Annotated in this window: 36 protein-coding genes; 27 read left to right on the top strand and 9 right to left on the bottom strand. The window is 56.1% G+C overall.

What is annotated here, in order from left to right; genetic code table 11:
* From AX755_RS25785 to AX755_RS13275, 3 genes are all read left to right on the top strand, one after another.
* A partial coding sequence (locus AX755_RS25785; RefSeq protein ID WP_231883361.1) for a glucuronate isomerase occupies positions 1-154 on the top strand: 154 nt, incomplete at its 5' end.
* 27 nt (positions 155-181) lie between these two features.
* A complete protein-coding gene (locus AX755_RS13280) occupies positions 182-1,720 on the top strand; it encodes an MFS transporter (RefSeq protein WP_038419307.1) in 1,539 nt (512 codons plus the stop codon).
* Between the two features lie 224 nt (positions 1,721-1,944).
* Positions 1,945-3,408, top strand: coding sequence for a mannitol dehydrogenase family protein (locus AX755_RS13275; RefSeq protein ID WP_062856903.1), 1,464 nt, complete (start codon positions 1,945-1,947; stop codon positions 3,406-3,408).
* A 42-nt stretch (positions 3,409-3,450) separates the two neighbouring features.
* Here AX755_RS13275 and ydfZ read toward each other — a convergent pair whose 3' ends face one another.
* Positions 3,451-3,654: a putative selenium delivery protein YdfZ gene (ydfZ, locus tag AX755_RS13270; RefSeq protein WP_013096785.1), complete on the bottom strand. Its 204-nt coding sequence runs from the start codon at positions 3,652-3,654 to the stop codon at positions 3,451-3,453.
* A gap of 289 nt (positions 3,655-3,943) precedes the next feature.
* Here ydfZ and AX755_RS13265 point away from each other — a divergent pair, with 289 nt between their 5' ends.
* Positions 3,944-4,375: a universal stress protein gene (locus tag AX755_RS13265; protein WP_038419309.1), complete on the top strand. Its 432-nt coding sequence runs from the start codon at positions 3,944-3,946 to the stop codon at positions 4,373-4,375.
* A 32-nt stretch (positions 4,376-4,407) separates the two neighbouring features.
* Here the strand turns inward: AX755_RS13265 and AX755_RS13260 are convergent, their stop codons facing one another.
* Together AX755_RS13260 and ydfG are read right to left on the bottom strand one after the other, a co-directional pair.
* The gene (locus tag AX755_RS13260; RefSeq protein WP_062856902.1) at positions 4,408-5,094 is read right to left on the bottom strand and encodes a GntR family transcriptional regulator; all 687 of its coding nucleotides are present in this window, start codon (positions 5,092-5,094) and stop codon (positions 4,408-4,410) included.
* Positions 5,095-5,185: 91 nt separating this feature from the next.
* Positions 5,186-5,932, bottom strand: a complete 747-nt coding sequence (gene ydfG, locus AX755_RS13255; RefSeq protein ID WP_020688209.1) for a bifunctional NADP-dependent 3-hydroxy acid dehydrogenase/3-hydroxypropionate dehydrogenase YdfG — start codon at positions 5,930-5,932, stop codon at positions 5,186-5,188.
* 143 nt (positions 5,933-6,075) lie between these two features.
* On the opposite strand from ydfG, the gene dcp reads away from it, so the two are divergent.
* The 4 genes from dcp to AX755_RS13235 all read left to right on the top strand — a co-directional run bounded on the left by dcp (position 6,076) and on the right by AX755_RS13235 (position 13,696).
* Entirely contained in the window at positions 6,076-8,109 is a 2,034-nt protein-coding gene (gene dcp, locus AX755_RS13250; protein ID WP_062856901.1) for a peptidyl-dipeptidase Dcp, read from the top strand.
* Between the two features lie 266 nt (positions 8,110-8,375).
* Positions 8,376-9,494, top strand: a complete 1,119-nt coding sequence (gene asd / locus AX755_RS13245) for an aspartate-semialdehyde dehydrogenase (protein WP_062856900.1) — start codon at positions 8,376-8,378, stop codon at positions 9,492-9,494.
* Positions 9,495-9,704: 210 nt separating this feature from the next.
* On the top strand, positions 9,705-12,287 hold the full coding sequence (locus tag AX755_RS13240; protein ID WP_062856899.1) for a bifunctional diguanylate cyclase/phosphodiesterase: 2,583 nt from the start codon (positions 9,705-9,707) through the stop codon (positions 12,285-12,287).
* Between the two features lie 200 nt (positions 12,288-12,487).
* Positions 12,488-13,696 (top strand): MFS transporter, encoded by a 1,209-nt coding sequence (locus AX755_RS13235; protein WP_062856898.1) that lies wholly within the window; start codon positions 12,488-12,490, stop codon positions 13,694-13,696.
* A gap of 39 nt (positions 13,697-13,735) precedes the next feature.
* Here AX755_RS13235 and AX755_RS13230 read toward each other — a convergent pair whose 3' ends face one another.
* A complete protein-coding gene (locus AX755_RS13230) occupies positions 13,736-14,725 on the bottom strand; it encodes a 2-hydroxyacid dehydrogenase (protein WP_062856897.1) in 990 nt (329 codons plus the stop codon).
* A gap of 210 nt (positions 14,726-14,935) precedes the next feature.
* Here AX755_RS13230 and AX755_RS13225 point away from each other — a divergent pair, with 210 nt between their 5' ends.
* Genes AX755_RS13225 through AX755_RS13215 form a run of 3 tightly spaced genes read left to right on the top strand, consistent with a single transcriptional unit; the run spans position 14,936 to position 18,088 of the window.
* A complete protein-coding gene (locus AX755_RS13225; protein ID WP_062856896.1) occupies positions 14,936-17,569 on the top strand; it encodes a YdbH family protein in 2,634 nt (877 codons plus the stop codon).
* A gap of 2 nt (positions 17,570-17,571) precedes the next feature.
* Positions 17,572-17,763 carry a YnbE family lipoprotein gene (locus AX755_RS13220; protein ID WP_020688201.1) on the top strand — a complete coding sequence of 64 codons (192 nt, stop codon included), beginning with the start codon at positions 17,572-17,574 and terminating at the stop codon, positions 17,761-17,763.
* A 7-nt stretch (positions 17,764-17,770) separates the two neighbouring features.
* A complete protein-coding gene (locus AX755_RS13215; protein WP_028028066.1) occupies positions 17,771-18,088 on the top strand; it encodes a YdbL family protein in 318 nt (105 codons plus the stop codon).
* Here the strand turns inward: AX755_RS13215 and feaR are convergent, their stop codons facing one another.
* Positions 18,089-18,997 carry a transcriptional regulator FeaR gene (feaR, locus tag AX755_RS13210; RefSeq protein ID WP_047023971.1) on the bottom strand — a complete coding sequence of 303 codons (909 nt, stop codon included), beginning with the start codon at positions 18,995-18,997 and terminating at the stop codon, positions 18,089-18,091.
* Positions 18,998-19,238: 241 nt separating this feature from the next.
* Here feaR and AX755_RS13205 point away from each other — a divergent pair, with 241 nt between their 5' ends.
* Complete coding sequence (locus AX755_RS13205; RefSeq protein WP_062856895.1) at positions 19,239-20,738, top strand: aldehyde dehydrogenase family protein; 1,500 nt, start codon at positions 19,239-19,241, stop codon at positions 20,736-20,738.
* Between the two features lie 99 nt (positions 20,739-20,837).
* On the opposite strand, the gene AX755_RS13200 is transcribed toward AX755_RS13205, so the two are convergent.
* From AX755_RS13200 to paaZ, 4 genes are all read right to left on the bottom strand, one after another.
* Positions 20,838-21,944, bottom strand: a complete 1,107-nt coding sequence (locus tag AX755_RS13200; protein WP_062856894.1) for a GGDEF domain-containing protein — start codon at positions 21,942-21,944, stop codon at positions 20,838-20,840.
* Between the two features lie 73 nt (positions 21,945-22,017).
* The gene (locus tag AX755_RS13195; RefSeq protein ID WP_062856893.1) at positions 22,018-23,991 is read right to left on the bottom strand and encodes an alkyl/aryl-sulfatase; all 1,974 of its coding nucleotides are present in this window, start codon (positions 23,989-23,991) and stop codon (positions 22,018-22,020) included.
* Positions 23,992-24,157: 166 nt separating this feature from the next.
* The gene (gene tynA, locus AX755_RS13190; protein ID WP_062856892.1) at positions 24,158-26,434 is read right to left on the bottom strand and encodes a primary-amine oxidase; all 2,277 of its coding nucleotides are present in this window, start codon (positions 26,432-26,434) and stop codon (positions 24,158-24,160) included.
* Between the two features lie 668 nt (positions 26,435-27,102).
* Entirely contained in the window at positions 27,103-29,145 is a 2,043-nt protein-coding gene (gene paaZ, locus AX755_RS13180; RefSeq protein ID WP_062856891.1) for a phenylacetic acid degradation bifunctional protein PaaZ, read from the bottom strand.
* A gap of 283 nt (positions 29,146-29,428) precedes the next feature.
* Here paaZ and paaA point away from each other — a divergent pair, with 283 nt between their 5' ends.
* The 15 genes from paaA (at position 29,429) to AX755_RS13105 (ending at position 41,726) form a co-directional block, all read left to right on the top strand.
* Positions 29,429-30,358, top strand: coding sequence for a 1,2-phenylacetyl-CoA epoxidase subunit PaaA (paaA, locus tag AX755_RS13175; RefSeq protein WP_062856890.1), 930 nt, complete (start codon positions 29,429-29,431; stop codon positions 30,356-30,358).
* Between the two features lie 12 nt (positions 30,359-30,370).
* Positions 30,371-30,658, top strand: a complete 288-nt coding sequence (gene paaB / locus AX755_RS13170) for a 1,2-phenylacetyl-CoA epoxidase subunit PaaB (protein WP_003857353.1) — start codon at positions 30,371-30,373, stop codon at positions 30,656-30,658.
* Between the two features lie 8 nt (positions 30,659-30,666).
* A complete protein-coding gene (paaC, locus tag AX755_RS13165) occupies positions 30,667-31,413 on the top strand; it encodes a 1,2-phenylacetyl-CoA epoxidase subunit PaaC (RefSeq protein WP_023621630.1) in 747 nt (248 codons plus the stop codon).
* An 11-nt stretch (positions 31,414-31,424) separates the two neighbouring features.
* Positions 31,425-31,922: a 1,2-phenylacetyl-CoA epoxidase subunit PaaD gene (gene paaD, locus AX755_RS13160; RefSeq protein ID WP_062856889.1), complete on the top strand. Its 498-nt coding sequence runs from the start codon at positions 31,425-31,427 to the stop codon at positions 31,920-31,922.
* Positions 31,923-31,929: 7 nt separating this feature from the next.
* Positions 31,930-33,000, top strand: coding sequence for a 1,2-phenylacetyl-CoA epoxidase subunit PaaE (gene paaE, locus AX755_RS13155; protein ID WP_045901083.1), 1,071 nt, complete (start codon positions 31,930-31,932; stop codon positions 32,998-33,000).
* Positions 32,997-33,764, top strand: a complete 768-nt coding sequence (paaF, locus tag AX755_RS13150; protein ID WP_013096757.1) for a 2,3-dehydroadipyl-CoA hydratase PaaF — start codon at positions 32,997-32,999, stop codon at positions 33,762-33,764. The genes paaE and paaF overlap by 4 nt, the downstream gene beginning before the upstream one ends.
* The gene (gene paaG, locus AX755_RS13145) at positions 33,764-34,552 is read left to right on the top strand and encodes a 2-(1,2-epoxy-1,2-dihydrophenyl)acetyl-CoA isomerase PaaG (RefSeq protein WP_104668942.1); all 789 of its coding nucleotides are present in this window, start codon (positions 33,764-33,766) and stop codon (positions 34,550-34,552) included. Before paaF ends, paaG begins: the two co-directional genes overlap by 1 nt.
* A gap of 1 nt (position 34,553) precedes the next feature.
* On the top strand, positions 34,554-35,978 hold the full coding sequence (gene paaH / locus AX755_RS13140; protein WP_045901087.1) for a 3-hydroxyacyl-CoA dehydrogenase PaaH: 1,425 nt from the start codon (positions 34,554-34,556) through the stop codon (positions 35,976-35,978).
* Entirely contained in the window at positions 35,968-36,390 is a 423-nt protein-coding gene (gene paaI / locus AX755_RS13135; protein WP_013096754.1) for a hydroxyphenylacetyl-CoA thioesterase PaaI, read from the top strand. Before paaH ends, paaI begins: the two co-directional genes overlap by 11 nt.
* Positions 36,390-37,595 (top strand): 3-oxoadipyl-CoA thiolase, encoded by a 1,206-nt coding sequence (pcaF, locus tag AX755_RS13130; RefSeq protein ID WP_062856888.1) that lies wholly within the window; start codon positions 36,390-36,392, stop codon positions 37,593-37,595. The genes paaI and pcaF overlap by 1 nt, the downstream gene beginning before the upstream one ends.
* Positions 37,596-37,621: 26 nt before the next feature.
* Positions 37,622-38,938 (top strand): phenylacetate--CoA ligase PaaK, encoded by a 1,317-nt coding sequence (paaK, locus tag AX755_RS13125; RefSeq protein WP_020688186.1) that lies wholly within the window; start codon positions 37,622-37,624, stop codon positions 38,936-38,938.
* Positions 38,939-39,074: 136 nt separating this feature from the next.
* Positions 39,075-40,007 carry a phenylacetic acid degradation operon negative regulatory protein PaaX gene (paaX, locus tag AX755_RS13120; RefSeq protein ID WP_046887551.1) on the top strand — a complete coding sequence of 311 codons (933 nt, stop codon included), beginning with the start codon at positions 39,075-39,077 and terminating at the stop codon, positions 40,005-40,007.
* A 9-nt stretch (positions 40,008-40,016) separates the two neighbouring features.
* On the top strand, positions 40,017-40,613 hold the full coding sequence (paaY, locus tag AX755_RS13115) for a phenylacetic acid degradation protein PaaY (RefSeq protein WP_048972411.1): 597 nt from the start codon (positions 40,017-40,019) through the stop codon (positions 40,611-40,613).
* Positions 40,614-40,651: 38 nt separating this feature from the next.
* On the top strand, positions 40,652-41,164 hold the full coding sequence (locus AX755_RS13110) for a GNAT family N-acetyltransferase (RefSeq protein WP_045901093.1): 513 nt from the start codon (positions 40,652-40,654) through the stop codon (positions 41,162-41,164).
* Positions 41,165-41,246: 82 nt separating this feature from the next.
* Positions 41,247-41,726: a hypothetical protein gene (locus AX755_RS13105; protein ID WP_062856887.1), complete on the top strand. Its 480-nt coding sequence runs from the start codon at positions 41,247-41,249 to the stop codon at positions 41,724-41,726.
* The last annotated feature ends 79 nt before the right edge of the window (positions 41,727-41,805 follow it).

Here is a 41,805-nt window from a genome sequence, read left to right as displayed (position 1 = left end):
CTCCTATCCCCGCCACGATTATTTTCGCCGCATTCTGTGCAATATGATCGGCGGTTGGGTGGAGCGGGGAGAAGTCCCTGATAATAACGATATTCTCACGCGGATGATTAAAAATATTTGCCACGACAACGCTAAGAATTATTTCAAATTTTAAATTCGCTTCATCAAGTGGGGATGAAATATGTCTCGTGCGGCTAAAAAAATTACCATTCCGGTTAGTATCGGCTACGGACTAACGGATATTATGGGTGGCGGTGCATTTACCGTGATCGGCGCCTGGCTGTTATTTTTCTATACGACATTCGTTGGGCTATCGCCGGTTGAGGCAGCCTCCATTGTCGCCATCGCGCGTATTGTCGATGCCATTGTCAGTCTGTTTATGGGAAGTTTCACCGATCATTTTTACAAAAATTATTTTGGTAAAAAATTTGGTCGTCGACGCTTCTTTTTGCTGATCGGCGCGCCGTTAATGCTGGTCTATGCGTTACTGTGGCTTGATGGCATGACCTACGGTTTTTATCTCGCGGTCTATCTGGCGTTTGAAATTATCGCCGCGATGGTATTGATCCCCTGGGAAACGCTGCCATCGGAAATGACAAAAGACTTTAACCAGCGCACCAAACTTTCTACCTGTCGCATGTTCCTTTCTGCGTCCGGTACCTTCCTGGCGACGTTCATTCCGGGGCTGCTGATTGGCTATTTTGGGGAAAACAGCGCCCATGCTTATCTGATTAACGGCGTTATTTTTGCCGTCCTGTTTATGGTTTGCGTCTTTATCTCTTGGAAGGTGACCTGGGAACGCGAGTTAACCCCGGAAATGCTGGCCGAGCTTGAAACAAGCACGGCGCCCCGAACGCTGACGCAAAAGCTGGCTGCCTTTGGTCGTCTCTTTAAAGAGTATGGTTCAACGCTGAAAATCCGGGCCTTCAGAAAACACCTTGCCATCTACCTGCTGTCGTTTACCGGGAAAGATGTCTACAACACCGTATTTGTCTTCTTCTGTGTTTACTGCCTGAATGTCTCTTCGTCGCTTGCCGGCACACTGCTGTCGATGAGTATCGTCGGCCTGCCTGTCACGCTGATTGCGGGAGTGGGGATCATTAAATTCGGGCCGTCGAAGCTGTATGTGTTTGCCTACTCGCTGATGATGCTCTGCCTGGGCGGCTTTTTCGCTGTGTATCAAATTCCGGCACTTAATACCGTCGCGACGCTGGTTGTTCTGGCCGGGTTATATCAGGTCGGTCGCTGTGTGCTGGAGTTTACGCCATGGAACGTCTTCCCGTTCATCCCCGATATTGACGAGATGGTTAGCCGCCAGCGTCGCGAGGGGTTGTTCGCGGCGGTGATGACCTTCTCCCGCAAAACGACCGTGGCCATCGCCACCTTTATTGTGGGGCTGCTGTTACAGAATGGCGGCTTTGTGAAGGGCAGCCAGACACAGCCGGAGGAGGCCATTCATACCATCGCAATGCTGATGTTCATCGGGACTGCGGGCTTACTCATCCTGGCGTTGTGGCAGGCATTAACGTTCCATCTGAACAAGCGTACGCACAAGATCTTCGTGGATGAACTGGACCGCCTGAAAGCAAACGGTTCTCCCCAGCTGGTTTCCGCCGAAGCACGCCGTGTGGTGGAAGATTTGACGGGGTATTCCTACGACAGGCTGTGCCGTGAGCCCGCTGGCCGTTCAGGCGCAGAACCGGCGCGTAATCTTGTGTGACGTTGGTATATATCTTTTTGAAAGATGTCACACAACTTGATTTTGATATCACACCAGTTAGCGCAAAGTTAATGTAAATCAATGTTCCGCTGAACATAACCCGTATGGTGGTGGGCAAGGCACCAGGGGGTTACTGCCATTCTGGCTGGTGTAGTCAACATGCGCGGCCGCGCGCCACCGTGCGGTCGCAGAACTCAGCTTCCTTAATTAAACGAGTCTCAACCATGGAAAACCGATTATTACAGGCGAAAGCGACGCTGCCTCAGTACGATCGCGGCAGCCTCCAGGCACGCATTGTTCATTTAGGGTTTGGCGCGTTCCACCGTGCACACCAGGCGGTGTACGCCGATATTCTGGCCGCTGAACACGGCAGCGACTGGGGTTACACAGAAGTGAACCTGATTGGTGGCGAACAGCAGATTGCCGATCTGAACGCGCAGGATAACCTCTATACCGTGGCCGAAATGTCGGCGGACGCGTGGACATCACGGGTCGTCGGTGTGGTCAAAAATGCGCTGCACGCGCAGGTTGACGGGCTGGAGGCCGTACTGGCGGCGATGTGTGAGCCGCAGGTGGCGATTGTGTCGCTCACCATCACCGAAAAAGGCTACTGCCACTCACCGGCCACGGGCAAACTGATGCTCGATCACCCATTGATTGCGGCTGACCTGCAAAACCCGCATCAGCCCAAATCTGCGCCGGGTGTGGTGGTTGAAGCGCTGGCGCGACGCAAAGCGGCGGGGCTGCCTGCCTTTAGCGTTATGTCCTGTGACAACATGCCGGAGAACGGCCACGTTATGCGCAATGTCACCTGCGCCTATGCCCGCGCGGTCGACGCGGAGCTGGCCGCGTGGATTGAGGCCAACGTCACCTTCCCGTCAACCATGGTGGATCGTATTGTGCCTGCGGTGACGCCGGAAACGCTGGATAAAATCGAACAGCTGACCGGCGTACGCGATCCGGCGGGCGTGGCCTGCGAGCCGTTCCGTCAGTGGGTGATTGAAGATAACTTTGTCGCCGGACGTCCGCAATGGGAAAAGGCGGGGGCGGAGCTGGTGGCCGACGTTATTCCGTTTGAAGAGATGAAGCTGCGTATGCTCAACGGCAGCCATTCTTTCCTGGCGTACCTTGGCTATCTGGCGGGTTATCAGCACATTAACGACTGTATGGAAGATGAACACTACCGTCGTGCCGCCCATGCGCTGATGCTGAAAGAGCAGGCACCGACGCTGAAAGTAAAAGGAGTTGATTTAGGCCACTATGCCGATCTGCTGATAGCGCGCTACAGCAACCCGGCCCTGCGCCACCGGACCTGGCAAATCGCGATGGACGGCAGCCAGAAACTTCCGCAGCGTATGCTCGATTCCGTGCGCTGGCATCTGGTGCATCAGAAACCTTTCCCACTGCTGGCGCTGGGTGTGGCGGGCTGGATGCGCTATGTCGGCGGGGTGGATGAACAGGGGAACACCATCGACGTGAGCGATCCTCAGCTGGCGGTGATTCAGGCCGCGGTCAACGGGAGCGCGGAAGGGGAAAGTCGGGTGAAAGCCCTGCTGGGCATTGAAGCCATCTTCGGTAAGGAACTGCCGCACGACACGTGCTTTGTGGAGGCGGTCATGACGGCGTATCAGACCCTTCTGCAAAAGGGCGCGAAAGCCACAGTTGCGCAGTACGCGGCACAGCTGTAATTCAGTCATGCCGCCTTTCGCGGCGGCATGATGTCGTACCTGTTAGTGCATACCCAGGCGAATCAGTTCAATCGGTTCGAACTTACCTTCACATCCTTCCACTTCCACCGTTTTGCTGCGACGTACCTGCGCGGCATCCAGTCCCTCGCTGTGGATCGCTTTAATTACCCCGGTATGCCCGGTGCCGTTAATCATTACGCGGCTGCCGGTGGTAATTGCATTACGGTTACGGTCGTAAGTCATCATGGTATTTTCTCCTCGCTAACACATCCGTTACGGCGCTATTTCAGGTTGTGCCGTCCACGGGGCACTATAAATACGCCTCTCTGGACATCTTTTTTTTGTTTTTGATCAAACTCACACTTTTTTCTTCATTTCGGCAGGGCGATGACGGTTCACGACGGTAATTTACAAAGCGGACAGTTATTTTCTTTAATTGATAATTTCAACGGGTGAGCGTTTAAGTCTGGTTTATATTCCTGATGGCACTCTGGATGCAGTAAATAACGTTTCCTGGAAATAAGGAGTCAGGCTTATGTATAAGAAAATCTTGATGCCTGTTGATGTGTTTGAAATGAATTTAAGCGATAAAGCGGTGCGGCACGCGGCTAACCTGGCGAAGGCTGAAGGTGCATCGATAACCCTGGTCAACATTCTGCCCAACAGCAGCCGCTCGTTACTGCGCGGATTCAATGCAGATATCAGGAAGTTTGAAGAGTATATGACCGCGGAATCCAGCAAAAAGATGAAGGAGTTAACGCGTCTCTTCGATCTCTCCCCGGAGGACATTCATTGTGAGGTGCGTTTCGGCAACGTGCGCGATGAAATTATCAGGATGAGCAAAGAAGGGGAATATGACGTGATTGTTATCGGTTCAAAAAACCCGACTATCACCACGCATCTGCTGGGTTCAAATGCGGAATCTATCCTGCGCTACGCCACTATTCCGGTCCTGGTTGTACGCTAATCTCTCCGCCGCGCCGAAAGGGTGCGGCGAATTTAATCTTCGCTAAACCACTCGCTGTTTTCCTGCCGAATAAGCTGCACGGATTCGCTGATCTCCTGCAGATGGACGGTCATCGCTTTTTCCACACCGTCAGGGTCGCGTTTTTCCAGCGCGCTGAAAATATCATAATGCTGTCGAAGCAACATTTCCGGTGGCGAGACGTGGTCGAGGCTCATATAACGCACACGGTCGATCGTGGCTTTAATGTTTTCAATGGTATCCCAGGCCAGCTGACAATCGGCAATTTGCGCCAGCTTCTGGTGAAAATCATCATCGAGCTGAAAGAAGTCGTTAAGCTGTTTGCGGTCGATGGCAATACGCTGCTGATGCAGGTTTTGCTCCAGCCAGTAACACTGGTTGTCATTCATCAGCGTGGCCGCACGCCGGGCCACCGCGCACTCAATGGCCTGACGGACAAAACAGCCGTTACGGACCTGAGAAAGCGATATTTTATTCACATAGCTGCCGCGCTGCGGGCGGATCTGAATCAGGCCGTTTTCAGCAAGCTTGATAAACGCCTCACGTACGGGTTGACGGGAAACGTCAAAACGCACGGATACCTCTTTTTCTGAAAGCGGGGTACCAGGCGGGATCAGGCAATGCACAATATCACGTCGTAATATGCGATAGATTTGCTGGTTAACGGGCTGGGTGGGATTGAGTTGCGATTCAGCGGCCATGAGTTGTCATTTCTCAGAGAGTTAGCCTGAACATACTACCATTCTTTTATACCCTGATACAGACCCGGCCCGCAGGCCGGGAAGGGCAGAGTCAGCCACGATGAACGTTAAGTCCGGCAAAGCTCTGGCTGACAGGCATCATCTCTACGGTGTTGATATTGACGTGGTTTGGCAGCGTCGCGACCCACCAGACCGCTTCGGTGACATCTTCCGGCGTCAGCGCGTTGGCATTTTCGTAGGTTTTATCTGCTTTCGCGTCATCGCCTTTGAAACGCACGTTGGAGAACTCGGTACCGCCCACCAGGCCCGGCTCGATATCCGTGACGCGAATGGCGGTGCCGTGCAGATCGGTACGCAGGTTCAGGCTGAACTGACGCACGAACGCTTTTGTCGCACCATAGACGTTGCCGCCCGCATACGGCCAGCTTCCGGCGGTCGAGCCGATATTGATAATGTGGCCGCGATTGCGCTCCACCATGCCTGGCAGCACGGCGCGGGTCATATACACCAGCCCTTTGTTGTTGGTGTCGATCATGTTTTCCCAGTCTTCCACGCTGGCTTTGTGCGCGGGCTCCATACCCAGCGCCAGACCGGCGTTGTTGACCAGCACGTCAATGGCACGCCACTGCGCGGGGAGGTTGGCAATCATCTCTTCAATGGCGGCGCGGTTGCGCACATCAAGCTGCGCGGTCAGGATATTGTCACCCAACTCTTCTTTCAGCTCCTGCAGACGCTCCTGACGGCGGCCGGTGGCAATCACCTTGTGGCCGTTGGCGACGAAGCGACGCGTGATGCATTCACCAAAACCTGCCGTTGCCCCGGTAACTAAAATAATCATCTCACTGTTCCTCAACGCTTTTTGTGTTGTACTAACATAGCACGCCCTGAGAGGGTGCGTTAAGGCATCATTTGTATGACCGCATTGCGGTCAATGGCGGCCTGGCCTACTCTGGGAAAGTTAACCGTTATCAGGAGTAAAAGATGTCAACCCGTAACCCTTTTTTTGACATTAGCCTGCTGCCTTATCAGGCCCCGCGTTTTGATGAAATCAACGACAGCCACTATCGCCCGGCATTTGATGAGGCCATACGCCAGAAGCGGGCAGATATTGACGCCATCGTCGCGCAAACGGCAGCACCCGATTTTGATAATACGGTACTGGCGCTGGAGAAAAGCGGTGCCATGCTCGCGCGCGTCAGCAGTATTTTCTTTGCCATGACGTCGGCGCACACCAATGCCCGCCTTCAGGAGCTGGAAGAACAGCTCTCAACCGAGCTGGCCGCGCTGGCCAATGATATCTGGCTCAACGACACATTATTTTCCCGCGTGGAGAGCGTCTGGCAGGATCGTGAGGCGCTGGATGCTGAGTCCCGCCGACTGGTCGAAGTGACGCACCAGCGCTTCGTGCTGGCCGGGGCGCGACTGAACGACGCTGAAAAAGCTGAACTGAAAGACCTGAACACACAAGTCGCGTCACTGATCAGCCAGTTCAACCAGCGACTGCTGGCCGCAGATAAGGCGGGCGGGCTGGTGGTGGATTATGTTCACCAGCTTGAGGGGTTAAGCGCAGAGGAGATTGCCACGGCTGCTCAGGCCGCCGCCGATAAAGGGCTGAAGGATCGCTGGCTAATCCCCCTCCTGAACACCACCCAACAACCTGCGCTTTCACTGCTTCGCAATCGACAGACCCGTGAAAACCTGTTCAACGCAGGCTGGCTGCGTACGCAGAAAGGCGATGAAAATGATACCCGCGAGTTGATCCTTCGTCTCACGGCATTGCGTGCGCGCCAGGCGCAGCTTTTGGGCTTTGACGACTTTGCGAGCTGGAGCATCGCCGACCAGATGGCAAAAACGCCGGAGGCCGCACTGACCTTTATGCGTGGAATTGTCCCTGCGGCGCGCACCCGTGCGGTGCAGGAACAGGCCGATATCCAGAAAGTCATTGATGATGAGCAGGGCGGCTTCACCGTACAGGCCTGGGACTGGGCCTTTTATGCCGAGCGTGTGCGTCAGGCGAAATATGCCCTGGATGAGTCGCAAATTAAGCCGTATTTTGCGCTCAATAACGTACTGCATGATGGCGTATTCTGGACGGCCAGCCAGCTGTTTGGCATCCGCTTCGTCGAGCGCTTCGATATTCCGGTGTATCACCCGGACGTCCGCGTGTGGGAAATTTTCGACCACACCGGAGAAGGCATGGCACTGTTCTACGGCGATTTCTTCGCCCGCGATTCGAAACAGGGCGGAGCGTGGATGGGGAATTTCGTCGAGCAATCATATGAATTTGCCTCCCGTCCAGTTATCTACAACGTGTGTAACTATCAAAAACCCAGCCACGGAGGCGCCGCGCTGCTCTCCTGGGATGATGTAATAACCCTGTTCCACGAATTTGGTCATACGCTGCACGGCCTGTTTGCCAGTCAGCGCTACGCCACGCTGTCCGGGACCAATACCCCGCGTGATTTTGTTGAGTTCCCGTCGCAAATCAATGAGCACTGGGCCAGCCACCCGCAGGTATTTACCCACTATGCCCGCCATTACGAGACCGGCGAACCGATGCCGGACGCGCTGCGCGAAAGCATGCTCAACGCAACGCATTTCAATAAAGGCTATGACATGACGGAAACGCTCAGCGCCGCGCTGCTGGACATGAACTGGCACGGCATTCGTGAGGCCGTTTCGAGCGTAGAGGAGTTTGAAAAAGCAGCGTTGGAAAAAGAGGGGCTGGATCTGCCCGCCGTACCGCCACGTTATCGCAGCAGCTACTTCGCGCATATCTTCGGCGGCGGCTATGCGGCAGGTTATTACGCCTACCTGTGGACGCAGATGCTGGCGGATGATGGCTATCAGTGGTTTGTCGAGCAGGGCGGTTTAACCCGCGAGAATGGGCAAAAATTCCGTGAGGCGATTCTGTCGCGCGGGAACAGCACGGATTTAGCTGAACTGTACCGAAACTGGCGCGGGCACGATCCGAAGATTGAGCCGATGCTGGAGAATCGCGGGCTGAGCGAGTAGCGTCATTTTTGGCTTAAACAGGACCGGGCGGAAGCCCGGTTTTTTTGTCCAGTTTTACTCTTCAGAATACCTCTCATGTTTTCCTCATATGAATCCTTATATTCTGTAGATGTGAACACAAACACAATATTCATCAGTTTCGCTAACCCCTTATTAAACATTCTTATTATTGCAAAAACGAGTAAAATAAAGAATGACGTGCGGGATTTAACGGGTTATAAACTTTACCTCTCTTAACACTTTTGTAACGTCATTGAGGTAAACCCGTGAAGCAGGTTGGCATTGTTGGTTGGCGCGGTATGGTTGGGTCAGTATTGCTGCAACGCATGCTCGAAGAAAATGATTTTAATGATATTGGAGCCAGTTTTTTTAGTACGTCTTCTGTTGGGGCACCTGGGCCTGTCATTAATGGTGTCCGTTCGGTACTTAAAGATGCGTATTCACTGGATGCGCTGGCGGAAATGGATATCATCATTACCTGCCAGGGCGGTGAATATACAAAATCGATGTATCAGTCATTAATTGATCATGGTTGGGAAGGTTACTGGATCGATGCCGCATCAGCGCTGCGAATGGACGAAAGAGCCTGTATCATCCTGGATCCTGTGAACCGTGAAAATATCGATGATTCCATCAAAAAGGGCGGTAAACTTTTTGTAGGCGGAAACTGTTCAATCACCTTAAGCCTGATGGGGCTCGCCGGTTTGATCAAAGCCGATCTCATTGAATGGATGAGCGTGATGACCTATCAGTCAGCTTCGGGGGCGGGTGCAAAGCATGTCCGCGAGTTGATCGCCCAAAGTGCATTTGTCACCCGAAATTTAACCCCCGATGAGCTGGAAAACGCAGGCTCGGTGCTTCCTCTGGTCAATAAAGTCAGCGAACTGATTAACAGCAGTGACTTGCCTGTTGAGAATTTTGGCGCGCCGCTGATGGGGAGCATCATTCCCTGGATTGATAGCGACCTGGGGGATGGCAATAGCCGCGAAGAGTGGAAGGGAGAAGCAGAAACAAATAAAATCCTTGGCCTGCAAAAAGGCACCATCCCGGTTAATGGTCTGTGCATTCGTGTTGGTGTAATCAGGTGCCATAGTGCGGCCATTACAATGAAACTCAAACGCGAAGTGGATGAAGCTGAATTTGCTAAAAGGGTAAGCGACGCTCATCCATGGGTAAAATACGTCCCTAATAATAAAGAGGCCAGCGTCAGCCTGCTTACTCCCGCACATATTAGCGGCACGCTTAAGGTTGGCGTAGGGCGTTATAAAAAAATGGCGCTAAATAATGAACCTGTTTATTCGGTATTGACCGTTGGGGATCAACTATTATGGGGGGCAGCGGAACCATTACGCCGCATGCTTAATATTTTGCTTAACAGAATATAATGGGTTTAGACCTGTTGTTCATTATTAGCTGAAAACAGAACCGGGCGGACAGTCCGGTTTTTTATGCGCGTTAATGCGGAATAATTTGAACTGGGTTAAAAAAATAAACAATGTTTTGCTTAAGGAGGCTTCGCTATAAAAATTTGTGTTTTTTTGCCGATAACTGTGGATAGCACAAAAATGACGTAATAGCAGTTAAGAAGGCGAAGAATGACCATACCTCAGAAGACCCCTGGCTTTACGGATAGCGAGCATTCTAAAGGACTGATAAATAAAACGTTTACCTATATTGTTACCTTGTTGATAGGTATTTTTATCGCAGCGATAGTGTCATTGCTGATCATTAAAAACAATGTTAATAAAATCAGCGATAAACATGACGAGTTTTTGTTAAGGCAAGCATTAGACGCCCGCCAGGAAAACATGCGCAGCCATTTGAAAGACAATGCTGAGTGGGGAGATGCTTACAAACATCTTCATCAAAAAACTGACCTGAACTGGGCATGGGATAAGCAGAATCTGGGCAAGTCTCTGTATGATAACTTTGGCTACGAAGGCGTGTTTGTGCTGTCCCCGGAGGGAACCACCCGTTACAGCGTGCTTGACGGGAAACTGAAGCACGAAGAGCTGGAACGCTGGTTAGATCAATCCACCATAGACCATTTACTCAGTGAGACGGGCAGTAAAAATGGACTGCCGGTCTCCATGCTCACGCTTATCCATTCCGTCCCCGCCATAGTTTCTGCGGCATGGATAACGACGGGAGATGATACCAGCGTGCAGCCGTTGCCCGGTAAGCCATCAACCATGTTGTTTATCGACACCTTAACGGCTAAGAAACTGCTTGCGATTGGGCACGATGCAGGGATCGAAAACGTCCGCGCGGTCTCTTCTGACGCCCTTGCTGAGACAGACAGTCTGACAGCATTAACGTTACGTACCCAGAATGGCCCAGTCCACATTATCTGGGACACAGAAAACCCCGGCCAGGCATTGATCATTTATTTTTTACCCTTGCTCATTCTGTCTGTCCTTCTGACCCTCGCGCTGACGGCGATCCTGATGCGTCATATTTTGCATAAGGCAAAAATTCATGACGAAAATATCTTTCTCCTTGAGCAGGCTCGGTTAAATCTGATTACCAGTGAAAAACGCTTCAGGGATGTCAGTGAAACCACCAGTGACTGGTTCTGGGAAACGGATTTATCGTTAACGATCACCTGGCTATCAGGGCGTTTTACGACTGTCACGGGCTATGACGAGAGTCAGTGGCTGGGACGCAAGCTGGATGCGCTTTTTCCTTCGACAAACGGTTTATTAAATACGTGCGTCAGGCGGCGTGAGTTATCGGGGCGCTTTGAATTTAAGAACTGCCCGTACACTAACGCTCAACGGTCAACTTCGTACTGCACACTTCTGGCAAAATTCTCTGCTCAGCCTGATGGCACGGTGGTTTTACGGGGGGCGGCATCGGATGTTTCTCTGGAAGTGGAAGCCACCAAACGTGTTGAATTTCTGTCACGCCATGACGAATTAACGGGCCTTCCCAACCGGTATCATATTAAGGAGTTCCTCACAGGACAGTTGGCTAAAGAGGATATCCACAATTCTCCCTTTGCCATGATTTGCCTTGATTTGGACAAGTTTAAACCCGTGAATGATATTTTCGGCCACTCAACGGGCGATGCCCTGCTTGGTGAGGTTGCCTTACGGCTTAAACAATGTGTTCGTCGCGGTGATTTTGTCGCACGACAGGGCGGGGACGAATTTATGCTGCTTCTCGACAACACCCGGCACCTGGACCACATAGAAGAGGTGTGTCATCGCATCGTGCAAGAACTCAACCGCCCGTTCACCATTGATGGCAATGATGTGACCATCGGCGTCAGCATGGGCATTGCTCTGGCTCCCCAGGACAGTACCAGTGCAAACGACCTTTTACGCTATGCTGATATTGCGCTTTATCAGGCTAAACAATCCGGTCGAAACCGATGGGTCTATTATCGTCAGGATATGTCGGAAAAGCTGACCGAGCGCAGAAAGCTGGAATTAGCGCTAAAGACCGCAATTCGGGAAGACCAGCTCTATCTGGTTTATCAGCCGCGTTATAACCTCAGACATTCTCGCATCGACGCCGTAGAAGCCCTGGTTCGCTGGCAGCATCCTGAACGCGGAAACATGATGCCCGATCAGTTTATTCCACTCGCTGAAGAAACGGGGCTCATCATCAACCTCAGCAACTGGGTCATTCGTAAGGCCTGTACAGAGACGCATGAAAAACTGCCGGGGCTTTCGGTTTCAGTCAATATTTCAGCCATTGAATTCCAGGCAAGCGATCTCGCCGAAAGAATAAAAGCTATTCTTGATGAAACCGGGCTTGAGCCTACCCGGCTGGAAATAGAGGTGACTGAAAATGTCACGCTCTCTAATCCAGAGAAAACGTTGCAGACCATGATGGCCCTGAAAAAAATGGGGGTGCGTATTCTGATTGATGATTTCGGTACCGGCTATGCCTCTCTGAGCTATCTGCGGAAGTTCCAGTTTGACGGGTTAAAGCTCGATAAAAGCTTTATTTTTTCTTTAGGGGATTCGACACAGAACCAGTCGGTGGTCGAGAAGATCATCGATCTGGGTAAAGCCTATTCCATGGAGGTCACCGCAGAAGGTGTCGAAAACGTAGAACAATTGTCGTTCCTGAAGAAAAATAAGTGTGACGAAGTCCAGGGATATTTACTCGGCAAACCGGCGGCGATTGCAGATTTAAATCTAAAAACCAACCACGTAATCTATTAAGGGTACATGCTGCTTGCCTGGGCCTGCTGATCCGGTAGGACGGGTAAGCGCAGCGTTACCCGGCGTGCCTATAATCAAATCGCGTAGTTTTCGCTCTGACGTCTGGCTGATAAACTCGGCTCAACGTTTTGATTTCCCGGCGAACTTGAGATTCAGGCCGCCGCTAACCGAGCCAGCCATCCCGACAAAAGGCAGGAAGTATGTCTCTTCGTTCACTGCGGGCGTTGTGCCTGACGAGTTTTTTTATCGCTGACGTCCGTGACGGTCTCGGTCCTTTTCTCGGTATCTTCCTGACGCAGCGGCACTGGACGCCGGATGACATCGGCTTGCTGATGACCGCCGGAGGTTTGGCAGGACTTCTGGCCACGCTGCCGGCGGGGTTCATCACCGACACCACCAAAAACAAACGTTCCGTTCTGGCGCTGTTCTGTTTGCTGATCACCCTGAGTACGCTGCTGCTCTGGTTTAGCCAGCAGAGTGGCGTTGTCGCGCTCTCGCAAATTGTCACCGGGATCTGCGCGGCGTTCGTGGGGCCACTTATCACCGGGATCACTCTGGGGCTGACGGGGCAGAGCGGGTTTAGCGCGCAGATGGGCAAAAATGAGGCGTTCAATCACGGTGGGAATTTCCTCACGGCACTGATCGCCGGGGGCATTGCGTGGTACTGGGGCATTGGGGGCATCTTCCTGATGATGACCTGTACAACGCTGTTAACGCTCTGTTCGCTGCTGGCGATACGCAACAAGGATATCGACAACGAGGCGGCGCGCGGCCTGAACGCGTCAGAACATCAGCCGGTGCCGGGTTTCGCCGTACTGATGAAAAACAGAGCCCTGTTCGTGACGGGGCTGACGCTGCTGTTGTTCCATCTGGCGAATGCGGCCCTGTTGCCGATGCTCAGCATGCGGGTCGCTGCCGCACCGGCCAGCGTTAATCCCGGCGTGTTTGCTGCGGCGACGGTGATTATTTCGCAGGCGGTGATGATCCCGGTGGCTATCCTGGCCTCCAGGCGAATCGAACGCGATGGGTACTGGCGTTTAATCATGCTGGCGCTGTTAATCATGCCGGTACGCGCGGCGCTGGCTGCGTCTACCGATGCACCGTTTATGATGATCCCGGTACAAATTCTTGATGGTCTTGCCGCCGGGATCCTGGGTGTGGTGGTGCCGTCATTTATCGTGGTGCTTTTGCGTGGGAGCGGGCACGTTAATGCCGGGCAGAGCGTGGTCATGCTGATGCAGGGGGTTGGCGCATCGATGAGCCCTGCGTTAACCGGGACGATCGCCGGACACTACTCTTTTGCGACGGCCTTCAGTGTGCTGAGCGCCATTGCCCTGGCGGCGGTCCTGCTCTGGTGGCGTTTCCCGAACCGGACCGGGCAGACCGATAACGCCCCGGACGGGGCGTAGCGTATGTGCCGGGCGCAACCGCCACCCGGCATGCCAGGCTTAGACTATCTCGTTAGGACACGTTTCGCCGTTTTCCAGTTGCTGTAAATTCCCCAGCGTGGTTTCGGAAATGCTGATCAGCGCCTCTGCGGTCAGGAACGCCTGGTGCCCGGTAAACAGTACGTTATGGCAGGCTGACAGGCGACGGAACACGTCGTCCTGAATGACGTCGTTAGACTTGTCTTCAAAGAACAGATCGCGTTCGTTCTCATACACGTCCATCCCCAGCGCGCCAATTTTCTGGGTTTTCAGCGCTTCAATCGCCGCCTGAGAGTCAATCAGCCCGCCGCGGCTGGTGTTGATGATCATCACGCCGTCTTTCATCTGCTCAAACGCGGTCTGATTCAACAGGTGGTAGTTTTCCGGTGTTAGCGGGCAGTGCAGGGAGATCACATCCGACTGGGAAAACAGGGTCGGGAGATCGACATATTCCACGCCCAGCTCCAGCGCGGCGGCGCTTGGGTACGGGTCAAACGCCAGCAGGCGCATACCAAAGCCTTTCAGAATGCGCAGGGCGGCCACGCCGATTTTACCGGTGCCGATCACGCCTGCGGTTTTACCGTACATGGTAAAGCCGGTCAGTCCTTCCAGCGAGAAGTTCGCATCCCGGGTACGCTGATAAGCGCGGTGAATACGACGGTTCAGGGACATCATCATACCCACAGCATGTTCCGCGACCGCTTCCGGGGAGTAGGCCGGAACGCGAACCACCTTCAGCCCCAGCTCTTTCGCCGCATCAAGATCGACGTTATTGAAGCCCGCGCAGCGCAGGGCGATATACTTTACGCCGTGCTTTTTCAGCTCTTCCAGTACCGGACGACTACCGTCATCGTTCACGAAGATGCAGACGCCTTCACAGCCGTGCGCCGTTTTAGCGGTTTTTTCGGTCAGCAGAAAGTCGAAAAATTCAAGATCGAACCCGTAAGCCTCGTTAACATGTTGCAGATACTTTTTGTCGTACTGCTTTGTGCTATATACCGCGAGTTTCATAAGACTTTCTCCAGTGATTTTACATCCACGTTAGCATGATTAAAATAATCTTACAATTTATAAAATATTATTTAAATCAATAAGTTCTATCAATTATTTTAGAGCATCTATTCTTAAAACTGGCATTTACTTCAACTGATTGACTAAACATGCGACAATGATCGGCACTGTCGGCTTAATTCTCTCGCTAAATCAGGATATTAACTGCCCATGAAGGGTAAATACAAAGCCGCGATTGCGCTCTTATTGCTGTTGATTTTATTGCCGCTGACGCTGCTGATGACGCTCGCCCAGTGGGTACCGACCCTCGCCGGTATCTGGTTGCCTGTCGGTACACGTATCGCCTTTGAGGAAGGCCCCAAACTGACCCGTCACGCGCTGGTGATCCCCAATCTGCGCTATCTGGTTGAGGATTGCGAGATTGCCAGGGTTGAAAACGCCACGCTGTCGCACCCCAGCCGCTGGAATCTGGATATTGGTGCGCTTGAACTTAACACGGTGTGCCTCAGTAAAATTCCCCAGTCAGCCCCCTCAACCGTTGCGCCAAAAACCCTGGCACAGTGGCAGTCGGTGCTGCCTAATACCTGGCTCACTATCCGCCGTCTTACCCTGTCTCCCTGGCAACAGTGGGAAGGGGAACTGCATGCCTCACTGACGCCTGCGGTACAGGCGGTGACCTACAACGGTGAGCAGGTTAGTTTCCAAGGGCAGTTACGCGGCCAGACTCTCTCGGTCAGTCAGCTTGATGTACAACTCCCCGGCCAGGTGCCGCCCGTAAAGCTGGTGGGTGAGTTTACCCTGCCGCTGGTGCCGGATGGCGTGCCGGTGAAAGGCCATGCGGTCGCGACTTTTAACGTGCCACAGCTCACCTCGCTGGTCGATGCCGATCTGGACTGGGAGGAGAATCAGGGGCAACTGCTGGTGATGGCGCGGGACAACCCCGATCCGCTGCTCGATTTACCGTGGCAGATCACGGCACAACAGCTGAATATCAGCGACGGACGCTGGAACTGGAACCTGTCCGGCATGCCGATGAGCGGCCGCGTGGGTCTCCGGGTGGATAACTGGCAGCAGGGGCTGGAAAAAGCCACCTTTACCGGACGCCTCAATGTTCTGACTCAGGGCGATGCCGGGAAAGGTAACGCCGTGCTGAATCTCGGGCCGGGCAGGCTCAGCCTGGAAAACAGCGACATGCCGCTTCACCTGAGCGGCGAGGCCAAACAGGACGATCTGGTGCTTTACGCCAGACTCCCGGCCAGACTGACCGGCAGCCTGAACGATCCGCAGCTTGTCTTTGAGCCGGGCGCGCTGCTGCGTTCGCGCGGACGCATTATTGATTCGCTGGATATCGACGAAATTCGCTGGCCGCTGGCGGGCGTGAAGCTCACGCAAAAGGGCGTGGATGGTCGTCTGCAGGCGATTCTGCGCGCCCACGAGAACGAGATGGGGGATTTTGAACTCCACCTGGACGGCCAGGCCAACGACTTTTTACCCGATAACGGCCTCTGGCAGTGGCGTTACTGGGGCAAAGGTGGCTTTACGCCAATGAACGCGCGCTGGGATGTGGCCGGAAAAGGCGAATGGCGCGACAAACTCATCGAGCTGACCGCGCTCTCTACCGGCTTTGACAAGCTGCAGTACGGCACCATGGAAGTCAGCAAACCGCGTCTGGTGCTGGATAAACCGGTACGCTGGGTTCGTGACCCTGTCACGCCGACATTTAGCGGTGCGCTGTCGCTCAATGCCGGAGAGACCCGTTTTGCGGGCGGCAGCGTGTTGCCCCCGTCGGTGCTGACCTTCAGCGTTGGCGGAACAGACCCGACGATATTCCAGTTTAAAGGCGATCTGCATGCCGAGGCCATCGGCCCGGTGCAGGTCAACGGTCGCTGGGACGGGGAACGCCTTCGCGGTCAGGCCTGGTGGCCAAAACAATCCCTTACCGTGTTCCAGCCACTGATCCCGCCAGACTGGAAAATGACGCTGCGCGACGGAGAGCTCTATGCGCAGGTGGCCTTCTCTGCCGCTGCCGATCAGGGCTTTGAGGCGGGCGGCCACGGCGTGCTGAAATCCGGTAGCGCCTGGATGCCAGACAACCAGATCAACGGTGTGGATTTTGTGCTGCCGTTCCGTTTTAGCGAGGGTACATGGTCGCTGGGCACGCGCGGCCCCGTTACGCTGCGTATTGGCGAAGTGGAAAACCTGGTGACCGCGCGCAACATTACCGCAGACCTGCAGGGTGACTATCCGTGGAGTGAGGAAAACCCGCTGCTGCTGACCAACGTCAAGGTGGAGACCCTCGGCGGGAAAATCACCATGCAGCAGCTCAGAATGCCGCAGCATGATCCGGCGCTGCTGCGTGTGGACAATATCTCCTCCAGCGAGCTGATCAGCGCCATTAATCCTAAGCAGTTTGCCCTGTCTGGCCCGATAAGCGGGGCGCTACCGTTCTGGCTGGACAATGAAAAATGGATCATTAAAGATGGCTGGCTAACCAACCCGGGGCCGATGACGCTGCGTATTGATAAAGACACCGCTGATGCCATCGTCAACGATAATATGGTTGCAGGAGCGGCGATTAACTGGCTCCGCTATATGGAAATTTCACAGTCGTGGACAAGACTCAATTTAGATAACCTGGGTGAATTAACCATGCAGGCGACCCTCAAAGGTACCAGCCGGGTTGATGGCAAAAGCAGCTCCGTGAATCTTAACTACACCCATGACGAGAACGTCTTTACTCTCTGGCGTAGCCTGCGCTTTGGAGACAATCTACAAACCTGGTTTGAGCAACACGCGGCGCTACCTGGTATCCGCAGTTCGACTGGCAAGGAAAGTGAGGAATAACAATGAAAATGAGGGCTGGTGTACTCACCGTCGCCGTTGCCGCGCTCTTGACCGGCTGTACGCCGCGCATTGAAGTCGCTGCGCCGAAGGAGCCGATTACCATCAATATGAACGTCAAAATCGAACATGAGATCCACATTAAAGTTGATAAAGACGTTGAAACCCTGCTGAAATCGCGCAGCGATCTGTTCTGAGGACGCCATGAAACGATTAGCTCTGATGTTACTGGCGCTGGGCATGAACGTGCAGGCGGCAACCCTGACCTTAAACGAGGCCCGGGCGCAGGGGCGTGTCGGGGAAACCCTGAGCGGGTATCTTGCCCCGGTGAAACAAGACCCCGAAACGCTGGCGCTGGTGAGCCGCATCAACGCGGCGCGTACGGAAAGCTACCAGAAGCTGGCGGACAGCAATAACCTGCCGGTTGATGAAGTGGCGAAGATGGCCGGGCAAAAGCTGGTGGCCCGCGCGCAGCCGGGAGAGTACGTGAAGGGCATTAACGGAAAATGGCTGAAGAAGTAATCAGCGAAAACGCTTGCGGTACTCGCCCGGTGAGACGCCAAAACGCTGCTTAAACGCCGTTGAAAAATGGCTATGGTCGGCAAACCCCCAGCTGTAGCCAATTCCCGCCAGCTTTTCCTCGTCGCTGGCGGAGCGCAACACCTGCGCGCACAGATCCAGCCGACGATTTTTGATGTACTGCGCCACCACCAGCCCCTTATCGGCAAACATGCGGTACAGGCTGCGCACCGACATGCCGCTCTCTGCGGCAATCCATTCCGGACGCAGGGATTCCGACTGAATGTGGTCATCAATCAGTGACAGAACGTTCCTGAACTGGCGCTCCTTACGCGGTTGAATCGCGTCGCGCTGCTGAAACGCCGGGCGGAGCAGGCAGATCATCGCTTCCAGCGCGGCTTCGCTTTCCCGGTCGCTCAGGTTGGCATTTCCCATGCTCTCCAGTAGCAGGCGATGGCTTAGCTGTACAGTTGGCAACGAGCGGGAGAGCGCGAGGGCGCAACTTACCTCCTGAAAACGACACTGCTGCTCAATAATCTGACGGGGAACCAGCAGGGAAATCTGACGGGATTTTTGCTGCCAGTTGATGGAGCAGGGACGAGCGGCATCAAGAAGCGTAATGTCGCCGGCGTTCAGCACCGCGCGGCGATCGTCCTGCTCAATCTGCGCGCTGCCTTCAAGCTGGAACACGGTATAAAACCAGGCATCATTGCTCTGAGCGATCTCCTGACGGGAGCGGAACAGGTTAACCCCGCCTGCGGTGACGGTGCTTAACTTCAGGCTTCGGGCGTAGCTGGTTTCCAGCTCGCCGAAGAATTCCCCCTCTAAAGGACGCGCGTTAAAGCGCCCGCAGACATGGTTAATTTGCGCCAGCCACTGCTGATACCGTTCCTGTTCGCTTACACATGCCATCGTTTATCTCGCTGCGCCATCAATGTTTTCGTATTGTTGCATTTGTGTTGCGTTTTGTCAGAGTCATGAGGCTGACTATAGGAAAGAACACTCACCGGTAACAGCGTTATAAGGCGGAATTATCACGAATTGCGGCACCTGTCACAGGTGGCAAAGCGAATGTCACACAGACAAAAGCGGGAATGCGAAAGGCCTCTTAGACTGCAGTAACACCCTGCGAATAATAACGAAGGAGTACCCTATGTCTGAATCACAGGTCGCCATCCAGCCAGGCGTACAGCAGTTTCTGGACCGACATCACGGGCTGTGGATTGAGGGGCGGCAGGCCGCGTCGGAGAGTGAAAAACGGTTGAATATTTATAACCCGGCCACCGGGGAGGTTATCGCCTCTACGGCAGATGCCAGCGTCGATGATGTCGACCGCGCGGTGATGTCCGGCTGGCGAACCTTTGTCGCCCGCACCTGGGCCGGGAAATTACCGGCAGAGCGCGAGCGCATCCTGCTGCGCTTTGCCGACCTGGTGGAGCAGCACAGCGAGGAGCTGGCCCAGCTTGAAACGCTGGAGCAGGGGAAATCCATCAATATTTCCCGTCTCTTTGAAGTGGGTTGCACCCTGAACTGGATGCGCTATACCGCCGGGCTGACCACCAAAATAACCGGCAAAACCCTCGATCTCTCCATTCCCTTGCCGCAAGGTGCACGCTATCAGGCGTGGACGCGTAAAGAGCCGGTGGGCGTGGTGGCCGGGATTGTGCCATGGAACTTCCCGCTGATGATCGGCATGTGGAAAGTGATGCCTGCGCTGGCAGCGGGTTGCTCTATCGTCATTAAGCCGTCAGAAACCACGCCGTTGACCATGCTGCGGGTGGCGGAACTGGCGAGCGAAGCCGGTATCCCTGACGGTGTGTTTAACGTGGTGACCGGAAGCGGCGCGGTGTGCGGTGCCGCGCTGACCTCGCATCCGCATATTGCCAAAGTGAGCTTCACCGGCTCCACGGCGACGGGGAAACAGATTGCCCGCGCGGCGGCGGAGACGCTGACCGGCGTGACGCTGGAGCTGGGCGGCAAAAACCCGGCCATCGTGCTGAAAGACGCCGATCCGGCGTGGGTGATTGAGGGGCTGATGACCGGCAGCTTCCTTAATCAGGGCCAGGTCTGCGCCGCGAGCTCGCGTATCTATATAGAAGCGCCGCTTTTTGACACGCTGGTCAGCGGGTTTGAGCAGGCGGTGAAATCCCTGAGCGTGGGGCCGGGCATGTCGCCGGAGGCGTTTATCAACCCGCTGGTGTCCCGCGCTCACTGCTACAAGGTGCAGACCTTCCTGGATGAAGCAAAATCGCGCAATGCAGAGCTGATCACCGGTAACCGTGGCCCGGACGGCAAAGGGTATTACATCTCGCCGACGCTGGTGGTCAACCCGGATCCGGGACTCCGGCTGACCCGCGAAGAGGTATTCGGCCCGGTGGTCAACCTGGTACGCGTAGCCGACGGCGAAGAGGCGCTAACCCTTGCCAACGATACCGAATATGGCCTGACCGCCAGCGTCTGGACGCAGAATATCAGTAAGGCGCTGGAGTATACCGACAGATTGCAGGCGGGCACCGTCTGGGTGAACAGCCATACGCTGATTGACGCCAACCTGCCGTTCGGCGGCATGAAGCAATCCGGCACCGGACGCGACTTCGGCCCGGACTGGCTGGACGGCTGGTGTGAAACCAAATCGGTGTGCGTGCGCTATTAATAAAAGCAAAAGGCAACCGGGAGGTTGCCTTTTTAGTGTTTGTTCCCTCTCCCGTGGGAGAGGGTCAGGGTGAGGGCATCAGGCCCTGGCGGGCTAGTTTTACAGCGACCATCGATCCCGCCCGGCCTCTTTCGCGCGGTACAGCGCCGCATCGGCGCGGGCGATCAGTTCCGGGCCCGCCAGGCCCGGTGCAATTCCTGCAATCCCCATGCTGACGGTCACATGCTCACTGACTTTGGACGCACCGTGCGGTATCGCCGCCGCGCGCAGGCCGTCCTGAATGCGGCGGGCAACCTGCTGTGCAACGTTCTCCGGGCAATTAAACAGGATCACCACAAATTCTTCTCCGCCGTAGCGTGACACCACATCGTCCGGGGTGCGCACGGCCTGCTTCAGCACCTGCGCCACGCGTGTCAGACAGTCGTCACCGGCCTGATGTCCGTAGGTATCGTTGTAAAGCTTGAAATAATCGATATCCAGCATGATCAGCGAGAAGGCTTTATTCTGCTCAACGGCATTCTCCAGCACCACTTCCATCATCCGGCGATTGGCTGTTTTGGTGAGGGGGTCCTGGTGTGCCAGCGCATCGAGCCTGGAGATTAACAGCTGGTTTTGCTGATTCCGCCGCCAGGCCTCGTCAAACCAGCTTAACAGGATAAACCGCCCGCAAAGCATAATCAGCGTGAATACGCTCCAGATGGTGACAAAGCGAAGATTAAGGCCATCATTCAGCACCCAGCTGGCGACCGGCAGGGTGAGCCAGAGCGGGAGCACAAACGAGAGTAATCCCTCCGGGTAAAAATAGAGCGCCGTCAAACCGGAGAGCAATAAAATCACGCACAGCGGCCAGACGTGGGGAAGGTGCAGGGCGGTAATGAACCAGTAACTGCACATCGACCAGAAGGCACTGCAGACAAACAGCACTACGCTTATCCCGGCGATACGGCGCCAGGCCATCAGGATTAATGCAGCGGACAGCATAATAATGCCCAGCATCGAGGCATCGACAATCCGGGTCAGGTGTTGTGAACCGGGGTACAGCACCGCGCTGTTTTCCAGCAGGATGTGGCGCAGCAGGATCATCAGGGCAAAGCTGACGTTTACAAAGGCCAGCCAGGGCAGGTTCATCGCCAGCCCGTGATGCACCATGGCCTGACGTGTAGGCCAGGTGGTTCGTTCGGGGGGGAGGTTTTTTCTTTTTTCCATTGATGATGTTTACCCCGTCCAGGGAGAAAGAGAAATAAAAGCGGGCGGATAAACCGCCCGTAAATCCGCGACGTTACGGCGTCACAATATTAAACCAGAAATCAAACTTATCCATGTAGCCAAGCATGGCATCAAGTTTGGCACTGTCACCGCTGATTTTGACATCGCCACTGTCCTGCGCCTGTTTCAGCGAGATTTCCTTGAGGATGATCTTGTTAAGCGTGTCCCGGTTCAGCGTGAGCGTCGCATCGGCGTCTTTCGCTTCGGCATTAGCCGTGTGATTCAACACGCCGTTTTCCAGCTCAAGCTTATATTTACCTCCATCGCTGCCCAGATCGATATTAAATACCGATTTTGCGTCCCCGGCTTTTTGACCATTAATATGCACAGCCAGATAGTCGAAGAACATTTCCGGCGTCATCGCCCGAACGGTATCAGGGCTTGCCGTGTTTGGCGTTGGGCCTTTCACGACGCCGTTACGCAATTCCTGCGCACCGGTGAGGTAGAAGTTACGCCACGGCCCGGATTCAGCCTGATAGCCGAGCTGCTCCAGCGCATCCGCTTCCAGGTTACGCGCGGCCTGGTTGTTCGGATCGGCAAAGACCACTTTACTGACCACCTGTGCCACCCAGCGGTAGTTGCCCTGGTCGTAGTCGGTTTTGGCTTTACTCAGAATGGCGTCAGCACCTCCCATGTACTCCACGAATTTCTTCGCAGCATCAACAGGAGGTAGCTCATCAAGCGTTGCCGGGTTGCCGTCAAACCAGCCCAGATAAAGGACATAGGTGGCTTTTACGTCGTGACTGACTGAACCATAGTAGCCCCGGTTAGCCCAGGTATGGGCCAGCGAGTCAGGAAGGGTGAAATTCGCGGCAATTTCATCGCGCGTCAGACCTTCGTTCGCCATGCGCAGCGTCTGATCGTTAATGTAACGGTAAAGATCGCGCTGGCTCTTCAACAGCTTGACCACATTATCGTTGCCCCAGGTTGGCCAGTGGTGCTGTGCCATGATGATCTCTGCTTTGTCACCCCAGCGGACAATTGCCTGGTTGATATACTTCGACCAGGGCAGCGGTTCACGAATTTTTGCGCCGCGCAGCGAATAGGTGTTATGCAGCGTGTGAGTGACATCCTCGGCAGATTCAATGACCTTTTTCTCTTCGATATACCAGAGCATCTCTGAAGGCGCTTCTGAGCCCGGTGCCAGCATAAAATCATAGGTCAGCCCGTCGATAACCTCTTTCTGACCATCTTTCTCAATGATGTTGGTCGGTGCGATCAGGGTAACGGTACCGGCAGAGGTCGTGGTACCCAGCCCCGCACCCACCTGTCCTTTGGCATCGGGTTTCAGCAGGTTGCCGTACATGTAACTGGCGCGACGGCTCATGACGTTGCCCGCCATGATATTTTCAGCCACCGCGGCTTCCATAAACCCGGACGGGGCATAGACTTTCACTTTCCCGGATTTCACGTCAGCTTCATCCACCACGCCGCGAACGCCGCCGTAATGATCCACATGGCTGTGGGTATAGATGATAGCGACCACCGGCTTTTTACCCCGGTTTTTGTAATACAGATCCATGCCGACTTTTGCGGTTTCTGCTGATACCAGCGGATCGACCACGGTAATTCCTTCTTTACCTTCGATAATCGTCATATTCGACAGATCGAGGTTGCGGATCTGATATACCCCGTCGGTCACTTCGAACAGGCCACTGATATTAATCAGCTGAGATTGACGCCATAAACTGGGATTAACGGAATCCGGTGCTTTATCACCCTCTTTAATAAAGGCGTACTGTTGCGGATCCCAAATAACATTCCCTTGCTCCCCTTTGATAATCTCCTGCGGCAGTGGGGCAATAAACCCTTTATGTGCATTGGTGAAGTCGGTGTTATCGGAGAAAGGGAGTTGGTTGAAAAGGGCGTTATTCGCCTGTTGCGTCGCCGCGGTCGCGTCCTTAGGGGCTTCGGCGGCATAAGAGGGACTGACGGAAACGAGAAGCCCAGCCAGAGCAAGACTTCTGACAATCAAATTCAATTTCATCTAAAACCTCTCAGAGAAAGTACTACGTTACGGTGATTAAACGTCGTGTCCTGGCTGAAAATGTTTGAAAAGATGTCATTAGAATAAGTGGTAAAATAACTATAATCAGGCTGAGAGATTCGGCAAATAAATGAATAAAAAACCGGGCATTACGCCCGGTCGGTGATTATTTCTGTTCGTCTTTTTTTCTGCCAAGCGTTGGCGTTTCGTCAAAGAAGTTCCACGGCTTAAGCAACGTATGCACCCATTCCGTTGGCATGATGGGCCACTCTTCCGCGCGGGCAACGTGCGTGGTTCCGGTGGTCATCCAGACCACATCGTCCTGATTAGTGAGTGACTCATTGTCTTTGCTGTACTGACCCAGCCCCGTATCGTGCGTGGAGCGGTTCGGGAATTTACCTTCCGGGTACATTTCGTCAGGATGGTAACGCGTCACCCACAGCTGTTTATCCATAAAGCTCAGGCGATGGTAGATCCACTCGTCCGGTGCAAACTTCGCGCCCGTGGCTACCGGGTGCGTGCCGCCCGCGTAAGGGATGATCTGGTACGAGACCGGGTTCCCCATACGGTTCTCTTTGCGGGTGTTGCTCAGCAGGCGAATGGTACCCGGATCGAATTTCTGCGCCGCCTGCTGTTCGGTATCGATATCGTACTGATTGACCTGCATGGTACTGGTACGCGGGCCGCCAGCCGTGTTCGGTTTCACCTGCGGATCCATCGCCACCAGTTTATTGTCGATGCCATCCACATCCATATCGAGACGGAAGTTATAGATGTGCTGGTGGGTGGTACCGACGATGTTGTGATCGATTAAGGTGCCGTATCGGGTGTCGTCTTTGGCAGTGGCGTCATGCATCGTTTTAGCCTGCACGCCTTTCACGGCTTCAATCCCGGTGGCTCCGGCATCAATGCCGATGGTGCCGTTTTCGTGGAATACCCAGTCGAAGATGTAATCGTAGTTGCCAACGGTGCTTACCCAGCGCACCACCAGTTCACGGCGTTCGGTGCTGACGTTTGGCTTGCCCATCTCCTGATGCTTATATTCAGGCCCGGCGTAGCGCTCGAAAATGGCGATGGCACGTGGGATCTCCATCGGCGTACCGGTGTAATCCGGGATGGTTTCATTAAGCATCACGGCGTTGGACGGCACATCTTTGCCGCGCACCAGCGGGGAGGTCAGGGTGCCCATGCCGTAGTCGCCCGAATCGAGATAGGCTTTAAAGTACCAGCCCACATCCGGATCGCCGTAAGGGACGATCATCCCGCCCAGGGAGCCCTGATACATGACCTGGCGTTTTTTACCGTTGTCGTTGTACGTGACGGTCGAGATCATCGGCCCCACGCGGGAGTCCAGACTCAGGTGGAAATCCCAGTTCTGCCAGTGCACCATGTCGCCGGTAATGGTGTAGTTCTTGCCTTCCGGTTCGATGATCTCAAGCGGTTTTTTCGGCGTTTCGATGCGGTCACGGCCATCATACGGACGCGGAGTCATGGGCACCGGAACAACCGCGCCTTCTTCAATTTTCTGGATCTTCTTCTGTTCGAGATCAACCACCGCCACCAGATTCTCAATCGGGTGTGCCCAGTAGTTACCGTCGCCCACATCCAGATAGCTCACCACCTTCAGCAGACGGTCTTCCTGCTTCAGGCCGTCTTTGCCGTCAAAATAGCCGACGGTCAGCGGGGTCGTGATCACGTTCTTCGTATCGCTGATGCCGCGTTTTTTCAGCACCTCAGCAAATTCCGGGCTCTCGTTGATGATTTGCTGCACGGTGGCGAAATCATCCAGCAGCACCATGCCGTGCGCATCCTTCACGGCCTCCCAGCGCAGGATTTTCTTATCCTTCAGGTCTACACGACTTTCGATGACGTGTTTGCCGTCCAGCATGGTGATATTCGCCTGACGCGGGGCATCTACCGCTGTGCCGTTCAGCACAAAGTCCCACACTTTGGCTTTCGCGGGCTCGGCCAGGGCAATCTGGGTGAAGCGGGTGTTCGGTTTAAAATCCTTTGAGGCTTTGACGATCGCCACGGCTTGCTTAATCTCATCCGCCGTTAATGCATTTAGCGGATGGGGGCGTTTCTCAACCTGGAACGTCTGGTCGAGGCCGGACTGGAAGACGTCGTTGATAAAGGTGTCCGAGATAAAGGCTTTGTTGTCTTTCATCACCACCGGCACCGACAGCGCAAGGGGTTTGCCATTAACGATGGCGGTGTTAGCGCCTGGCTTAACCTTTACGAACGCACCGTCTTTCGCAATGGTGAACATCTGTGCGTAATCATCCCATTGTACCTCTGCGCCAAAATCTGCCAGCGTTTTGTCCATTGGGACCATATGCGCCTCACTGCCGTGAGCGAAAACGGGAGATTGCCAGGCACAGCAGAGCGCAACGGCCAGAGCAAGTGCCGTTCTACGGGCAGAAAATGAAGAATTGCTTCTCATCGTAGACCTCATCTTGTTGTGTTTATTGTGTTGTGAGTCTTATCCTGACAGGCGCGTGGAAAAAGCGTTTGCCTGCATCTGCCAGGTTATTTGTCAGTCTTGCCAGGTTAAAAAAAGACCGGGAATAAATCACATGCCGAGCCTTTTCATCTATCCAGGCGCACTGATGAGGCTCCACAAATTGATACGCGCAGTGAACAATTCCCTCTCCCATCGGGTTGGGGGATCCCCATAAAATAATGCCTGCACGGAGGACCCCCTCTCCCTTGAGGGAGAGGGTTGGGGTGAGGGGGAACATACGGCTGTGGAGGTCATTCCGTTCACTTTATGTTCCTTGCTACTCTGTAACGGCATGACTTGTGAACGTGCCAGGGTGGCTCAGTCGCCACCACCCTGGCGACCCGGGCTCCCGGCGGTAAATCGCCGCTTCGCGGTGCCCTCGGCTTATTCCTTCCGGCTTATCGGGGACGGGCGGATGTAACGTCCCTGTAAAGCCGCCCTCTCGGCGCATCCCTGCGCCTCGCCCCGGCCTGCAGGAAACGCCTCAGCGATTTACAGCCTGACCAGGGTATCGCTGAGAGCCCTCAGTCTTTCTGAAAGCAGCGTTATTGCTTCTGCTTACAAATTACCGGGGAGCCCTCAGCCATTGTCGAGAGGGTGAGGGGACGTTAGCTGAAATCACCCTGCTGGCGAGCCACCAGCGTCAGAATGGAGTACAGCGCTACCGCTTGCTGGTGCTGATTGAAAATCTCAACCGCCCATTCGACCACGCCGCTGGGTTTTTCATCCGCCGTACGCTGTTTCTTCAGGGTTTTACGTTTGCAGGTCAGGCGCACCTGGATGGTATCGCCCGGTTTCACCGGCTCGATAAAGCGCAGGTTTTCCATGCCGTAGTTGGCAATTACCGGCCCCACACCTGCATCAACAAACAGCCCGGCGGCAGCGGAAATCAGGAAGTAACCGTGTACCACCCGCTCGCCAAAGATCGACTCCGCTGCGCCAATTTTGTCCATGTGAGCATAGAAATGATCCCCGCTCAGGCAGGCAAAGTTAACGATATCGGCTTCCGTCAGGGTTCGGCGCGGCGTCAGCAGGCTGTCGCCCGGCTGCAATTCCTCGAAGTATTTGCGGAACGGATGAACGCGATCTTCATGCACCGTCGCGCCGCGTACCCACTGTTTGCCGATGGCGGCCAGCATGGTCGGGCTGCCCTGAATGGCGGTGCGCTGCATATAGTGTTTGACCGCACGCAGGCCACCCAGCTCCTCGCCGCCGCCTGCACGTCCGGGACCGCCGTGCACGAGCTGCGGAAGCGGAGAACCGTGGCCGGTAGACTCTTTTGCTGACTCTTCATTGAGGATCTGAATGCGACCGTGTGCCCGCGCTGCGCCAGAAATAAACTGGCGGGCGAGCGCGGGATCCGCCGTGACCAGCGTCCCGGCCAGGCTACCGCCGCCCGCGCGGGCAAGCTGCATCGCATGGTCTGCGTGGCGATATGGCATGAGAGTCGCCACCGGGCCGAACGCTTCGGTGGCGTGCACCGCCGGGGTCTCATCCGGCTGCGGGCAAAAGAGCAGGGTTGGCGGGTAAAACGCTCCGGCGGCCTGCAGATCGGCTTTTCCGCCCAGGCGAACCTGGCAGCCTGCGGCCACAAGCTGATCCACTTTCTCCTGCACATCCGCACGCTGTTCGCTGTTGACCAGGGAACCCATTTTTACGCCTTCCTGCGCCGGGTCGCCCACCACCACCTTTTCCAGCCGGGCGATCAGCGCCTGACTTACCGCGTCAATCTGGTGTTGCGGCACGATAATGCGGCGGATGGCGGTACATTTTTGTCCGGCCTTGGCGGTCATCTCACGTACAATCTCGCGAATGAACAGGGCGAACTCGGGCTGTTCCGGCGTCACGTCTTCTCCCAGCACGCAGCAGTTCAGGGAGTCGGCTTCCATGGTGAACGGGATCGCGTTTGCCACAATATTCGGGTGAACACGCAGGGTCTGGCCGGTGCTGGCGGAGCCGGTAAACGTCACCACATCCTGGCTGTCGAGATGGTCCAGCAGATCGCCCGCACCGCCGCAGATCAGGCTGATGGCGCCATCCGGCACCAGACCGCTCTCCACGATCGCTTTCACCATCGCCTGCGTCACCTGCGCGGTGGCGGTAGCGGGTTTGATGATCGCCGGCATCCCGGCAAGCCACGTGGGGGCGAGTTTTTCCAGCATTCCCCAACAGGGGAAGTTGAAGGCGTTAATATGCACCGCCACGCCCGATTTTGACGTCAGCACATGGCGCGCCGCAAAGCCGCCTTCTTTCGACAGCGGGATCAGTTCATCCTCGGGCCACAGCGTGTCGTCCGGTAATTCACGGCTCCCCAGACTGGCATAGGTGAACAGCGTGCCAATCCCACCTTCAATATCTACCCAGCTGTCGGCCTTTGTCGCGCCGGTCTGGGCTGAGAGAGCATAAAATGTCTCTTTCAGGCTGAGCAGGTGCTTCGCCACCGCTTTCAGCATCGCCGCGCGTTCGATAAAGGTCATGGCGTGGAGCGCTTCACCGCCATGCGTAATGGCATAGCGACGTGCCGCCGCCATGTCCAGCCCTTCGCTGGTCACGCTCCAGAGCGCTTCACCGCTGATGGCGTGATGAATAGTACGTTCGCGGCCCCGGCCAGACTGCCAGACACCGGACAAGAAACTGGCTAACTGCTGCATCTCTTATCTCCACATGTTTCGTTATTTCACTATCAATAGTTTGATCACGAATCATAAAAATCAAGTTGAGTTTTAATGAATTGTTAACAATGTGATCTGAAGGGAAGGTGTGCAGCGACTGCAGCCTTGATTTGGCGGCCTTTGCGCAAAAGCCCTGCGACGACATCACAAAACCAGGAAACATTTCTTGGGGGTATATTTAACCTTTGTGTAACTTTTAAAAAACAAAGTGATTCACAATTACGCTTTAAGTTGCAAACTAACGAATCATAAAGGTGATGACGTGACGCAAGAACAACGCTTTGAGCAGCGCATAGCGCAGGAGACGGCGATTGAGCCTCAGGACTGGATGCCGGAAGCCTATCGCAAGACGTTGATCCGCCAGATTGGTCAGCACGCCCACTCTGAAATTGTCGGCATGCTGCCGGAAGGGAACTGGATCACCCGCGCCCCGACGCTACGCCGCAAAGCGATCCTGCTGGCGAAAGTGCAGGACGAAGCCGGGCACGGGCTGTATCTCTACAGCGCGGCTGAAACGCTGGGCTGCGCGCGGGAAGACATCTACCAAAAAATGCTCGACGGCAAGATGAAATACTCCTCCATCTTTAACTATCCGACGCTGAGCTGGGCCGATATCGGTGTAATCGGCTGGCTGGTGGACGGTGCCGCCATCGTCAATCAGGTGGCGCTGTGCCGGACCTCTTACGGGCCGTACGCCCGCGCGATGGTGAAAATCTGTAAAGAAGAGAGCTTCCACCAGCGTCAGGGGTTTGAAGCCTGCATGGCGCTGGCGCAGGGGAGCGACGCCCAGCGGCAGATGCTGCAGGATGCCATCAACCGTTTCTGGTGGCCCGCCCTGATGATGTTCGGACCAAACGACGACAACTCGCCGAACAGCGCCCGCAGTCTCGCCTGGAAAATTAAACGCTTTGGCAATGACGAACTGCGTCAGCGCTTCGTCGACAACACCATCCCGCAGGTGGAGATGCTGGGGATGACGGTACCCGATACCGACCTGCGCTTTGACGAGGAAACCGGCCACTACCGCTTCGGTGAGATTGACTGGCAGGAGTTTGACGAGGTGATCAACGGACGCGGGATTTGCAACCACGAACGCCTGGCCGCCAAGCGCAAAGCCTGGGAAGAGGGGGCGTGGGTGCGTGAAGCCGCACTGGCGCACGCAGAAAAACAACGCGCCCGTCAGGCCGCATAAGAGGAAATCACGATGAGCAATGTCTACTGGCCGCTGTACGAAGTGTTCGTACGCAGCAAACAAGGGTTATCCCACCGCCATGTTGGCAGTCTGCATGCCGCTGACGATCGCATGGCGCTGGAAAACGCGCGGGACGCCTATACCCGCCGCAGCGAAGGTTGCTCGATCTGGGTGGTGAAGGCGAGCGAGATCGTTGCCTCTCAGCCGGAAGAGAGCGGCGAGTTCTTCGACCCGGCGGAAAGCAAGGTCTATCGCCACCCGACGTTTTACACCATCCCTGATGGCATCGAGCATATGTGAGGTCAGGGATGAAAACAGTATCTGCATACGCCCTGCGTCTGGGCGACAACGGTCTGGTGCTCTCGCAGCGCCTCGGAGCCTGGTGCGGACACGCGCCGGAGCTGGAAATCGACCTTGCGCTCGCCAACATCGGTCTCGATCTGCTGGGGCAGGCGCGCAACTTCCTCGCCTGCGCGGCTGAGCGGGAAGGTCAGGGCGATGAAGACACCCTGGCCTTCGGCCGCGATGAGCGTCAGTTTCACAATTTACTGTTGGCAGAACAGCCGAACGGCAACTTCGCCGACACGATCGCCCGCCAGTATCTGATGGACGCGTGGAATGTTGCCCTCTACGAGCGGCTGATCCACAGCAGCGACAGTCAGCTTGCCGCTATCGCCGCCAAGGCGATTAAAGAGGCGCGTTATCACCTGCGCTTTAGCCGCGGCTGGCTGGTGCGCCTGGGAGACGGTACCGAAATCTCGTCGCAAAAAATGCAGCAGGCCATCGACAACCTGTGGCGCTTTACGGCCGAGTTGTTCGAGGCGGATGACGTTGAGCTTGAGCTTATTGAGTCTGGCGTTGCGGTTGATCCGCGCACCCTGCGCCAGCCGTGGGAACACGAAGTGTTTGCCGGACTGCGGGAAGCCACCCTGCGCGTGCCCGATGAGACGGCCTATCGCACCGGCGGAAAACGCGGGCTGCATACCGAGCATCTGGGCCCGATGCTGGCAGAGATGCAGTATCTCCAGCGCGCGTATCCCGGTCAGCAGTGGTAAAGGAGAACGCCATGCAACGTCTTGTCGACATCGCACCCCCACAGGTTCCGCACATCTGGTCCCTGTTAAGCCAGATCCCGGACCCGGAAGTGCCGGTGCTCACCATCACTGATTTAGGCATGGTGCGTAGCGTCACCGCGCAGGGCGAAGGCTGGGTGATTGGCTTTACGCCAACCTATTCAGGCTGCCCGGCGACGGAACACCTGCTTGGCGCCATCCGCGACTCCCTGACGGCGCACGGTTATACGCCGGTGCACATTGTGCTGCAGCTGGAACCCGCCTGGACGACCGACTGGATGACCGCCGATGCGCGTGAACGTCTGCGCGCGTATGGCATCAGCCCACCCGTGGGGCACAGCTGTCATGTCCACGTTCCCGCTGAGGTGAGCTGCCCGCGCTGCGCCAGCACCGACACCTCGCTTATCAGTGAGTTTGGTTCTACGGCCTGTAAGGCGCTGTATCGCTGTAATACCTGCCGCGAACCCTTCGACTATTTCAAATGTATTTGAGGTTGTCATGACAACGTTTCATTCATTAACAGTGGCAAAAGTAGAACCCGAAACCCGCGATGCGGTGACCATCACCTTCGCGGTTCCGCAGGCGTTGCAGGAGGCTTACCGCTTTCGTCCCGGCCAACACCTGACCCTGAAAACCAGACTGGGTGCAGACGAATTGCGCCGCTGTTACTCCATCTGCCGGAGTAGCGCGCCGGGGGAGATCAGCGTCGCGGTTAAAGCCATTGAAGGTGGACGTTTCTCTCGTTACGCCCGGGATGAGATCAAACCGGGCATGACGCTGGAGGTGATGGTTCCCCAGGGGCATTTTGGCTATCAGCCGCAGCCTGAACGGGAAGGTCACTATCTGGCGATTGCCGCGGGCTCCGGCATCACCCCGATGCTGGCGATTTTATCCGCCACGCTGGCCGCCGAACCGAACAGCCACTTCACCCTGATCTACGGCAACCGCAGCAGCCAGAGCATGATGTTCCGTCAGGCGCTGGCGGACCTGAAGGATAAATACCCGCAGCGGTTGCAGTTGGTTGCCATCTTCAGCCAGGAGCGGCTGGACAGCGACCTGCTTTACGGCCGTATCGACGGTGAAAAGCTGCAGGCGCTGGCGAAAACGCTGATCAACTTCCGCCAGTACGACGAGGCCTTTATCTGCGGCCCGGCCGCGATGATGGACGACGCTGAAGCGACCTTAAAAGCGCTGGGAATGGCCGAAAAATCCATTCACCTTGAGCGGTTCAATACGCCGGGCACGGCCGTTAAGCGCGTGGTGAGCGTGCAGGCGGAAGGCCAGAAGGTGATCGTGCGCCAGGACGGACGTGACCGCGAGATCGTCCTGACGGCGGACGACGAGAGCATTCTTGATGCCGCCCTGCGCCAGGGGGCGGATCTGCCGTATGCCTGCAAGGGAGGCGTCTGCGCCACCTGTAAATGCAAAGTGCTGCGCGGCAAGGTGGACATGGCGACCAACTACAGCCTGGAGCCGGACGAACTGGCCGCCGGGTATGTGCTGAGCTGTCAGGCGTTGCCGCTAACCGCCGACGTGGTCGTCGACTTTGACGCTAAGGGGATGGCATGAGCGAACTTCTGGTCACCCGTTATGACCGCGTGCTGCAACTCACGCTCAACCGGCCGGCGGCACGCAACGCCCTTAACAATGCGCTGCTGACACAGCTTGCAGAACAGCTGGAGGCGGCGGCCAGCGATAACACCCTCTCTGCCTGTGTGATTTACGGCAGCGAGCGCTGCTTTGCGGCAGGAGCCGATCTCAACGAAATGGCAGAAAAAGATCTGCCTGCCACCCTGAACGATAGTCGTCCTCAGCTGTGGAAGCGGATTGACGCCTTCAATAAACCGCTGATTGCCGCCGTGAACGGTTTTGCACTCGGGGCTGGCTGCGAGCTGGCCCTGCTGTGCGACGTAGTGATTGCCGGTGACAACGCCCGCTTCGGACTGCCGGAAATTACGCTTGGGATCATGCCCGGTGCGGGCGGCACGCAGCGCCTGATCCGCTGCGTGGGTAAATCGCTCGCCAGCAAAATGGTACTGACCGGGGAAAGCATTACGGCGCAGCAGGCCCAGCGTGCCGGTCTGGTCAGCGACGTTTTCCCGGCCTCGCTGACGCTGGAATACGCCCTGAAACAGGCAGCGCTGATGGCGCGCCACTCGCCGCTGGCGCTACAGGCGGCTAAACAGGCGCTGCGCCAGTCGCAGGAGGTGCCGCTGCAGGCGGGTCTGGCCCAGGAGCGTCAACTGTTCACGCTGCTCTCGGCCACGGAAGACAGGCGAGAAGGCATCGACGCCTTCTTACAGAAACGTACTCCCGACTTTAAAGGACGCTAATTGTGGAATCTATTCTCAGTCATGTAGAGCAAGGCGTAATGACCCTGACGCTGAACCGTCCGGAGCGTCTGAACAGCTTTAACGATGTGATGCACCAGCAGCTTGCAGAATGCCTGAAGCAGGCCGAGCGCGATGAGACGATCCGCTGTCTGCTGATCACCGGCGCAGGGCGCGGCTTCTGTGCCGGTCAGGATCTGAACGACCGTAATGTCGACCCGAACGGTCCGGCGCCGGATCTGGGGATGTCCGTCGAGACCTTTTATAACCCGCTGGTACGTCGTCTGGCTGCGCTGCCAAAACCGGTGATTTGCGCGGTCAACGGCGTGGCGGCAGGAGCAGGGGCCACGCTGGCGCTGGGGTGCGACATGGTGATTGCCGCGCGCTCCGCCACCTTTGTAATGGCCTTCAGCAAGCTGGGGTTAGTCCCGGACTGCGGCGGAACCTGGTTCCTGCCGCGCGTGGCCGGACGCGCCCGCGCCATGGGGCTGGCGCTGCTTGGCGACAAACTGAGCGCCGAACAGGCGCACGCCTGGGGAATGATCTGGCAGGTGGTGGATGACGACCAGCTCTCCAGCACGGCGCAGCAGCTGGCGCTGCACTTTGCCTCGCAGCCCACCTTTGGGCTGGGGCTGATCAAGCAGGCGATCAATGCCGCGGAAACCAACACCCTGGACGCACAGCTTGACCTGGAGCGCGATTATCAACGGCTGGCCGGACGCAGCGACGATTACCGCGAAGGCGTGAGCGCCTTTCTGGCGAAGCGCGCACCGAATTTTACGGGGAAGTAAGATGCTGAACATTCGTACTGTCGCCGTCATTGGAAGCGGGACAATGGGCGCCGGAATAGCCGAAGTCGCGGCAAGCCATGGGCATCAGGTGATGATGTACGACATCGCCTCAGACGCCATTTCCCGCGCCATTGACGGCATTCGCCAGCGCCTGGCCTCCCGGGTGACGCGGGGCAAACTCACTGAGGAGGCGTGTGGGCAGATCCTCGCCCGGCTGACCCCGGTCACGGATATCAGTGCGCTAACCGCGGCGGACCTGGTGATAGAAGCCGCCTCCGAGCGCCTTGAGGTGAAAAAAGCGCTGTTTGCCGAACTGGCGGAGATCTGCCCGCCGCAGACCCTGCTTACCAGCAACACATCTTCTATCTCGATCACGGCGATTGCGGCGGATATCCGTCATCCAGAGCGAGTGGCAGGCCTGCATTTCTTTAACCCGGCACCGGTGATGAAGCTGGTGGAGGTGGTTAGCGGGCTGGCGACCTCGCCGGAAGTGGCCGACGCGCTGTGCGAGCTGGCGCTGAACTGGGGGAAACAGCCGGTGCGCTGCCAGTCGACGCCGGGCTTCATCGTAAATCGCGTGGCGCGTCCCTTCTATTCCGAAGCCTGGCGCGCGCTGGAGGAACAGGTTGCAGCTCCTGAAGTCATTGATGCTGCCCTGCGCGAAGGCGGCGGTTTCCCGATGGGGCCGCTGGAACTGACCGATCTGATTGGGCAGGACGTTAACTTCGCCGTGACCTGTTCGGTGTTTAACGCATTCTGGCAGGAGCGGCGTTTTCTCCCTTCACTGGTGCAGCAGGAGCTGGTGCTGGCGGGGCGACTGGGCAAAAAAAGTGGGAAGGGCGTTTACGACTGGCGAGGCGAATCGCCACAGGTGCCATGGCTCGACGCGGTCAACGACAGCTTTAGCCCAATGCGGGTTGAACGAAAACGTGACGGTGTCACGGAAATCGATGATGTGTTGCTGATTGAAACGCAGGGCGAAACCGCTCAGGCGCTGGCGCTGCGCCTCAACTGCCCGGTGGTGGTGGTTGATCGCATTGAGCGCGACGTGGCGGTGATTGCGTCGGCGGCCAGCAACCCGCATACCGCGACGCAAAAAGTCATCCGCTACCTGCAACAGCAGGGAAAGCGGGTGGTGCAGATTGCCGATTACCCTGGCCTGCTGGTCTGGCGCACGGTGGCGATGATTGCCAACGAAGCGCTGGATGCGCTGCAGAAAGGGGTCGCGAGCGAAAAAGATATCGATACCGCCATGCGTCTGGGCGTGAACTACCCGTCCGGGCCGATTGCCTGGGGCGCGCGGCTGGGCTGGCAACGTCTGTTAACGCTGCTGGAAAACCTGCAGCGTCATTACGGCGAAGAACGTTATCGCCCCTGTTCACTGCTGCGCCAGCGTGCGCTTCTGGAGAGTAGCTATGAGTCATAACGCCTGGCATAACGCCCGCACCATGTACGAACAGGATGCCTGCGCGCAGGCAATGGGGATGGACATTATCGACATGGACGAAGGTTACGCAGTGGTGACCATGACCATCACTCCGCAGATGCTTAACGGCCATAAAACCTGCCACGGCGGACAGCTCTTCTCGCTGGCCGACACCGCGTTTGCCTACGCCTGCAACAGCCAGGGGCTGGCGGCGGTGGCCTCTGGCTGCACAATCGATTTCCTTCGACCGGGTTTTGTCGGAGACAAGCTGACCGCCACCGCGCGGGTTAAGCATCAGGGCAAACTGACCGGCGTATATGACATCGAAATTCAGAACCAACAACAGAAAACCGTCGCTCTCTTTCGCGGAAAATCCCACCGCATCGGCGGCAATGTGACAGGAGAAGCCTGATGCGTGACGCATTTATTTGTGATGGGGTGCGAACCCCGGTGGGGCGGTACGGCGGGGCGTTATCCGCCGTACGCGCGGACGATCTGGGCGCTATACCGCTGCGTGCCTTGCTGGAGCGCTATCCGCAGCTCGACCCGGAGCGGATTGATGATGTGATCTTCGGCTGCGCCAACCAGGCGGGGGAAGACAACCGCAACGTGGCGCGTATGGCGTCGCTGCTGGCCGGGCTGCCGCAGACCGTCTCCGGCACGACGATCAACCGCCTGTGCGGCTCGGGGCTGGATGCGGTTGGCTTTGCTGCACGCGCCATAAAATCCGGTGATGGCGATCTGCTGATTGCCGGTGGCGTGGAGTCAATGTCCCGCGCGCCGTTTGTGATGGCGAAAGCCACCACGGCGTTTCAGCGCCAGGCGGAGATCTTCGATACCACCCTTGGCTGGCGATTTGTGAATCCGCTCATGCATCAGACGTTCGGAACTGACAGCATGCCGGAAACGGCAGAGAATGTAGCTGAATTGTTAAATATCAGCCGTGCCGATCAGGATGCGTTCGCGCTGCGCAGCCAGCAGCGTACCGCCCGGGCGCAGCAAAACGGCATTCTGGCGCAGGAGATCGTGCCGGTGCTGGTGCCGGGGAAAAAAGGGACCGTCACGGAGGTCTCTGTTGATGAGCACCCGCGCGCCGACACCACGCTGGCGCAACTTGCCGCCCTGAAAGCGCCGTTTCGCAAAAATGGCGTCGTTACCGCAGGTAACGCCTCTGGGATGAACGATGGCGCCGCTGCACTGATTATCGCCAGCGAGCAGATGGCGCTCGGACAGGGGCTTGAGCCGCGCACGCGGATTGTGGCCATGGCCACCGCAGGCGTGGAGCCACGTCTGATGGGGCTAGGGCCGGTGCCCGCCACCCGTAAAGTGCTGGAGCGAGCGGGGCTCAGTATTAACGAGATGGATGTGATTGAGCTGAACGAAGCCTTCGCCTCCCAGGCGCTGGGCGTGCTGCGTCAGCTGGGTTTGCCGGACGATGCCGCACACGTCAATCCGAACGGAGGGGCCATTGCGTTAGGCCATCCGCTGGGAATGAGCGGTGCCAGGCTGGTGCTGGCCGCGAGCAATGAATTGCATCGACGCCACGGGCGCTACGCGCTGTGTACGATGTGCATCGGTGTGGGTCAGGGCATTGCCATGATCCTTGAGCGTGTTTGAGCGAACAATAATGTGAGTACCCTGCGATGATAAATACAACAAAGCTTGATCCGATCGAAACCGCGTCCATTGACGAATTACAGGCGTTGCAGACCCAACGTCTGAAATGGACGCTGAACCACGCCTATAACAACGTGCCGATGTACAAACGTAAGTTTGATGCCGCGGGCGTTCACCCTGACGATTTCCGCGAACTGGCCGATATTCGCAAGTTCCCGTGTACCACCAAGCAGGATCTGCGCGATAACTATCCGTTCGATACCTTCGCCGTACCGATGGAGCAGGTGGTGCGTATTCACGCTTCCTCCGGCACAACCGGGAAACCGACCGTCGTGGGCTATACCCAGGGCGACATTGACAACTGGGCCAATCTGGTGGCCCGCTCCCTGCGTGCCGCCGGGGGCAGCGCGAAGGACAAAATCCATGTGGCCTATGGTTATGGTCTGTTTACCGGCGGGCTGGGCGCTCACTACGGTGCCGAGCGTTTAGGGGCCACGGTGATCCCGATGTCCGGCGGCCAGACCGAGAAGCAGGCGCAGCTGATCCGCGATTTTAAGCCGGATATGATCATGGTGACGCCTTCCTACTGCCTCAACCTGATTGAAGAGCTGGAGCGCCAGATGGGCGGCGATGCCAGCGCCTGCTCCCTGCGCGTGGGCGTGTTCGGTGCCGAGCCGTGGACCCAGGCGATGCGTCATGAGATCGAAAAACGGTTAGGCATTACGGCGCTGGATATCTACGGCCTTTCGGAAGTGATGGGGCCGGGCGTGGCGATGGAGTGTATCGAAACCGCCGACGGCCCGACCATCTGGGAAGATCACTTCTACCCGGAGATCGTCAACCCGAACGACGGCACCCCGCTTAATGACGGCGAGCAGGGCGAACTGCTGTTCACCACGCTGACCAAAGAGGCGCTGCCGGTGATCCGCTATCGCACCCGCGACCTGACCCGTCTGCTGCCGGGTACCGCCCGCACAATGCGCCGCATGGACAGGATCAGCGGTCGCAGCGATGACATGCTCATTATCCGCGGTGTGAACGTCTTCCCGTCGCAGCTGGAAGAGGAGATTGTGAAGTTTGAGCATCTCTCTCCGCATTACCAGCTGGAGGTGAATCGTCGGGGGCATCTTGATTCACTTTCTGTAAAAGTGGAGCTGAAAGAGAGCAGTCTTTCGCTGACCCACGAACAGCGCTGTCAGGTCTGCCATCAGCTGCGTCATCGCATTAAATCGATGGTCGGGATTTCCACGGACGTCATGATCGTTAACTGCGGCAGCATCCCGCGCTCGGAGGGGAAAGCCTGCCGGGTGTTTGACCTGCGTAAAGTGGCGGCCAACGGTTGAATTATCCTCATTCTACGTTCCCTCTCCCACAGGGAGAGGGTGTATTGAGTTCCCTCTCCCTGTGGGAGAGGGTTAGGGTGAGGGTCTATCCAGGATTCGTATGCTATGATTCATCCAGGATAAAAACACCAACAGAATGAATCACATGAAACTCGACGCCTTTATTCAGCATGCGGTCAGTTCGGTTCCCATCAGCGGGACATCGCTAATCTCCTCGTTATACGGTGACGCGCTTTCCCATCGCGGCGGCGAGATTTGGCTTGGCAGCCTGGCCGCGTTGCTCGAAGGGATGGGCTTTGGCGAGCGCTTCGTGCGAACCGCGCTGTTTCGGCTCAATAAAGAGGGCTGGCTGGATGTCTCCCGTATCGGGCGTCGCAGTTATTACCGCCTGAGCGACAAAGGGCTGCGTTTAACCCGCCGGGCGGAGAATAAGATCTACCGCGCGGAGTTGCCCGCCTGGGATGGTAAATGGCTGCTGCTGCTCTCCGAAGGTCTCGATAAAACCACGCTTGCCGATGTGAAAAAACAGCTTATCTGGCAAGGGTTTGGCACGCTGGCGCCCAGCCTGATGGCTTCGCCCTCGCAGCATCTGGCGGATGTGCAGTCGCTGCTTCATGACGCGGGCGTGGCGGAAAATGTCATCTTCTTCGAAGCCCATTCACCACTGGCACTTTCCCGCGCGGCGCTGCGTTCCCGCGTTGAGGAGTGCTGGCAGCTGACCGAACAGAACGCGATGTACGAGACGTTTATTCAGTCGTTCCGTCCGCTGCTGCCGCTGCTGAAAGAGGCGACGCCGGAAGAGCTTACGCCGGAGCGTTGCTTCCAGATCCAGCTGTTACTGATCCACTTTTATCGTCGTGTGGTGCTGAAAGACCCGCTGCTACCAGAGGAGCTACTGCCTGCGCACTGGGCGGGTCAAAGCGCACGACAGCTTTGCATCAACATTTATCAGCGTGTGGCACCGGGAGCGCTGGCGTTTGTCAGCGAGAAAGGCGAAACCTCGGTGGGTGAACTGCCCGTGCCCGGCACGCTTTATTATCAACGCTTTGGTGGTCTTGCGACCGCATAAGGAGTGAGGATGCCTGTTTATCAAATTGACGGTCTGACGCCGGTGGTGCCAGACGAGAGCTATGTCCACCCGACAGCGGTGCTCATTGGCGATGTGATCCTGGGCAAAGGTGTGTATGTCGGCCCCAATGCCAGCCTGCGCGGTGATTTTGGCCGTATTGTGGTGAAAGATGGCGCGAACATTCAGGATAACTGCGTGATGCACGGCTTCCCGGAGCAAGATACGGTGGTGGAAGAGGACGGCCATATCGGCCACAGCGCCATTCTGCACGGCTGTATTATCCGCCGCAACGCCCTGGTAGGGATGAACGCGGTGGTGATGGATGGCGCGATTATCGGTGAGAACAGCATCGTCGGCGCGGCGGCGTTTGTGAAGGCGAAAGCCGAGATGCCCGCTAACCATTTGATTATCGGCAGTCCGGCGAAAGCGATTCGTGAGCTGAGCGAACAGGAACTGGCCTGGAAGCAGCAGGGCACGCGCGAGTATCAGGTGCTGGTGGAGCGCTGTAAGCTGACGATGCATCAGGTGGAGCCGCTGCGCGAAGAAGAGCCGGGACGCAAACGACTGACGTTTGATGAGAATTTACGGCCGAAATCGGCGGTGTGAGCGGGGGGAATGTATATTACCGGGCAAGGGAGCATCCTGTGACGTTACTTTTACGACAAGCAACATCAGCAGATTCAGTATTACTCAGTGAACTGGGCTATTGCATCTATCCCGCGCACTTTAAGCATCTGTGGAAGTCGGAATCAGAGCTAAACGATTTTCTGAAGTCAGAATATTCTGTTGCGGCGATAGAACAGAGTCTGAGAGACAGCGGCACAAGCTGGTATGTGGCGGACCTTGATCAACCGATTGGTTTTATGAAACTGACATGGGAAGCCACAATCTCTGATACCGACATCAGCGGTGTTCTTCTTAATAAACTCTATCTTGATCCGACTAAGACGAGTAATCACTACGGTCAGAGCATGTTTAGCAGCGTCATCGAACTTACCCGAAGTCATGGCAAAAAATTTCTGTGGCTCGAGGTGCTTGAACAGAATGAACGTGCCCGGCGATTTTATGAAAAGCAGGGGATGCGGTTTATCAAGGATACGGTTTTCGAAACAGCGTCGCAGCGGAGTGTATTGAAGATCATGGGAATGGAGTTATAGCTTTCCTTTGCTTATAGGGGGCTTTTCGTCTTCGTCAGACAGGGATTATAGGTTCAGAAAGAGGGATGGGGGAGATCTGGCTATGCGGGCTCATCAACAGCACAAGTCACGTAAATTGTATCGTAGCGTCAACACGACGACACGACACTATTCTAACAACCCTGGCGCTGAGTATCGCTGGGAACGTAATCGTAAAAAATCCGGGGATGAGCTGCTGGTAACACGTGAAACCATGCACAGTGGACAAAAGCGAGGACGTGACTACACGCCATTGTTTTACTTTTTGTTCAAACAGATTGGCAAGCCGTGGGATGACGTTTTCAGCGAAGTTTGTGGACGTCTTGATACTACCGAGCCTGTGTTCTGGTTAGTCGCGTTGCATGAGCATCAGCAAAGGGATTTAGTCTGTATTGGCGATAGCAGCTTTTATCCGGGCCTGTTTGTTGACGAGAATGGCGTTTTACAACAGGTTAACCCATCGATTAGTGCCAGGGACGTAAAAGTGACTTGCCGCTGCTGTACGCACACCTTTATTGGTGAGCCTGTGCCCTGGAGGGAGTGACCTGCCCCCACGATTAGATACAACACTCAGTTAGTAACGTCGGAATCTTCATTCTCAGAATGACCCTTTCTCCAGCCCG

It is taken from the genome of Enterobacter sp. SENG-6 (assembly GCF_001605945.1).
In the GTDB taxonomy this organism is placed as follows: domain Bacteria; phylum Pseudomonadota; class Gammaproteobacteria; order Enterobacterales; family Enterobacteriaceae; genus Enterobacter; species Enterobacter cloacae.
Note: the sequence above shows the minus strand (reverse complement) of the source record. Positions and strands in the feature narration are given on the sequence as shown.

Bases quoted from the DNA above. Each gene is read 5' to 3' on its own strand.
- AX755_RS13280 (WP_038419307.1), top strand. From the start codon at position 182: ATGTCTCGTGCGGCTAAAAAAATTACCATTCCGGTTAGTATCGGCTAC.
- AX755_RS13275 (WP_062856903.1), top strand. From the start codon at position 1,945: ATGGAAAACCGATTATTACAGGCGAAAGCGACGCTGCCTCAGTACGAT.
- ydfZ (WP_013096785.1), bottom strand. From the start codon at position 3,654: ATGATGACTTACGACCGTAACCGTAATGCAATTACCACCGGCAGCCGC.
- AX755_RS13265 (WP_038419309.1), top strand. From the start codon at position 3,944: ATGTATAAGAAAATCTTGATGCCTGTTGATGTGTTTGAAATGAATTTA.
- AX755_RS13260 (WP_062856902.1), bottom strand. From the start codon at position 5,094: ATGGCCGCTGAATCGCAACTCAATCCCACCCAGCCCGTTAACCAGCAA.
- ydfG (WP_020688209.1), bottom strand. From the start codon at position 5,932: ATGATTATTTTAGTTACCGGGGCAACGGCAGGTTTTGGTGAATGCATC.
- dcp (WP_062856901.1), top strand. From the start codon at position 6,076: ATGTCAACCCGTAACCCTTTTTTTGACATTAGCCTGCTGCCTTATCAG.
- AX755_RS13240 (WP_062856899.1), top strand. From the start codon at position 9,705: ATGACCATACCTCAGAAGACCCCTGGCTTTACGGATAGCGAGCATTCT.
- AX755_RS13235 (WP_062856898.1), top strand. From the start codon at position 12,488: ATGTCTCTTCGTTCACTGCGGGCGTTGTGCCTGACGAGTTTTTTTATC.
- AX755_RS13230 (WP_062856897.1), bottom strand. From the start codon at position 14,725: ATGAAACTCGCGGTATATAGCACAAAGCAGTACGACAAAAAGTATCTG.
- AX755_RS13225 (WP_062856896.1), top strand. From the start codon at position 14,936: ATGAAGGGTAAATACAAAGCCGCGATTGCGCTCTTATTGCTGTTGATT.
- AX755_RS13220 (WP_020688201.1), top strand. From the start codon at position 17,572: ATGAAAATGAGGGCTGGTGTACTCACCGTCGCCGTTGCCGCGCTCTTG.
- AX755_RS13215 (WP_028028066.1), top strand. From the start codon at position 17,771: ATGAAACGATTAGCTCTGATGTTACTGGCGCTGGGCATGAACGTGCAG.
- feaR (WP_047023971.1), bottom strand. From the start codon at position 18,997: ATGGCATGTGTAAGCGAACAGGAACGGTATCAGCAGTGGCTGGCGCAA.
- AX755_RS13205 (WP_062856895.1), top strand. From the start codon at position 19,239: ATGTCTGAATCACAGGTCGCCATCCAGCCAGGCGTACAGCAGTTTCTG.
- AX755_RS13200 (WP_062856894.1), bottom strand. From the start codon at position 21,944: ATGGAAAAAAGAAAAAACCTCCCCCCCGAACGAACCACCTGGCCTACA.
- AX755_RS13195 (WP_062856893.1), bottom strand. From the start codon at position 23,991: ATGAAATTGAATTTGATTGTCAGAAGTCTTGCTCTGGCTGGGCTTCTC.
- tynA (WP_062856892.1), bottom strand. From the start codon at position 26,434: ATGAGAAGCAATTCTTCATTTTCTGCCCGTAGAACGGCACTTGCTCTG.
- paaZ (WP_062856891.1), bottom strand. From the start codon at position 29,145: ATGCAGCAGTTAGCCAGTTTCTTGTCCGGTGTCTGGCAGTCTGGCCGG.
- paaB (WP_003857353.1), top strand. From the start codon at position 30,371: ATGAGCAATGTCTACTGGCCGCTGTACGAAGTGTTCGTACGCAGCAAA.
- paaC (WP_023621630.1), top strand. From the start codon at position 30,667: ATGAAAACAGTATCTGCATACGCCCTGCGTCTGGGCGACAACGGTCTG.
- paaD (WP_062856889.1), top strand. From the start codon at position 31,425: ATGCAACGTCTTGTCGACATCGCACCCCCACAGGTTCCGCACATCTGG.
- paaE (WP_045901083.1), top strand. From the start codon at position 31,930: ATGACAACGTTTCATTCATTAACAGTGGCAAAAGTAGAACCCGAAACC.
- paaF (WP_013096757.1), top strand. From the start codon at position 32,997: ATGAGCGAACTTCTGGTCACCCGTTATGACCGCGTGCTGCAACTCACG.
- paaH (WP_045901087.1), top strand. From the start codon at position 34,554: ATGCTGAACATTCGTACTGTCGCCGTCATTGGAAGCGGGACAATGGGC.
- paaI (WP_013096754.1), top strand. From the start codon at position 35,968: ATGAGTCATAACGCCTGGCATAACGCCCGCACCATGTACGAACAGGAT.
- pcaF (WP_062856888.1), top strand. From the start codon at position 36,390: ATGCGTGACGCATTTATTTGTGATGGGGTGCGAACCCCGGTGGGGCGG.
- paaK (WP_020688186.1), top strand. From the start codon at position 37,622: ATGATAAATACAACAAAGCTTGATCCGATCGAAACCGCGTCCATTGAC.
- paaX (WP_046887551.1), top strand. From the start codon at position 39,075: ATGAATCACATGAAACTCGACGCCTTTATTCAGCATGCGGTCAGTTCG.
- paaY (WP_048972411.1), top strand. From the start codon at position 40,017: ATGCCTGTTTATCAAATTGACGGTCTGACGCCGGTGGTGCCAGACGAG.
- AX755_RS13105 (WP_062856887.1), top strand. From the start codon at position 41,247: ATGCGGGCTCATCAACAGCACAAGTCACGTAAATTGTATCGTAGCGTC.